Origin of the sequence: Saccharibacillus sacchari (genome assembly GCF_037722395.1) — a bacterium.
In the GTDB taxonomy this organism is placed as follows: domain Bacteria; phylum Bacillota; class Bacilli; order Paenibacillales; family Paenibacillaceae; genus Saccharibacillus; species Saccharibacillus sacchari_A.
On the sequence record NZ_JBBKAR010000053.1, the window covers coordinates 1 to 57671 of the forward strand.

The following is a 57671-nucleotide window of genomic DNA, read 5'->3' on the forward strand; positions in this document are numbered from 1 at the left end:
TATTTTTAAAAAATGCTGATCAAAAGTCAACAAATTTCAGCTTTTTCGTTGTTTTCGATACAAATGGGCCCAAGTTGTTGACGAAACATCAACATTTGGCACAACAGCTGTCGATTGGGGCTTGAAATGTTGACATTTTGCACACAAATTTGCGTTCGAGCAGCTTTCATCGCGTATCCGCATCGTAAAATCGGTCAAGACGCTAAAATAAGCAACCCGTACTTCTCGTACTTTGGCCGTATCCAATCCAGGGTTTGCACTCCTCGCAACCGCACATCTCAAGCGTTCACAGTGCCGTACTTTGCCCGCATCCAATTCAAGATTCGCACCCCTCGCAACCTAACGTCGTAAACGGTCAGGGTACGAGTAACTTTCCGCTCCAACATCAGGTTTGCGGTTTAAAAAACGCTCTTCTCCTTCCGCCGATCTTTCCGACTATTCCGCCTGGATGCCGCCGCCCGTTTTTCCTTTTCCCCGAAAATAACGCTTGCATTCCCCGATCTTTTCTTGATATATTAGTGACCTTCTCTTTTTTCTCACCTTGTCTGAAGTGGACGTTTACCGTCAACACAAAGCTTATCGGAGGTGTAAGATGATTTCTTTCAGGAGTAATACCCGGCTTTATCAGACGTTGGCCGCCAAGGCTTACGCGCGCAACATCCAGTACAGAGGCTCGCATCTGCTGCATAATTTCGCGAGCGCCGCTTTCGGTTATCTGTACGCCTGCATCTGGATCGGACTCGGCCGCGACCACTCGCTCGGCGACTACGGGACGATCGGGATGATGCAGTATATTACGTTCACCCAGACCTCCCTATGGGTCGCGAGCTTCACCACCATGGGACTCGGCATTCCGCAATCGGTCCGCACCGGGCAGATCGCGCTCGATTTGATGCGTCCGGTGCATCTGTTCGCGCATCTGATGGCAAAAGAATGGGGGCAGATCGCCTACCAATTCCTGTACAAGTCGATCCCGATCTATATCGTTATGCTGCTCGCGCTTGGACTGACCCCGATCGACGGCGGACGCACGTTGCCTTTGGCGCTGACGGCTCTTGCGGGCGCGGCGTACATGGCGATCTGCATGAATTACATGATGGGGATCAGCGCTTTGTGGACGACGGAATCTTCCTGGCTGTACTGGGGAAACCAGGCGCTGATGAATCTGCTCGCCGGCTTTTTTATTCCGCTGGAATGGCTGCCGGAGTGGCTGCAAACCGTCGCTTGGGCTTCGCCTTACCCGTTCATGCTGTATGCGCCGACGCAATTTTACCTGGGCCAAGGCGATCCCGTGCTGCTGCTCGGAACGCTGGGATGGTGCGCCGTGTTGACGCTGCTGTGCTTATTGTCGACCAAAGTGCTGCGGCATAAGGTGGAGGTGCAAGGCGGATGAACGGACAAAGATCGGTGGATCGCCGGATCGTACTGCGGAATTACATAAAGTTGTATCTCATCCTGATTCGCACCAGCGTTCGGAGCCGGATGCAGTACCGGTTTAATTTTGCGTTTGGAACGTTGTTGGCGGCGATTATTCAGCTATCCGAGTTTCTGATGGTTGCGATCGTGTTGGCGAAATTCGGCGCGGTACGCGGTTGGACGATGCACGAGGTCGGTTATTTGTTCGCCGTGATGACTTTGGCCAAAACGCTGTATCGGACCTTCGGCAACGAAGTGCACAACCTGGAACGCTATCTGGTGGAGGGCGAGCTGGACCAACTGCTGACCAAGCCGCTTCCGGTGCTGCTGTCGTTGATGCCGCGCGGCTTTCGCATCATGTTCGGCGAAGTCATTCAGGGCGGCGCGATTCTGGCCTGGTCGCTTGGAGCGATGCTGCATAGCGGTCAGGTGACGTGGTGGGCGATACCGCAGACGTTATTCGCGATCGCAACGGGCGCTGTGGTGCTGTTCGCGATCGGCATGGCGACGGCGACCTGCGGATTTTGGACGACGCGAATCTCTATGCTGCAAAATATGACCGAAGACGCGGCGCAGACAGCTGCGCGTTATCCGCTGACGCTGTATCCGGGCTGGATGTCGGGACTGCTGCTGACCGCGATTCCTGTCGGGTTGGTCGGCTACGTGCCTGCCCTGTACATTTTGCGCGGAGAACTGGGGACGTGGGTGTTCCCGGTGCTTGCCGTTGCTTCATGTCTGGCCGTGCTGCTGGCATTGCGGTTTTGGCGGTTCGGGATCGGCAAGTATCAGAGCACGGGAAGCTGAGAGGGGGATGAAGATGGAAAAAATGGCGAGATTGGCTGTGCCGACTTTCGAGTCTGAACGCGAAACGGCGATCGAAGCGGTCGGACTGTGCAAAAGCTTCAAAACGCCCGTCGTTGCGCAAGGCCGATTCTCGGGAATTCGTTCGTTGTTTTCACGGGAGTATACGACCAAGGAAGCGGTGCGGGATATCGGGTTTACGGTGGAAAAAGGAGACTTCGTCGGTTATATCGGGCCCAACGGGGCAGGCAAATCGACGACGATTAAAATGTTGACCGGTATTCTGCATCCTTCTTCCGGAAGTGTGAAATTAGCCGGCGTCGATCCGCATCGCGACCGTTTGCGCTGCGCTTCGAGGCTCGGCGTGGTGTTCGGTCAGCGCAGCCAGTTGTGGTGGGATCTCCCGGTGAAAGGCTCGTACGATATTTTGGCGCATATGTACGGGGTGGAGGATACGGATAAAGTCAGACGGCTCGGCGAATTCGCGGAGTTGCTGGATTTGGACGAATTCTGGAACACGCCGGTGCGCAAGTTGTCGCTAGGTCAGCGGATGCGGGCGGATATCGCGGCGGCGATGCTGCATGATCCGGAGCTACTGTTTTTGGATGAGCCGACGATTGGATTGGACGTGAACGCCAAACGAAATATCCGGGGCTTTTTAAAAATATTGAACGAGCAATTCGGCAAAACAATCCTGCTCACGACGCATGATATGGACGATATCGAGCAGCTTTGCCGCCGCGTGATGGTGATCGGCGGCGGCCGGCTGACGTATGACGGCACGGTGGACGGACTGCGGCGGGAGATCGGGTTGCCGACGGAGATCAAAGTGACGTATCGGGACGGGTATGCGTTACCGGAGCAACGGGCAGGTTTGACGATTGCCGGTGCCGGTCTGAACGGGGAGCATACCCAGAACGAGCAGGAGAGAGACTCCGAAGGCCGCGCAACCGCAAACGGCTTCGCGATGCGGATCGTGTCCCGAACCGATTCTGCCTTGACGGTCGAGGTCAACCGCCAAGAGGTTCGGACGATGGACGCGCTGCGCGAACTGGGGCATTGGGGCGAGATCGAAGATGTGGAGATGCGGGAGCCGGACTTCGAAGAGGTCATCCGGCGGGTGTACGGGTAATGGATGCTTTATAATGAAGGAGATCGCTGTGATCGGCGTTCAAGAAGGTTGGGATGCTTGATCGCAGCGCCTTATCGAAAGTTGGCGGACGTGATGAATTTCGGCTTTATGGCGCATGGTCTTTTATCCGCATTGGGTTATGTATTCGTGCTGCCGCTGCTATAGCGGGGTGAAGGTTCTTTTTGTTACGCCTATAATCTGTTCCAATTCTTCCTGCCACGCGGACATCGGGAATGATTCGGTCTCCAGATTGGTCAACAGAATAATCGAAGCAGCTCGCTCGGGATAGCGGATCATGAGGCTGGCATAACCGGGCCAACCGCCGCCGTGAGACAACTTGACGCCGATTGACGGATGCGGGGACGGTTCGGCGAACCAACCGAACGCGCGGGATAACGACGGCTGCGATTGATCCCCGTGATCCGGCTGAACGTCACAACCCGTTTCGGATAAAAATAAAGCTTGCGACTCTGGGCTGAGCAGAAGGCCTTCTCTCAAGGCCTGGTCAAGCCGCCACAAGTCGGAGACGGTGGAATGGATCGTTCCGTCGCCCTGAATGCCGTCCAAGTAGACCACATAATCGAATTCGTGTCGTTCGTCGGGAACGAAAGGAATAGAAGCTCCCGGCAAAGCGACGAATCCATGCGCCAAATCTTCGATCTCCCGAGGGTTGAGTCGGCGATTATAGACCGTGGTTCGCGTCATTCCGGCAGGCCGGAATACTTCTTGCTCCATGAATTCGGCATAAGGGATGCCCGACACGGCTTCGATAACCGAAGCCAGCAGGACATACCCGGTGTTGGAATACGCATAGTCCGTTCCGGCAGGGAATAGCGGCTGCGGATGATGCAGCTTCAGCAGTTGCAACACATCGGGATTGCGGGCGATCCGGCTTACATCCCATACGCGGTCGATCAGCTCCATATAATCCGGCAGCCCGGAGGTATGGGACAACAGCTGCCGAAGCGTAACATCCCGATACGGAAGCTGCGGCAGGTAAAAAGCGACCGGATCGCGATAGTCCAGCAATCCGCGTTCGGCCAGGATCATCGCGCCGATTGCCGTCATCGGTTTGGTGACCGATGCCAGCTCGAACAGCGAGTCGGTCGTAAGCGGACGGCCCGTACGGAAGTCGGCTTGTCCAGCGGCCGCTTCCAACAGCAGCTTACCGCGGTCAACAACCCGCACACAGCCGTTGAATCGACCCGAAGAAGATTCGGTTTCCAGCCAATCCAGCAGTTGCGCGACACGCGGGTCTTCGCAAGGATCGTTCGCAGTCGTGGCTCCGAAAGAGATCGGGACGCCCGGAACGCTAGCGCTATCGGCGGAAACCGACGAGGAATCTCCGGTTCTGCTCATGGCGTTCCCAGCTTGTCTTCGACAGCGCTAAGAATTTCCTGTTTGCCGTAAGCCGTGCCGCCGGACACCAACGGATCTATCGCATTGATAAAGACTTGCCCGTTTTGCACGGCTTTCAGTCCTTTCCAGACGTTGCTCTCCTGAAGCTTGCGTAGCGTTTCGTTGGATTCGTTATTTTCGTAGAGATCGTATTGCAGAAAAATATAATCCGGATTTTCCGCATACAGACCTTCCAGCCCGATCGGCTGCTGTTCGGAGGTACGCTTGATCAGAGCCGGAACGGGAAGAGCTAACTCGCCGTACAGCACATCGTTCAAAAAGACATCTTCCGGGTAGACCATCATTTCGCCGCCACGCACACGGATCGCCAGGATGTCTTGCCCTTCATAGTCCGCGAGGCTTGCGTTCAAGCGCTTTTTGCCTTCTTCATAACGTTCAATAGCCTGCTTCGCTTCAGCCTGCTTGCCTGTAAGTTCGGCCAGCAGATTCAGATTGGCTTCCCAATCCGTGCCGAAATGGGAGACTTGGATCGTCGGCGCGATCAGCCCCAACTGCTCGATTACGGCATCTTCTTCCATATCCGTCGCGATGATCAGATCCGGCGAAAGCGACAGCAAATATTCCATACTGTCCGAACCGCTGCCGAACAACGGAATCGCGGTATCGCCGAGCGGACTATAGAAGCCGGGGAACGGATCGTCCTCGTCGCCGATCGCGCTGGATGCGTAAGGTTGCACGCCCAGCACGACGGCATCCTCCATCGATTCGAACGCGTTCAGAAAAATGATTTTTTGCGGTTCGACAGGAACGGTATAGCTGCGGCCCAGGTACTCCACGGTTCGGGTGTCCGTCTTTGCAGCCGCTTCCGCTTCCGTTTTCGTTTGCGAATCAGCCGGAGCCGCCGCTTCGGCAGCGGAAACAGCAGTCGACGTAGCGACAGTTGAAGAGACGGGGGTTTCTTTCTCCGCTTGGGTAACGGATGAATCGCTCCCGCAGGCGCTTAATGCGAAACTCAGCAGCAACGCGCATCCAACAGTAGGCACTGCGCTTTTTTTATTCAACCGGATATTCATCGTTTCATCTCCTGCCTAGGGACCGTAAGCCCTAAATCAATTTATTGATAATTATTCTCAATAAAAAGCATAAAAAAAGAACGTCCTTTTGTACATGGATAAAAGGAAGTTCTTTTCATGGAGAATCGGCGGGCGCGAAGCGGCGCAGAGCATCTTCCACGATCAGCCGATGCGGAAGCGCCGAATAGTCTCGCCAGGGAAAAGAAGCAACGGCATGAACTTTTTTGCTGCGCACGGCACGAAGTCCGGCCCATTGTTCATCTTGTTGAAGCTGTTGCCACGCGTTCATGGTCGGAGGATCTTCATAGATCAGCATCAGCAGATGGGCAGGATCAAGCTCCGCCAGTTGAGCCGGAGTCACGAGCTGCCGTTCCCGATCGATCAACCGTTTGGCTGAAGTGAGCTTCAGATCACCGTAAAACACTTCGCCCAAGCTGCGATCCTCGCAGATATAAAGTCGATCTTCTTCAAGCAGCAGGCATAGAAACGAGCCGGGAGTCTGCGACGCGATTCGCTTGGCGGCTTCTGCAACAAACCGTTCGTATTCCTCCAGCCACCGTATGGCTTCCTGCTCGGCTCCAAGCCATGCGGCCAATGCGCGAAGTTGGACTCTCCACGGCAAATCGCGATCCAAAACCCATACGGGGCCTCTGTTTTCCAGTTGAAGGCGAAGCGTGGCATCGAAATCGGACGGACACAAAAAGGCGCTATAGTCGACGGGTTCGGACAGCAGCAATGCTACATTGTCGGCTTGCGCGGCCGCATCGCGGTCAATCTTGAGCTGGAGCCGAACGCGGTTGCCGAATCGTTCGTTATAGTACGATCGCCATACCGGATGAAGCGGCGCTGCGCGCGGGAGATAGTGTAGTGGCGTCAACAGCCCGATAAAAGAAGCATCCAGCGCCGCGATAGGCCGACTGCGACTGCGCATATAGGCGGTCGGCGTCACGCCCGTTTCCTGTTTGAAGCGTCGGCTAAAATAAAATTCGTCCTCGTAACCGACTTCGGCGGCGATGTCTTTGAGTCGTCCGTGGCCCAGGGCCAGGCGATCGCTTGCCGCTTCGATTCGAAGTCGGGTCAGCTCCTGTCCGAACGAACGGCCGTAACGCTTGCGGAATACGTCCCCATAATGTTTGACGCCGATACCTGCCTGGGCCGCCAGATCGGCAGCGGTCAGAGGATCGCGGAAATGCACACGTAAATACGCTAATGTCGCATCCATTTTGGCGGCTCGGTCCACTGTCGGAGTCAAGGAGACATGCAGCCGATGCAGCAGCTCGTAGAACCGGGCAAGCAGCAAAAACGTGTCCGAAGCGGCTTGCGATTGAGCCAGTCGATACATCTCCTCGCACAACGTTGCGAAGCTCGGATCGGGCAGCCAGCCTGACTGCGCCCGGACTTCCATAGGAGGCAAGCCGCGGACGTTGGGCATCGGGGAATCTTTTGAGATCGATGAAGTAAAACGGAGCACATAAGCAGCTGGCTCGCCCCCCGCGTCTTGCGCTCCCGGGACTAAGCCGAAGGGCTGTTCGGGTTGGCAGAAGTACACCCCGAAGCGCTGCATCTTCTCTTCGCGTTCACCCCGAAGCAGGATCGATCCGCTTTGCAGAGGGAATACCAGCGCGAGCGTGTCTTCCGATCGCCGGATGCTGCGCGCGTCGGTAGCGGTAGTCCAAAGCTCGATTGTAGAAAGGCTGTACATGATGGGCGAGATCTCCTTCGGTGTCAACTTACTCGTGGCTTGCCCCGTCCGCTTCTGGCGTTTCGCCATGCGATAGCAGCGTATCCAAAGCCCGGCTGTACTTCAGCAGGCGCTTCTGATCTTTTTCCGACGGCTTTTTGATCCGGGTCAGATCCATGTTGTCTTGAAGATCGAGGATTTTGACCCGTGCCGCCAGCCGATTTTCTTTGATCCGCAAAATAAACTCATGGTAAGTCTCGTCTTCGCGGCGGGATAACCGGTCGATCGCTTCCACGATTTCGTCGGAAAAGCCTTCCTTGCGCAGATCATCCAGCGTCAAGTCGGTATCCTCGATCGTGTCGTGCAGCACGGCGGCGATCTGTTCCGGCTCCGTGAGCGCTTTGAGCATCAGACGGACGGGGTGGAAGATGTAGGGACGGCCGCCTTTGTCGGTCTGGCCTTCGTGATACTGTGCGGCAAGCGCGATTGCGCGGGCTAATGTAGACATCGAAATTCCTCCTTTTACTCTTGCAAATTAAACGTGCTCAAGCGGCAGCAGCTCGGCGACGTTCCGGTAAAGTTCCGAAATTCGCAGCGCTTCTTCCTGCAAAATCACCCGTCCGGCTTCCGTGGCAAGGTAGAATTTTTTGCGTTCGATCTCGGCGGTTTGAAGAATCAAACCGTCGCCTTCGAGCTTCGCCAGACTTTGATACAGGGTACTGGCCCCCAGCGAAATCCGGCCGGACGTCAACGATTGCACATGCTGCATAATACCGTAGCCGTGACGTTCCTCCCTGAGCGAAAACAAAATATAAAACATCGTTTCGCTCATCGGAAGAAATCGTTTACGGGCTTTGTCGAGGTTCATTCTTGCTCCTTTCTCATATATCGCGTCGTGATGTAGTTGATGTGTTCAATATACCTTTCATCCTTGCTTATTGCAACGCGGGCAGAATCCAAGCTCTGCAATCGGGTTGTCTCCATGCGTACATAGCAAAAAGAACCTGCCGAAGTCGACAGGTTCGCTGAATATGCGGAGAATGAAGGGTACGAGGATCAGACTTGAGCTTCCGCTTTTTTCGGCGGCTTGCGCTTGCTGGGTCCCATTTCGTGCGAATCTTTGTTCAAGACTTTGATCAGGCTTACCGCCATCGCGATGATTACGAACGAGAACGGGAAAGCCGAGATAATCATCATGTTTTGCAAAGCCTGAAGACCGCCGGAATACAGCAGTACCAATGCCATGGCCGTCAGCATGATACCCCAGGTCGCTTTGAGGATATTATTCGGGTTCTGATTGCCTCCGGTCGTCATCATGCCCAGCACGAAAGTGCCGGAATCGGCCGAAGTGACGAAAAAGATCGCGATCAGCCCGATAGCCAAAATAGAGATGGCCGTTCCCCACGGATAGGTAGCCAACATGCCGAACAGCGTTTCTTCGGCTACCAGTTGGGAAAGCATCGCGGTACCGTTGCGTTCGAGCGCGATTGCCGATCCGCCGAATACCGAGAACCAGATAAAGCCGATCAGCGAAGGGGCCAGCAGCACGTAAGCGACGAATTCGCGAATGGTGCGGCCTTTGGAGACGCGGGCGATAAAGATGCCGACGAACGGCGACCAAGAAATCCACCAAGCCCAGTAGAAGATCGTCCAGCCGTTGATCCATTCCCGATTCTCGGGATTGAGCGGGGCGATGCGGAAACTCATGGTGATAAAGTTTTGCAAATAACGGCCCAACGAATCGGTGAACAGATTGAGCGTGAACAGCGAAGCGCCGAAAGCGAACACCACCACGCACAGCGCCGCCGCCAAAATCATGTTCACGTTGCTGAGAATCCGTATCCCTTTATCCAAGCCGCTAAGCGCGGAAGCCATAAACATGACCGTTACGATCAGAATGATGATAAACTGCGTAAGAATATTGGACGGAAGGCCGAACAGGTAAGACAGGCCGCCGTTGATCTGAACCGCCCCGAAACCGAGCGACGTGGCGACCCCGATAACGGTGGCGAGTACGGCGACAATATCGATCGTTTTGCCGATCGGACCTTTGGTATGGCGCCCGAGCACCGGAGTCAGCGTCGAACTGATCAGTGCAGGCTCGCCTCTGCGGAACATGAAGTAAGCCAGCGACATCGCCACCAGGCCGTAGACGGCCCAGGCATGAACGCCCCAGTGGAAAAAGGTAAACTGCATCGCTTCGCGTGCGGCGGTCTCCGTTCCCGTCTCTCCGGTAGGCGAGCTGACCGCATAGTGGTTGATCGGTTCGTACGCGCCGTAGAAGACCAGGCCGATGCCGACGCCCGCGCTGAACAGCATCGCCAGCCACGTCGGGCGCGAATAATCGGGTTTGTCGTCCTGCTTGCCCAGCTTGATCCGTCCCAATGGACTGACCAGCAGGTAAATGCAGACGCCGACGAACGCGGTCACCGCGATCAGGTAATACCAGCCGAACGTATCGGTCATCAGCGATTGAACGTAGTCCGTTCCTTGTTCAAGCCCGGCGGGCGCAATCACGCCGATTGCGACGAGCAGAACAAGGATCGCTGCCGATATGTAAAACACGCTTGTTGCTTGCTTCAAGTTTTTCACTTCCGTTTCGGATAAGTTTGCGGAATTGTCGAATTTGGTTGACTGCTTATTACATACACCGAAGTTTTGTGAGCGACGCAAGCGTAATCGGTTCAAACTTTTCCGAAATCGTTATCAACGCAGACACACCAACGGTTTAATCAATCAGAAAAAACGATAGATTCCGGCAAAACGAAAGCTTGAAATTCGTGACGCGGACAGCAAAAAGCCGCTTCCCTTGTTCGGGAAACGGCTGGGTTTGCATGACCGGAAATGATCCGCTCGGATTGAATCAGAAATTAAAATTATCCGGGTCCGGGCCGGTGCGTTCATTTTTGTTGAGCGCTTCGAGCGCGGATACGTCTTCCGGCGTCAGCGTGAAATCGAACAGGTCGGCGTTTTCCACGATCCGGCTTTCTTTGACGGAGCGGGTCAGCACGACCACGCCTTTATCGAGCACCCAACGAAGCAGAATCTGCGCCGGGGATTTGCCGTATTTTTCGCCGAGGCCGGTCACGACTTCGTTTTCGAACAGCAAACCGCGCGCCAGCGGCGACCAGGCTTCGACTTGAATGCCTTTTTTCGCGCAGTAGTCCAGCAGTTCGGCTTGAGTCAGCAACGGGTGGAATTCCACCTGATTCACCGCCGGAACCACTTCCGCGTCGGCGAGCAGATCGTCGAGGTGGTGCGGCTGGAAGTTGCTGACGCCGATTGCGCGGATGCGGCCGTCTTTGTACAGCTTTTCCATCGCGCGCCAGGTGTCTTTGTATTTGCCTTTGACCGGCCAGTGGATCAGGTAGAGGTCGAGCACGTCGAGCCCCAGCTTTTCCATCGTCGCATCGAAAGCAGCCAATGTCTCTTCGTAACCTTGATCGCCGTTCCAGACTTTCGAGGTGATGAACAGATCGCTCGGATTCACGCCGGATTCGCGAATCGCTTCGCCGACGCTTTGTTCGTTTTTATAAGCGGCAGCCGTATCAATACCGATATACCCGGCTTTGATCGCGGCTTTCACGGAATCTTTCGCTTCGTCGCCATCCTTGACCTGCCAGACGCCCAGACCAAACCAAGGCATTTCTACGCCATTGTTCAGCTTTACCGTTGCATTCAAACTCGTCGTCATCGAAAAATTCCTCCTCTGTCGTCAACAAATTGGGCAGATACCCTTTCGTTGCGGTATCGCCATACAGTTACTTATTATAACAAACTTCCTTCGCGCAACCAACCTGTCTTCAACGTTCAAGTCGGTTTCATAGGCGTCCATGTATAAGATACCCGTCAGAGTTATATTCAATCGCAATCGGGGAAAAGGAACGCAAAAAGCCAAAAGCCGCGCATAAAAACGCAGCTTTTGGCTTGGGACGGGAGTTGGACGTTTGCGATAGATCAGGCTTGGACTTCTTCAGCCGACTTGGCATACGGAACGCGAAGCAGCACGAGCAGGCCGATTGCAGCCATCACGACCAGCGACAGCAGCGCCGCGCGGCTCGCCATCGTGCCGTATCCCGCCAGCGCCCAGGTCACGCTGCCGTACACGAGCGGGCCGAGCACGGAAGACAGTTTGCCGGAGAACGCGAACAGCCCGAAAAACTGGCCTCTTTTGTCCGGTGGCGAGAGTTCGACGATCATGGTGCGCGAAGTCACCCACAGCGAGCCCATCGCGACCCCGTACAGACACGCCGCCGCCCAGAAGATTGCGTTGGAGAACGCTGCGGCGGCCAGAATAAGCGCGGCAATCAGCACGATCGCGACGAGTCCGGACGATACTTTTCCTCCGACCCTGCGCGTAATATGGCCGAAAACAAACGAACCGACGATCGCGCAGACGGTAGCCACGAGATACAGCAAAATGAATTGTCCGGCACTGAATCCCATCACGGCAGTTGCGTACACGCTCATCATGGCAATCGCGGTCGCGACAGCGTCATTGAAAAAGAAGTAAGCAATCATGAACGTGAATACGGCCCGATGCTTTTTCGCTTCCTTGAACGTCTCGTAAATCTCCCGGTACCCGCTGAAAAAGGACTTGCGCGCTCCGCTTGGGACGGCGACGGGCAGCGTAGGCTTTTCTTTGTACAGCAAAATGATCGGCAGCGAGAAAAGCAGGAACAATGCGGCGGTCAGGATAAAAGCAAGCGGATAGTCGCTGCTGCCTACGATGCCGTAGACGACCAGACCCATCAATGTGCCGATATAACCGACCGCGACGCCGAAGCCCGAGACGATCGGCACTTGGGAGCCGGTCGCGATATCGGGCAGCATATTGTCATAGAAAAGCTGGCTGGAATTATAGAAGAATTTGGCCGCGGTAAAAAAGATCAATACCATCACGATCGACAGCGGCAACCCGAACAGGGAGGAAGGGCTGTTCGTATACGCGGTAAATCCCATCAGAAACGTAAAGATAATGGCGGCCAGCGCAAAAGGGACAAGAAACGTCTTTTTGCGTCCGGTTCGGTCCATCCATACCCCGAGCAGCGGCGTGAAGATCACGAGCAAGAGTCCCGAAGCGGCGTTGGCGTAGCTGATAAAGGTCGTGGCGATCTGGTCCATCCGTGCGTCTCCGCCAAGCACCTGTTGCAGATACAGCGGGAAAAAGATGGTGACGATATTGGACGAGAAAATCGTGTTCGCAAAGTCGTATAGTGCCCAGGATAACACCGGCAGCGACAGGAACAGCGCCGCGTTCGAACCGCTTTTGCGAGTTCGGCGGGGCGGTTTGGAGGCAGCGAGCTGAGACATGGCAATCCCCTTTTCGATAAGATTCTGGCAAAAGCCTTCTTATCCCCGATCATACCATCAGATAGCCGCTAGCTAGCGCGAAAGCAGGCAAGATTTACGGTGCGCGAACAATTTTGACGCTGGCTTAACGCAGTTGCTTGGTCGCGCTCAGATCCAGCCAGTTTAGCTCGTCTTGGGTGAGCGTAATCGTGGAGCCTTGCTCGCAAGACAGCAGCTCCTCGCGGTTTTGCGCACCGATCAAGGCACAGGTTGGGAAAGGCTGGTTGAGCACATAAGCCAGCGCGATCTGGATCGGCGTCGTCTTTTTTTCGGCAGCGAGCTGCTGCGCACGATGCAGGCGCTCCCAGTTATCGTCACTGTAAAAAACACGGACCAGATCCGCGTTATTCCGCACTTCCCGGGTAAAGCGTCCCGTGAAGAAGCCGCGTGCCTGCGACGACCAGGACAGCAGGGGGAGCTGGCTTTGCGTATGCCAATCCAGCGTTTGTTGATCCGCGGACACGCAGCCTGCCCAGAACGGTTCATTGGCTTTGGCGAGACTCAGATTGGGACTGCTGAACGTAAAGCCGACGAGTCCGCCGGAAGCCGCGTAGTCGTTCGCTTCCTTCAGTCGCTGCCAGCTCCAGTTGGATGCGCCGATCGCTCCGATCTGTCCGGCTTTGATATGTTCGTTCAGCGCATCTACAATCACGGAGACAGGGATATTTTCGTCGTCGCGGTGTAGGGCATACAACTCGATAAAGTTTGTTTTCAACCGTTCGAGACTGGCGTTCAGATCGCTGCGGATGTCTTTCGCGTTCACGCGCGGCCCGTGCTGATCATGGTGTGCGCCCTTCGTCAGAATCACGATAGAATCGCGATTTCCGTGCTCTTCCATATAGCGGCCGAGCACTTCCTCGCTTTGACCGCCGCAGTAAATATGCGCCGTATCGACCGTGTTGCCGCCGATCTCCAAAAACGCGTTCATATTGTCGGTAGCTTTTTCGTACGTCTCGTGGGTAAAATAATCCGTGCCTTTGATCAGCGTGGAGATCGGTTTGCCTGCGCCCTTGATTTCGATATGTTTCATGGAAGTCGACATCCTTTCGGGAGTGGGTTTGAACAACGGGAATGCGTGATCGGCTTGTTATAAAAAAGTACGGGGCTTTGCCGTCACAGCGTGACGCGTTGGCGCTGCTCGGCGGACTTCAGGCACGCATCCAACACGCGCATATTGCGCACGGCATCTTCCGCATCATACAGAGGCTTCTCGCCGTGCAATACCGTACGCGCAAAAGCATCGGCTTGCGCGGCGTATTGATTCAGCGACGCAACCTGCACTTCGCGCCGCTGATCGCCCACGGTCACAAAAAAGTTGGAGCGTTCGTCGCCCGGACTGACATAAGCGGAAGGCACCTCGATCGTTCCCTGCGTACCCAGCACTTCGAGCGTATTGCGGAAAGCCGCCCACATGCCGCTGTCGAACGTGACTCCGATCTGACCGTCGAACTCCAGCAATCCGCTCGCCATCATATCGACGTTGTCGTGCTGCGGAGAAAACAGGGCGACGACGGTTGCGGCGGTCGGTTCTTTGCCCAGCAGCATCCGCGCCGCGCTGATCGAGTAGCAGCCGATATCGTACAGCGAGCCGCCGCCCCAATCTTTGCGGAAACGCACGTTGCCGTCCGCGCCGCTGTTATTGAACGTGAACGTGCTGTGTATCCCGCGCACGTCGCCGATTTCGCCGCTTGCGATGACCTCGCGGATCTGGTCGTAACGCGTATGGTGGCGATACATGAACGCTTCGGCCAGATGAACGTCGGCTTCGGAAGCGGCGGCCGCCATTTTTTCGGCTTGAGCCGTATTTAGCGCCAGCGGCTTTTCGCATAAAATATGTTTACCTGCCGCGGCGGCTTTCAACGTCCATTCGTAGTGCAGATGATTGGGAAGCGGAATGTACACGGCATCGATCTCGTTATCGGCCAGCAGTTTCTCGTAGCCGTCATACGTTTTGGCGATGCCCAGTTCGGTTGCGGCTTGCTCTGCCTTTTCCGATGTGCGGCTTGCCAAAGCGGTTACTTCGTTCAGTTGAGATTGCTGCAAGCCCGGAATAACGGAGCGAACCGCGATGTTAGCGCTACCGAGAATGCCCCAGCGCAATTTGTTCGGTTGACCCATGAATGATTTCCCTCCTGTACCTACTCGAATATTGTTCGATGATGCGATTATAATGAATGCACAAGAGCTTGGAAATAATAATATATTGAATCGAATTAGCACAATATTGTCATTAAGGAGGCGAACATGCACAGACAAAGCGTTCTGCTTACGTTGCAAAGGCAATCTTATTTTTGCCTGCCGGAATCGGTCGGTCATTACAGCCAACAGCCGGAGCATCATGTGTTGAGGGAAGAAGGAGCGTTGAACAATTTCAATATTCATTATGTGGCATCGGGAAAAGGAGTTGTGGAGATCGACGGCACGGTGCATGAATTGCGAAGCGGGCAGGCGGTGCTTTATTTTCCGCTTCAGCGCCAACATTACTACAGCAGCGAGGAAGATCCGTGGGACGTGCGCTGGGTGCATTTTTACGGGGAAAGGCTGCATGATTACATGATCGAACGCGGTTTCCATCGGCATCCGATCTGGATGCTGCGGCAGCGTCAAGATTGGGAACAAGCCCATCTGAATCTGTTGGCAGAAGCCGAACAGAACCGGATGCTGCATCAGTCCCGGTTGTCTACGCTGACGTATGCTTTGTTGGCGGAGTTCGTGCATCAAGCCGTACCGTTGAAAAACAACCGTGCGGGCAAAGCGGAGAACCGGATACGGAGCTTGTTGCCGGATATGCAGCGGGAAGCGTGCCGTCCGTTTTTGCTGCGGGAATGGTCGGAACGCGCGGGAGTGAGCGACTATTACTTTTGCAAACTGTTCAAGACGCTGACCGAGATGACGCCGATGGAATTCGTCACGCGTTCCCGCTTGCAGATGGCGAAGCAATGGCTGCTGGAGCATCCGGATCGCAATATCGGCCAGATCGCCGAAGAAGCCGGGTATCCGAGCGTGAGCTATTTCAATCGGCAATTCATGGCACGCGAGCGCATGACGCCGACCGAGTATCGCAAGCTGTATTGATCGCCGAACGGCAAAAAAAGACCCTTCAAGGATCTGCGTGGTATGGCTATATTCCAATCTGAGCACTATGGGTATTAGGTTTCTTTTCGTTTTGCGTCAGGTACGATAAAACTCTTTAATATAGGGGTTTAAGCGATATACGCGCAGGCTTTTCGGGTATATGATAAAGGAGTTCCGTCTGATTAATATTGATTTTCAACACCCAATTTGAGGAGGAATAAACAATGGAAAAGATGGCTATGGAAATGATGATGATGATGTGCATGGACGAAATGATGTGCAAGATGAACAGCATGAAAATGTGCATGGAAAAAATGTCCGGCATGGAAGGCATGAGCATGAAAGACATGAACATGGATATGGACATGATGATGAAAAAAATGCAGGAATGCGACGAGATGATGACTTCCTGTATGTCCATGATGCGCAAAGAAATGGAAATGTCGAAATAACGTACACAGCTTTTGGCTTTGCACACGCACATATACAAGTAAAGACAGGCATGCGGCCGACACGTGTTTGACACGTCTGCCGTATGTCTTTTTTTGTTGGACTTTTTTATTGCATCATGGACGAAAAAACAGGCATCCGGGCGTGACGAAAGGTCGGAGCGTACGCGCGATACCGTCGGAAAACGGATCGGCGCGACGCTTTACACCCGGACGTGCCGAAAACGAATATGTTGCGAAACGACGATCCGTTCCATTTTCAACTCCCAAATGCGTTCTTCCCAACGACCGACGTAAGCGGAAGAGGATTGGGTACGCATATTCAGGAAAAGGGTTTTGAGTTCTTCGTTGATTCGGTCGAACCGTTCCCATAAAGCGGCCAGCTTGGTTTCTTCGGCGGAAAGGGAAGGCGTCGACAACAGTTCGGTCAGCGCTGCGGTAAGGGAAGCCTGCCATTCGGTGTCTCCGATGGACTTGGCGTAGTTGTATAAATCCAGGTAATCGTCTACAGACATTGCGTGAGGTCAGCTCCTTACATTTCTATTACCGAGTATTATACTCGGTTTTGTTGAAATTGCAATCCGTTTTCTGAATTTATCGGTACAAGACGCGAAAAGGTGAATAGATTCCGCGCGGGAAGCGGTATTCGGTGGCTTGGATTGAAGCGAGACAAGGTAGTTGTAGCTTGTCAACACTAAAAGTAAGGTTACACTTGCCTAAAACGTACTAGAACCATGCACGTTTCAGGCAAGCGCAAACCCCGGATTAAAGCAAGACAAGCTACTAGTTCGACAAATTAGCTTGAAGATAATACGATAAAGCAGAGACGAAACGGAAGGAGAGCGTGCAATGGGATATACGGGCGGTTACGGATCATCGGCTTCCTCGCACGGTCGCGGAAGCTCTCGAATCCGAACGTTTGGAACACTCGCTTTATTGATAGGGAATCTGGTCGCGCTTGCGCTCGGCATCGCTTACCTGTTGGTCGATGCGGCGGGAGGGTGGTGGAATCTGTATGGGTTGCTGCTGTTGTTGACGCTGCTCGGCAATCTGCATTTGACGATGGGCAGAGGCGTACATAAAGCTTGGGAATACGGGTATCTGGCGCTGCACGCGTTGGGGCTGACGGCGGTGCCGGTGCTCAACACGTTATCTTCGACGGCCGTGCGCGATTACGATTCGCGCAGCGTCGCGTCGGCGGTGATCCTGTTGGCGTTGTTCGCGCTGGGCGCTTGGGTTTCTTTGCTGCGGCTTCAAGACGGTACGGAGGAACGCGAAGACGGGCGCAACGTTCGCGGGTACTCGGCTTATTCGTCGCAGCGCAAGCGTTCGGGCGGCAGCCGGCTCGGCAAGGTCGTCAAAGTGCTGCTTACGCTGTGGTTTTTGTTCAATCTGGCGTTGGGGTTGTATTTCTCGGCGATTTTGCTGGGCGGTACGGACGCGGGCCTGATGGAGACGGTGCTGCCGGAATACGCGCTGTTTTTCGGACTGATGTTTTTGGGAGCGGCGGCTTTGCTCGTTAAAATGTACGGGCATAAACGAGGGTTTTTCGTCTCGTTATTCCGGGGCGTCGCGCGCGTGTGCGGATTGCTGATTTTGGTGATCTGCGCGTTGCCGCTCGCTTCCGCGCCGAAGATCGTCAACGAAGCGCAGGAAGCTTACCGGCAGGCGTTCGGCCAAGATCCGATGAATGTGCAAGGCTACGGATTGATGAGTACCGCGTTTTCGCTGCCGGATTATTTTTACGGAGCGAGAACCGGCGATTACCGCGTGGAAACGGACATCGTGTATTACGAAGGACAAGAAAGCACCGGCGACGCGGGATTGAAGCTGGCTTTCGACGCGTACATGCCGCCGGAAAATTCGACCGATCTGCCCGGAAAAGGTTCGGTGCTGATCCGGATTCACGGCGGCGGCTGGACGATCGGCGACAAAGGCGCGCAAAACTATGCCCAGATGAACAAATATTTCGCTTCGCGCGGCTATGTGGTGTTCGACGTGCAGTACGGGCTGAGCAACACCAAAAAGTTCGTGGAATCCGCCGTCGTGCCGCCGGAAGTGGTCGGCAGTTACGGGATCGACGACATGGTGCGGCATATCGGGCTGTTCACCGTTTATTTGGAACAACATGCGGCCGAGTACGGGGCGAATCCGGCTTCGGTGTTTATCTCGGGCGGTTCCGCGGGCGGACAGTTGGCGGCTTCGGCCGGACTGGCGCCGACTAACGCGGATTACGCGAATATGCTGGCTCCGGGCGTGACGGTCAAAGGCATCATCCCGTATTATCCCGCCAACGGCCTGGCCGGGGAAGTGGGGATCGACGGCGGCGCGCTGGGCGATCCGGCCGTGCTGGTAAACGCCGACAGTCCGCCCGCGCTGATCTATCAGGGCGAGCAGGACAGCATCGTCGGCGTGGAGACGGCGCAAGCGTTCGCGCGCGCCTACGCGGACGCAGGCAACGCCAAAGCCGCGCTGATCCAAATGCCGTTCGGCACGCACGGCAGCGATATGTATTTCGCGAGTTACTACAACGAGCCGTTCACGTATATGATGGAGCGGTTTATGAAGCAGTATCAGTGAAGGGGAGAAAAGCCGTCCGGGTATGGGCGGCTTTTGTTTTTGGGGGTTAGTTTTTAGAGAAAACAAAGAAGAGAAGGTTAGAGACACTGAAGAAATTCAAATAAGTGCTTAAATGCACTTATTTCGGGCTAATCCGGGCTTTTTAAAGAAATAAGTGCGCTAGTGCATTTATTTGGGCGGGAAAGGGGTGGAATCGGGGGATATGGAGAAATTAATTGCACTCTAGCACTTATTTGCTCGAAATGTCGGAAAAGGGACTAAATAGTTGCATATCCGCACTTAATTCGGGCGGGCGCACTTTGTCTGAAGCATGAAGGCAAGGCGTAAAAACAAAATTTCGGTTTAGAAACGATTCGATACCGCAGACGGATCGGGTCGCGCGGGCGCTTCGGCGCTTCGCGTCTTTTTGGCCGCTGCGTCTTCGGGAGCCGATTGCGACTTAGGCTGCGAAGACGGCTGAACGGCGCTTTCGAGCGGATACGCGATATCGGTCGGCACGGTCAGGCCCAGCGTTTGCAGTTCTCCCAGGATGCAGGCCACATGGTAGCGGTAGATGACGGCTTGCGATTGGGGAGACAACGCGCTTTCGGCTTTTTGGTTGGACGCTTGAAGCAAGCTGGTGCCCAGACTCGCCACGCCTTGCGGATCGGGATCGGTCAGCAAACGGATCATGCGCATATGCGAGTACGTGTTGCGGTAGACGTCCAGCTCTTGCTCGATGCGCGAAACGAGGTCGTGACTTTTGCTTTTGACCGGATCGAACTCTTCTTTGTACGTGTCGCAAGCTTTTTGCAAAGCGGCCAAGTCTTTTTTCAACGGACTGATATGGATGCCTCCGCCTTGACGCAGCAACTGACGGGCAAGCGAAGACAGATGCCGGCGCACGGTGGAGCGGGCTTTTTCCAGGTTGCGATCGTGTTTGGGCGGGATCAGGAAGTAGTTGACCAATACCGCCACCCCGATGCCGAGCAGCGTGTCCAGTACCCGGTGCAGCGCGTACGCGAAAGCCGGCTCGCCGTCGCGCAGGTTGAGCATGATCGCGAGAAAAACGATGCAGGCGATCGAGACGGATTTGTTCCATTTGAGCAGATTGCAGACCGCGATCACGCAAACGATGCCGAGTGCGGACAGGTAGGCGTTATGCGGTTCGATAAACGCGAACAGACCGCCGAATGCGGCGCCGACCAGCGTGCCCATCGTGCGGTTTTTCCCCGCGGCGTACGAGCTGGTGATCGAACTCTCCATTGCGATTACGGTGGCGATAGCGGCATAGAACGGATATTCAAGCTTCAGGGCAAACGAGATCAGTACGCAGAGAAGCACGGCGACCGCCGTTTTGATATTCCGCATCCCGATAGAAAATCTCATGACTATTCAAGTCCTTTCGGATCGGATTTCAAATTTGAATAATGCAATTTTGGAATGTATCTTATGTGAAATATTATACGTAGTAACACCGATAAGAGCAATTGTCGAATCCATGACATTATTCGTGCATTGTATCGAACAGAACCGGGCAATCAAGCGTTACGCGAAGTTGCGTTTTGCCTTTTCTTCACGGTAAGGTACAAGTTGAGGCAAAAGATACAAGAGTCGCAGAAAGGGGCAAAACGAAATGATCGAAGCTTTTATTTTCGACATGGACGGGGTCATTATCGACAGCGAGCCGATGCACTTCGAGGTGGACCGCAAAGTGATGGAGTATTACGGGTATCCGATCACGCAGGAGAAATTGGAAGGCTATGTCGGCATGACCAACCCGGAATTATGGAAAGCGATCCGCGAAGAATTCGGCATGGCGCAGACGGTGGAGGAGATTATCGAATACCAGCTCGGGCATAAGATCGAAGTGCTGCGCGCGGCGGAGATGCAGCCGATCGAAGGCATACGCGAACTGCTTGCCGAGTTGAAAAAAGGGAATATTCCGCGCGCGGTCGCGTCGTCTTCGCCGCCGGTGTTTATCGAAGCGGTGCTGGAAAAGTTCGGGTTGCGCAACGAATTCCAGGTCGTGGTCAGCGGCGAACAGGTTCCGAAAGGCAAGCCTGCGCCGGACGTCTTTTTGCGCGCGGCCGAACAGCTCGGCGTCGATCCGGCGCGCTGCGTCGTGCTGGAAGATTCCAAGCACGGCATCGACGCGGCCAAAGCGGCCGGGATGTGCTGTATCGGCTTCGTGAATCCCAATTCGGGTAATCAGGATCTGAGCCGCGCGAATCTGATCGTGAACCGTATCGGCGATATCAAGCTGAGCGATCTCGCCGAAATTTAGAGCGTATCCAACAAGGCTTATCGCTTACAAAAATGATCGCTTATCGAAAGTTTCGCGACAGCGGCTATACGGATTTGTCAGCGATTCCATAGAAAAGATTGATCAATCTTAAAAAAAGAACGTTAAAATCAATACAAAGTTTATCTGTCGGATTTGTTGACAATATCCGACTTTCTTTTTATACTCTCGTTAATCATCAGTGATGATCGACGAAGAATCTATCACTTTTCGAAGCGGAGGAAACCGGATGTATACCAAAGAAATGGAACAGCTTCGGCTGGAATACGTCATGCTGGAGCAGCTTTCGGAATCGGACAGCCCGCTCGGCGCGACGACGCTCGTGCTGACGCTCGGCAAAGAGTTCGCGCTCAGCCAAGCGTCGATCGGGCGCAAGCTGATGGAGTTCGACCTGCTCGGCTACACGGAAAACAAAGGCAAAAAAGGCCGTATGATCGCCGAAGAAGGACGCAAGCGGCTCGGTGAGCTGGAACGGCAGTTGAACCAGTATCAAGGCAACGCCCGACTGCTCGAAGCGCTCAACGACGACGACGAGAAATCGCTGCTCGATCTGCTGATCGCCAGAAGGGCGATGGAACGCGAAACGGCGGCGCTGGCGGCGTCCAATGCGTCTTCCGAGCAAACCGGACAGCTATGGGATTCGATCTTGGAGCAGGAAAAGGTACTGCACGAAGGCGGCATTCCCGTTGCGGAAGACCGCGAATTTCATCGGCGGATCGCACAGATCGCGGATAATCGGATTTTGCTGCACGCGCTGGAACTGGTGTGGAGCGAAGGCGCCGGGCTTCCCGCCACCGCGATGATCCGCAAATCCGTCGGTCGCGAACTGGTCGTGGATCACCGGCGGATCGTGCGATGTATCGAGTCCGGCTCGCCGGACGAAGCGGCAGACGCGATGGTCGCGCATATCGACCAAATGATCGAAGACGTCAAACTTTACTTCGAAGGACTGGCCTGAAGAACAACGGGACATGAACGGCCGTTATCGGGAACGGCGTTCGCAACCGTATCCTAGCGCAAAAAAACGAACCGATCCTTTGCGGATCGACGAAAGGAGGAGATGCCGACATGGGCAAGCGATACCGGCTGGGCATCGATATCGGCGGCACGTTCACGGACGTGATGGTGACCGACCAAGACGGCTCCGTCGCCGCCGTGCTGAAGACGCCTTCGGTACGGGAAGCGCCGGAAAAAGCGATATTCAACGCGTTGGAACAATTGGCGCAAAAAGGCATCGACGCCGAAGACATCGGGCTGTTCGTGCACGGCACGACGCTCGGCGTCAACACGCTGATCGAACGGAACGGGGACAAAACGGCGCTGCTCGTCACCGAAGGATTTCGCGACATTTTGGAAATCCGGCGCCTCAGATTGGAAAACACGACCGACCTGTACGGCGACAAAACGCTCCCGCTGATTCCGCGCCGTCTGGTGCGGGAAGTCGGCGAACGGATCCTCGCCGACGGCAGCGTATACCGTCCGCTCGACGAGCGGGCGCTGCTGGACGCGGTCGCCGAGCTGGACGCCGAAGGCGTGCGTTCGATCGCGATCAGCTTTTTGCACAGCTACAGCCATCCGGGCCACGAACGCCGGGCGGCCGAACTGATCCGGGCAGCTTTTCCGCATCTGTTCGTATGCACGGGCAGCGAAATCTGGCCGCAGCAGCGCGAATACGAACGCACGCTGGCGGCGGTCATCAACGCGTACGTCGGCCGCCGGATGCGCGATTATTTCGCCGAGCTTCAAAGCGGCGCGTGGCAAAAAGGACTGCGAGCCAACGTGCTGTCCACGATGTCCAACGGCGGCATCGTATCGGCATCGCGCGCGGCGCTGGAACCGGTGCGGACGCTGCTGTCGGGACCTGCTTCAGGCGTGATCGGCGCCACGTATGCGGCCAGCCGTGCCGGATTCGAGCGCGTCGTCACGTTCGATATGGGCGGAACGAGCGCGGACGTGTCCGTGATCGACGGCGCGCCTTCGTTTTCTTCGGAAAACAAAATCGGCGATTTCCCCGTGATCATTCCCGCCGTGGACGTGACCGCGATCGGGGCGGGCGGAGGTTCGATCGCCTGGGTCGATCCGGCGGGCGTGCTGAAAGTCGGCCCGGAAAGCGCGGGCGCCGATCCGGGCCCGGCTTGCTACGGCAAAGGCGGCGAAGCCGCCACCGTAACCGACGCTTACGTGCATCTGGGGATTATCCATCCCGACCGCTTTTTGGGCGGAACGATGAAGCTTGACGCTTCGCTGGCGGCCGCGTCGTTGGAACGGCTGGGCGCCAAGCTCGGCCTGGATTCGTACCGGGCGGCGCAAGCGGTACTGGACGTGGCAAGCGCCAATATGTACGCGCAGTTCACGCCGCTGCTTGCCAAAAAAGGCGTCGATCCCCGGGATTTCGCGCTGTTGGCTTACGGCGGAGCGGGGCCGGTGCATGTGTTCCTGCTGGCGCGCGAAGTCGGCATCGACCGCGTCCTCGTGCCGCCGTCTCCGGGCACGCTGTGCGCGGCGGGCTGCGTGGTCGCGGATTTGCGCAGCGACTTCGTGCATACGCTGGGCCGCGAAGCGTCGGAACGGTTGCCGGACGAGCTGGCGCGGCATTTCGACGAATTGGAAGCGCAAGGGCGAACCTGGTTGAGCGAAGAAAGCGGTCAAGGCGTGAAGATCGAGCGTAGCCGTATGATCTACGGCGCGGATATGCGTTACGAAGGACAATCGTTCGATATCGAAGTGGAAGTTCCGGTCGAAGAAAAAGGCGACGCGGACGCGATCGAAAAAAGGTTCCACGAACGGTACAAGCAGATTTTCGGCGTGAATCAGCCGCAAGCTCCCGTCGCGTTCGTCAATCTGCGCGCCACGATCGTCGGCGAGACGGCCAAAGCGCCGGAACTCCGGCCTTCGGCCGAGCCGGCGGATAGCGAATCGCGCGAACCGTCTAGCCGCACGCTGCATTTCGACGGACGGGAATACGAAGCGCGCGTTCTGAGCCGTGCGGAGTTGGGCAAAGCCGGAGCGGCCGGGCCGCTGATCGTGGAAGAATACGACACGACCGTGTTCGTGCCGCCGGGCTTCCGGGCGTATACGGACGAATACGGCAATCTGATCGGGGAGGCGACGTCATGAAAACGGATCGCGTTTTTCTGGAAATCTTCAAGAACCGCGTGCAGGCGATCGTCGAAGAAATGGCGGGCGTCGTGCTGCGAACCGGATTTACCGCTTTCGTCAAAGAAACCGGCGATTTCGGCACGTACCTGATTTCGCCCGACGGCGAAACGTTCGCGTCGCCGCTCGAAACGGGCTATACGCTGTCGATCGGCATTCCGGCTATCGACGTGATCCGGTCGCAGGAGTGGCAAGAAGGCGATATCGTGATCTGCAACGACGCGCATTCGACCGGAGGCATGGCAACCCATCTGCCGGACGTTTACCTGATGCGGCCGATTTTTATCGAAAACAAGCTGACCGCTTTCGGCTTATGCTTCGTGCATTCGTCGGACGTGGGCGGCAAAGTGCCGGGTAGCGTGTCGCCGACGGCATACGATATTTACCAGGAAGGACTGCGTCTCGCTCCGGTCAAGCTGTACGAAGCGGGCGTGCTCAACGAAGCGGTGCAGCGCATTTTTCTCGACAATTGCCGGATACCGGATCAGAATCTGGGCGATCTCAACGCGCTGATGGCGGCGCTGAACCGGGGCGACCGACGGCTCAAAGAACTGGCGCTCCGCTATTCGCCGCAGCTTGTCGAAGACGGCATACAAGATTTGCTGGCTTACGCCGAGACGCGGGTCCGGGCGTTGATCCGCGATATTCCCGACGGCACGTACACGTTCTGGGACTATATCGAGAACGGCCCCGGCGGTTACCCGGTACGCATCCGCTGCGATCTCAACGTCGACGACGACCGGATTTTTCTGGATTTCGGCGGTACCGATCCCCAAGTGAGAGCGTCTTTCAATATTCCGACGCTTAATAAACCCGGCCATTATTACCTGGTGCCCGCGCTGATCCGTTATTTCCGTACGCTCGATCCGTCGATTCCGTGGAACTCCGGCATGGTGCGCATGGTGACGAACGAAGCGCCTGCCGGATCGATCCTGAATCCGACGCCGGATGCGGCGATCGGAGCGAGAGCGTCGACGTTTATCCGCGTCATGGACGTGCTGACCGGAGCGCTCAGCCGGGCCAAAAGCGGCGATCTGCCGGCGGCGGGAGCGGGGCAGGCGGCGATCGTGATGCTGGCGATGAACGATCCGGTCAGCGGCCGCCGGAAAATGGGCGTGATCCAGCCGATCTGCGGCGGTTCCGGCGCGCGGCCGATGAAAGACGGCATCGACGGCATGGATTTCGCCGTCGGCCATCTGCGCAATATCCCGGCCGAGACGGCGGAAGCGGACATGCCGATCCTGATCGAGCGTTACGGCCTGCTGCCGGACTCGGCGGGCGCCGGACGGTACCGGGGCGGCTCCGGCATCGAACTTCGGGTGAAGGTGCGCACGCCCGATACCGTACTGACCGCCCGCAACATGGAGCGGCTTCAATTCCAGCCGTGGGGACGCGTGGGCGGCGAAGCCGGAGCGGCGGGACGCGCGACGCGCAACGAAGGGCGGCCAGGCGAGCAGGACACCGGACGCATCGACGAGTTGCTGCTTCAGCCCGGCGAAACGGTGACGTTCCGTTCGCAAGGCGGAGGCGGCTACGGCGATCCGTACTTGCGTCCGGCGGAAAATGTGCTGGAAGACGTGCGCAACGGTCTGGTCAGCGCCGAACAGGCGGCGATCCGTTACGGCGTGGCGACCGACGGGGAACGTATTGACGAGAATCGCACGGCCGGGCTTCGCTCGGCGCAGCGCCCCGCGCCCGAAGAATTCGGTTACGGCGAAGCGAGAAAAGCATTCGAATCGTTATGGAGCGACGAACTGCAACTGGGTCTGGTCCGGGCACTGGGCGATTACCCGCTGCCGCTGCGCGATTATCTCAAGCGAACCGCCATGCCCGAAGCCGAACGCCGCGTCGCGGCGGGCGAAGACGTGAACGCGGGCAATATTTCGGAACTGGTTCGCGGCATCCATGCGGGCATCGGCAAGCTGTAGCCGCCGGTTCCGCACCCGCCGTTCATCGGGCGGCAAGCGGCGCGACAACTACGGGTTTCGAACCGAAAACCAATTGATCGAAACGGGTAGGCCGTATCTTGGCTCCGCAAAGAGCACGTGCGCGTCTATATCCGACTATACGCATAGGGAGTGTTTATAATGAAAAAAAGAGGGTTGAAACTTCGCGCGCCGTTTGCGGCGTTGGCGCTGTCGTCGCTGTTGGTACTCGGAGCTTGCGGAGGAGCGGTTCCCGGCGAGCAGGCGGCCGCGCCGGCCGACGCAGCCGATACGGCGGGCAAAATCAAGCTGAACATGTTTATCTGGGCAGGCGCGAATCAGGACGTCGTGCCGAAAAAAGTAGTGGCCGAATACGTCAAAGAGCATCCGAACGTCGAAGTCGAGTTTACCGAATCGTCGAACTCCGTCATGTATCCGAAAATGGTCGCGGGCAAGCAAGCGGACCCGGATAACCCGGTCGTCAACTTCGGGTACTTCAACGCGGACGCTTCGGCGAAAGGCGTCAGCGACGATATGTGGGAAGCGCTCGACCCGTCGATCGTAACGAATATGGCCGATATTCCCGAGCAGTACCATACGTCGGACAACAAAGGCATCGTGTGGGGCGTGTCCAACTTCGCGCTCGTGTATAACAAAGACCTGGTGAAAACGCCGCCGACGAGCTGGAGCGATCTGTGGGACAATCCTGAATTCAAAGGCAAAACGGCGCTGTGGGATTACATGTTCTACGCCTACATCTCGCCCGTTATCGCGCTGGAAGGCGAAAAAATCGGCGCGACGTACGAAAATCCGCAAGCGGCGTTCGAGTTTTGGGGCGAGCATGCCGATCAGGTCCGTTCGCTCGTGACGTCCGGCGACCAGCTCAAAAACATGCTCGTGTCCGGCGAAGCGCTGATCGCGCCGTTCAGTTCGCAAACGGCGCAGACCTGGATCGACGACGAAGGCGCGCCACTCGCGGTCGCCATTCCGAAAGAAGGCTTCGTATCGTTCCCGTATTCGCTGCAAATCGTCAAAGGCTCTACGCCGGAACAGATCCGGGTCGCCAACGAGATCATCAACGAACTGCTCGAAGCGGAAAACCTGACCCAATACGCCGAAGCGACAGGAACGCCGGTGACCAGCACCAAAGCCGCCGTGCCGGACAAATACAAAAACGATCCTTCGTTCTCGGTCGACGAACAAAACAAAGGCATCAATCCCGACTGGGCACAAATGGCGAAAAGCGCGTCGGAATGGAAAGACCTGTGGGACCGTTTGTTCAAAACGAAGCTGTAAAACGGATACGCTAACTTCGCGCGGGGTTTCGGTTTTCGAAGTATCCACCAGTCGTTCCCGACTTGGTTTCGAATTGGAAGCTTGACCGTAAAAGGTGTCGTTACGAGCGCTTCGGCGCGCGGCGGCACCTGAATCTTTTACCGGAAAAGGAGGCAAACACGATGAGCGAGACTACTGCGGCGCTCGCGCTGGAAGCACGCGCATTGAGCCGGAGGTTCGACGGCCGCCCCGCGGTCGACCGGGTCAGCCTGGATGTCCGCGAAGGCGAATTCATCTCGCTGCTCGGACCGAGCGGCTGCGGCAAAACGACGCTGCTGCGTATGCTGGGCGGCTTGGAATTGCCCGACGAAGGCACGATCTGGCTGTCCGGCCGGGACGTGACGCATATTCCGGCCCACGGGCGGCAATCGCATATGATTTTTCAACAACTGGCTTTGTTTCCGCATATGAACGTCGAGCGCAATATCGCTTACGGATTGAAGCTCAAAAAGCTGCCCAAAACCGAAATCCGGCGCCGCGTGGGCGAAGCGCTGGAACTGGTGGAATTGGGCGGTTACGGGCAGCGCCCGGTGAGCGCGCTGTCCGGAGGGCAGGCGCAGCGCGTCGCGATCGCGCGGGCGCTGGTCAACGAACCGAAAGTGCTGCTGCTCGACGAACCGCTGTCCGCGTTGGATGCGCGTCTTCGGCTCAACATGCAGCGCGAGTTGAAACGGATTCAGCGCGAATCCGGCACGACGTTCGTGTTCGTGACCCACGACCAGAACGAAGCGATGAACGTGTCCGACCGGATCGGCGTCATGAGCGCCGGGCGGCTGCTGCAATACGCGTCGCCGGAAGAGATCTATGACCGTCCCGCCGACGCGTTCGTCGCTTCGTTTATCGGCGCCACGAACCTGATCGACGTGCAAAGCCCGTCGGTCGACGGCGACGCTCTGACCGTCCGCTGGCGCGCCCGGACGTTCCGCGCCCGCTTGCCGCAAGCGCCGCCGTCCGCCGCGCCGGATGCTTCCGCTTCGCTGCCCGCGGCCGGACAACTGTCGGTCCGCCACGAGTACGTCCGCCTCGGACCGGCGGCCGCGAACCTGCCCAACACGCTCGACGCCGTGGTCGTCGAGCGGCAGTACGTCGGCACCGCGCTGCGCTACGCGCTCGATGCCGGGCATGGCCTGCGGCTACATGCCAGCGCGCCGCATTCCCCCGGCGCGCCCGTGCACGAACCCGGCGAAACCGTCGTCGCCGGGTGGGACACCCAAGCCGCCGTGTTCCTCGGCGGCGAACCGGAAGGCGGCGCATCGTGAGCCGCCCGACAAGCGCTCCCGCCGCCCGGCGCCGACGGCCGCGTTGGCCGGCGTTCGCGCTGTTGCTGCCCGCGCTGCTGCTGATGGGCATCGTGTTCGCGGGCGCGATGCTCACGTTCGCGCGGTACGGCTTCAACCGGTTTGTCGACGGCCATCTGGAACCGGCGTTCACGTTCGAAGCGTATACGGCTTTTCTGGGCGATCCGTATTATTGGCAAGTGATCGGCCGGACGTTTTCGCTGGCGCTCGAAGTGACGGCGATCACGCTGCTGCTGGCGTATCCGCTGGCTTACGCGATCGCGACCGTCCGGCGTCCGGCGCTGCGGCAAACGCTGCTGTTGCTGACGTTCATGCCGCTGCTCGTCAGCGCCGTCGTCAAATCATACGCCTGGATGATTTTGCTGTCGAGGCAAGGCTTTCTGAACTGGATCGTGATCGGGCTGGGCTTGTCCGAAGACGGACTGGATCTGACGCTCGGCCGAAGCGGCGTCGTCATCGCGCTCGTGCACGTCTTTATCCCGTTCATGGTGTTGCCGATTTTGGGCGTGCTGACGAAGCGCGATCCGTCGCTCAAAGCGGCGGCGCACGATCTCGGAGCGGGCAGCCTGCGCGTCTTTTTCACGATCACGCTGCCGATGTCCGCGCGCGGGATCGCGTCCGGCGTGCAGATCGTGTTTACCCTTTGCCTGACGGCGTTCACGATTCCGGCGTTGATCGGAGGCGGGCGCGTCATGACGCTGCCGACGTTCATTTACCAGCGCACGCTGGATACCAACTGGCCGATGGCGGCCGCCGCGAGCTTTTTCCTGATGGCTTCGTGCATCGTCGTGTCGATGGTCGTGAGCAAGCTGGCGGACCGTTTCGCTTCGGGCGGAAAGGAGCAGGCCCATGACGTTTAGACCCAGATGGTTGTCGTTGGCGTTCGGGTTGTTCGTGGTCGCGGTATGCCTGTTCATCGCCGTTCCGCTGCTGATCGTCGTGCTATCTTCACTAAATGAAACGTCCTACAGCGTGTTCCCGCCGAAAGGCCTGTCGCTTCGCTGGTACGAAAACCTGTCGCAGCAGCCGCAGTTTTTGCGCGCGCTCGGCAACAGCGTGATCGCGTCCGGCGGCGCGACGCTGCTGGCGCTGTTCACGGGCACGCTCGCCGCCGTCGCGATCCATCGGTATCCGTTTCCGGGAGTCAACGCGCTGCGCGCGTTGTTCATGTCGCCGATGGTCGTGCCCAAAATCGCGCTCGGCGTCGCTTATCTGATCCTGTTTTCGAAAATGCGTATCGCGGGCGGATTGTTTGCGCTGATCCTCGGCGAAGCCGTGATCGTGTTTCCGTTCGTGCTGGCGTTCGTCGGCAGCGCGCTGGCGCAAACGAAACCGGAATACGAAGAAGCGGCGTCCGATCTCGGAGCCGGTCCCGTCCGCGCTTTTTTGACCGTCACGCTGCCGCAGCTCCGTACGAGCCTGCTGCTCAGCGCCGCGATCTCGTTTATTTTCACGTTCGACCAGGTAGAGACGGCGCTGCTGATTCTCCGCCCGGAAAACAACACGCTGCCGATCGAACTGTTTTTGTACATGGAAAAATGGCAGGACCCGACGATCGCCGTCGTCTCGACGATCATGCTGCTGGCGGCCGTCGCCGTGTTCCTGATCCTCAAAGTCGTATTGCGTTCCGTGCCGGACGTGCAGCGCGTGCTGCGGGCCGGAGATGAGGAAGGTCATGACGCCACGGCGAAAAAAGCTTTCCGCCGAGGCCGCAAGCCGGACCGCCGCGACTGAGTATTCACCGCATTCACCGCGATCCGGCCGCTATAGAGCCGCCGGATCGCCGCAACGGAACATCGCCGCCACCGGGACTTAACCTATTTCGAAGGAGGAGTTTTTGATGACCGAATTCAATCAAGCCGCGTCGCCGTTTTCATCGGCCGGACGCGGAGTCGGCTCGACGGCTGCCGCCGCCGAAAGCACGGCCAATCGGCAGCGCGCCGAACGCGTAATGCGGCGCGATGGGCTGCAAGCGCTGGTCGCGACCACGCCGGAAAACGTCGGCTACGTGATCGGCTCCCAGCTTCGCGCCACCAACTGGACTATGCAGATTTATGCCGTCCTGCCCGCCGATCCGACAGCCAGACCCCGCCTTATTATCCCGACGAACCGTTTGGGCGTCGTCGCGCAGATCGGTCTGACCACGGCCGACCTGTATCTGTACAGCGATTTCTTTTTGGAAGGTTCGCCGGAAGGACGGGCTTCCACGCCGGACGTCGACGCCTTTTACGCCCTGCTGCAAACGGCGCATACGTACGCCGGGCCGCTCGAAGCGTTGAACGCCGCGCTGCACGACCTGGGCGTCGGGCAGGCGGCGGTCGGCATCGACGAAATGCGCATCTCGCCGTCGGTATACGCGCAGTTCGAAGCCGGGCGGCCGGAACGGTCGGTGATCCGCGCCTATGCGCTGTTCCGCGAGATCCGCCAGGTCAAAACGCCGGTCGAAATCCGGCGCTTGCGCGAAGCCGCGATTCTCAACGAACGGCTGGAGCGCGAACTGATCGGTTTGATCCGCGAAGGCGTGCACGAAGAAGAAATCGCGGCGCATTACCGGCGCGGCATCGTCTCGGCCGGCGCCGTGCCCGCGATGGTGGCGGTCGGCGCGGGACCGCGCAGCGCGCTGCCGCTGATCGAGCGTTATTTCCGCCGTATCGAGCAAGGCGATCTGGTCCGCTTCGATCTGTGCAGCCATCTCGACGGCTACTGGGCCGATACGGGCCGCACCGCCGTGCTGGGCGAAGCCGACGAGTGGCAGACGAAGCATTTCGCCGCCGTATACGCAGGCTGGGAAACCGCGCTGGAACAGGTGCGTCCCGGCGTCCAAGCGTCGGAGATTTTCGAAGCGGCCGTCGGGCGCGTGCGCGGCAGCGGCATTCCGCATTATCGGCGTCAGCACGTGGGCCACGCGATCGGACTGGAATTGTACGACGATATCGTGTTGGGGCCGAGCGACCACCGGGTGCTGGAAGAAGGCATGGTATTCTGCGTGGAAGTGCCGTATTACGAACTCGGCGCGGGCGGTTTTCAGATCGAAGATACGGTGGTCGTCACGCCGGACGGATACGAGTTTTTGACGGGCATGCCGCGCGTGCTGTACCGGCAGTAACAGCGGCGAGCCGATCCGATGCCACAACGAACGGTCGGCCGCCGCAAAAAAGGAGGAGATCGCCACGAATCGGCAAAAGAAAAGCACACCGACGCCGGAGCAAGGCGACATCCCGGGTTGTCGAAGCGCCGCCGACCCGGAACTCCGGTCCGAAACGCCGGGATCGCTTGAATCTTCGACCCGTTTTCGTCAAGGCAGCCCGGAGTTCCGCAAAACGAGCTTCGCGTTGTTCGCGGGCGGGTTCAGCACGTTCGCGCTGCTCTACTGCATGCAGCCGCTGATGCCGGAATTTTCGCGCGATTTCGGGCTTCAGCCCGCGGCGGCGAGTCTGTCGCTGTCGGTCACGACCGTCTCGATGGCCGCGACCATGTTGGTCGTCGGATCGCTGTCCGACGCGTCGGGCCGCAAAAAGGTGATGGCGCTGTCGCTGTTCGCCGCGTCGCTGCTGGCGGTGCTGGCCGCGTTCAGTCCCGGGTATACGGCTTTGCTGGCGCTTCGGGCGCTTCAAGGAGCGGCGCTGGCCGGCGTTCCGGCGATCGCCATGACGTATTTGAGCGAAGAAGTCGAACCGTCCAGTCTGGGCTACGCGATGGGGCTGTATATTAGCGGCAATTCGGTCGGCGGGATGGGCGGACGCATCATCGGCGGCGTGCTGGCCGACCTGTTCGATTGGCGGGCGTCGCTGCTCGGCATCGGCTTCAGCGGCTTGGTCGCGGCGCTGCTGTTCTGCCGCTGGCTGCCGGCTTCGCGGCGATTCCGTCCCGCGGCGCTGTCGACCCGGCAAATCGGACGCACGCTGGTTTCGCAGCTCAAAGACGTCCGCCTTTTGGCGCTGTACGGACTCGGATTCCTGCTGATGGGCAGCTTCGTCACGACGTTCAATTATATCGGCTACGTGCTGCTGGACCGTCCGTATTCGTTGAGCCAGACCTGGGTCAGCGGCATTTTTCTCGTGTATTTGACCGGCACGTTCAGCTCCACCTGGATGGGCAGGCTGGCCGACCGGATCGGGCGGGAAAAAACGATGCGGATCGGGATCGGCATTATCGCGGGCGGCGCACTGTTGACGCTCGCGCCGCCGCTGGTCGCCAAGTTGTTCGGCATCGCGCTGTTGACGTTCGGTTTTTTCGGCGCCCATTCCGTCGCCAGCAGTTGGGTCGGACGAACGGCATCGGAGCATCCGGCGCAGGCGTCTTCGCTATATTTGTTTTTTTATTACGTCGGCTCCAGCGTCAGCGGCACGGTCGGCGGCGTTTTTTATCAGCATATCGGCTGGCCGGGCGTCGTCGCTATGGTGTCGGTCTACATGCTGATCGCGCTGCTGCTATGCCGTACGCTCGTCGCCGGACGGAGCAATGCGGTTTCGGCATGAAGGAAGGTGTTGAACCGCACAAAAAAGGAACGTTTGCCTCGGCGGAACGTTCCTTTTTCGGCTTTGCGCCCGTTTCGCGAAGCTTGAACCGTCAACGCTCTCCTTGCACGATCGCTAACATTCGTTCCGTACCGTACGCCCCTTCCACAATCGCGTTGGCTTTCGGCCAATAGCCGAGCCGGATATTCGTTCCGTCGTTCAAGTCGAGCTGCAACGAAATGCGGTATTCCGGCGGGTTGTTTGTATAGATCGCTTCGAAGCCCACGTACTCCAGCGACAGCAGATCCGAGAGAAAAGCCTGCGTATCCTCCGGGCTGAACTCCCGCATCAGACTTCCGTCGTTGCCGCTCACACGGCTCACCTTCGCTACTTTTCCTTCGATATCGTACAGATCCCCAATCGTTTTCGCGTCCGGATTGTCGCTCACTTCGAAGATCCGGCCGTCGGCGATAACCCGGAAGTCCGGTTTGTACCCTTTCATTTCATAGATAGGCGTTCCGGTCGGCAGCAACGTGGCGTCGCCGCTTCGCATCACGAAGTCGCTGCACGCGTCGCCGGACATCGTGTAGGACACTTCGGAGATCCGATCGCCGATCAGTCCCGCAGGCAACGACTTGCCGCGTTCGTCGAGAGATTCTTTATTGGAATAGTGAATATTGTTCAACATCAAGCCATCGAGATAATCTAAAGTTCCTTTGCATTCGTCGCGGTTTTGGTTGGTCGTGTTTTTGGCAATCGTCAGTTCGCGCGGCACCGCATGTTCGCCGAAAGACGCTCGTTGGTTTCGGTTGACGCATTCGGTAAGCACAGCAATCAGCAAAACAAGCGACAGACCGACAAGCGAGACTTTTAACCGGGTTTTCTTGCTTTCCATCCGTATTCCCCCTTTGTTTTTCAAACGCGGCAAACGTCAACACCGTTATCGAGGTTTCAAAAAAGGTTTTGCCGCTCTATGGAATCGCCGAACGTCGAAGTGTGCTGGAGAGTGATCGCATAGGTTGCGTACTGCGTGGGCTGCGAAGGTTCGATTGTTGACGTTTTGCACACATTTTCTCGATTTAAGTAGCTGTTTAAAAAAAATGCTGATATAAAGTCAACAAATTTCGCTTTAAGCGCCGAATTTGGAGGAAATCAAGCCAAAATGTTGACGAAACCTCAGCATTTGCGAAAATACGGGTGAATTCGGCTGCAATTGTTGACGTTTGGTGCGAATTTTTTAAAACGACTGAATATCGAAAAATATTCAGCCGTTTCGCGCGACTGCGGTTTCAAACGCAGGTGGGCTTTAGCTCTATTTGCGACAGCGCCGCGCTTCAGGTTTCCGTTCGTGCCGACCGTCCGCCCCAACCCTAAGCGTCCGCGAACGTCCGAACTTGAACATTTATTTTCAAGTTCGAAAACGCGTTTTTTTCTGGATAATGATAACGCTTTACTGTAAAATCGTAGCCGTAAAGCCAGCTTCTATCGAAACGATTCGCTCAACTTCGAACATGCGGGAGGACTCCGATATGACAGTATCCGCCGGACCGACAGGATTGGCCCATATGGAACGCTTCGATCTGCTGCCGCGGCTTCGCCACGGCGTGCGCGTGCAGTACGAAGGCAGCATCGACAAAAAAGGCTTCAACGCGGATTGGGATTGGTGGTTGTACAAAGAGCGGGACGAGTGGGTGCTTTTCGACGTCGACGGGCCGGGCTGCGTCTACAACTTCGTGCAGCACCGTTATCCCGACAGCGAGGAGCCGACGTTCCGGTTTTATTTCGACGGGGAAAAAGAACCCCGTTTCGAGATCCGCCATTCCGAATTCGGCAGCAAAGCCCCGTTTCTCGCGCCGCTTGCGGACGCTTATCTCGGTCCCGAAGACGGAGGGCGCGGCCCGATCCGCGTCGTGCGAAGCTTCGTGCCGATGCCGTACGAACGGTCTTGCCGCATCACGAGCGATATTCGTCTCAAAGCGGCGGCCAAAGGGGACGGCGGTTGGGGGCACGTCGTATACCATGCGTACGCGGAGCTTGAAGCGGCCGGAGAGCCTCCGTTGCGCACGTTCACGGGTGAAGAAGATTACGGGCGGCTACTGGAGATGTGGCGCGGCGTCGGCTCGGACCCCAAGCCTGTGCAAGGCGGCGAACAAACGGCGGAGCGTCGGCACCTGAAGCTTGCTCCCGGCGACAGCGTGACGGTGTTCGAGCAGAGCGGCGCAGGCAGCGTGTCAGCGATCGAAGCCTGCCCGTCCGAAGCGGGCAGCGGCTGGTTGTCGGATATTTGGGTTCGCATGGCCTGGGACGGTCACGAACGGCCGGACGTCTACTGCCCGGCGGGCGTTTTTTTCGCCAATGAATTGGGCTTGAACCCGGTCGGCGTGCTGTCTCACGGCAGGAGACAAAATGGCAGCGGTTACTGTTACTTCCCGATGCCTTATTGGCGAAGCGCGGTCGTCGAGTTGCAGAACCGGGGCGACGCGGACATCATGTTCGACGCGTGGGACACGACGTTTTTGCCCGGCGAAGACGTTCGCTACCCGGAACGGGAAACGGGTTATTTCCGAACGTCGGACTATTACGGAGCGACGGCTTCGCCCGGCCGCGACAGCATGATAGGCAAGATCGAAGGGACGGGGCATCTGGTCGCCGGACACGTGACCGCGTTCACCCGCCGCCCGGGCGTCATTAGCTGCGAAGGCGACGTGCGCGTGCATATCGACGGAAACTGGACGCCGCAAGTGGAGAGCGACGGCTCCGAAAGCTGGGTCTGCTACGGTTGGGGGTTCCCGACGCCGCCGGAGCAAAATCCGTCCAGCGCGTACGACGGGCAGCCGGACAACCCGTGGTCGATGGTGCGGCTGTGCGCGGGCGACTTTTACCCGTTCCGGCAAGAATTGGCGTTCGGCATCGAATCGGGGGAGTTCAACAACCAGTATATCCGGCATTCCGGTATCTTGTTCTATTACGGGGTCGATCGGCCGGGCATGGTGCTGACCGACGAACTGGATATCGGCGATCCCGCTTCGGAAGGCATCCACGAATACCGGGCGACCGGCGATCTCGGCACGTACGGGCTGGAATCGGCTTACGAGGACGGCACCAACCGGTTTTTGAAAAATACCGGCCGGGAGATCGAAGGCCGAAGCGCGTTTTCCGTATCGGTCCGGCCGGACAACGCGGGCGTGCGGCTGCGGCGCAGGTCCGATCAGATCAGCGGGCGGCAGCGGGCAAACGTCTACGTGGACGGGCAACGGGTGACGGAACGGAGCTGGTACTTCGCGGATCGCAACCCGTACCGCCGCTGGCTGGAAGACGAATTCGATATTCCGGCCTCCTACACGTCGGGCAAAAGCGATTTGCGCATCGAACTGGAATACGTGCAGGACGGCGAGACGCGAAGCTGGAACGAATTTCATTACTGGGTGTTTTCGATCCTGTGAATCCGGGATCGCGGCTTTGTCGTAATCCCGCAATCGGCCGCGCACAAAAAAAGGCAGTCACACAAGGAAGGAGGAGCTTTGATGGCACGTCACCCTTATCGGTTTGACCGGGACGCGGCGGTCGGCGATCATGAATCCGGCGCTGCCGAAGCGGCAGATCGCTTAGCCGCGCAGCCGCAAATCGGCGCAGCGGCGGCAAAATCGGCGCCCGATTCCGGCTTGCCCGCTTTGCGGGTATCGGCGAACCGCCGTTATCTGGAACAGGCCGGCGGAGCGCCGTTTTTCTGGCTAGGCGATACCGCTTGGGAATTGTTCCATCGGCTGAACGCCGAAGAAGCGGCGTATTATTTGCGCACGCGCGCGGAGCAAGGCTTTACCGTCGTGCAGGCCGTGCTGCTCGCCGAACTGCAAGGCGTCACGACGCCCAGCGCGGCGGGGCGCCTGCCGCTGAAGATCGGCGCAAGCGGCTTGCCGGACCCGTCGCTGCCGGATACGGACGGCGACGATTCGTATTGGCGGCATGTCGACGCCGTGCTGGACGAAGCTTCGCGCCTCGGGTTGTACATGGCGCTGTTGCCGACGTGGGGCGACAAATTCAACCAGATGCACGGCGCCGGGCCGGAGATCTTCACGGCGGACAACGCGTATGCGTACGGTCGCTGGTTGGGCGAACGGTACGGCGGCCGCGGCCATCTGGTTTGGGTGCTCGGCGGCGACCGTCCGCTGTCGACGGTGGCGCATTTCGCGATCGTGGACGGCATGGTCCGCGGATTGAAAGCCGGAGGCGCCCGGCAGCTTATGACGTTTCATCCCAAAGGCGCCGAATCTTCGTCGCATCATATGCACGGCGAAGACTGGCTGGACTTCAATATGATCCAGTCCGGTCACGGCGAACGGGAGATCGCCAACGACAAGCGGGTCGCGGCCGATTACGGCCGAACGCCGGTCAAGCCGACGCTCGACGGGGAACCTTGCTACGAAGACATTCCGATCGGGTTCCGGTCGGAGAACGGATATTTCGACGCCGCCGACGTGCGCCGCGCCGCTTACCGCGCGGTGCTGTCCGGCGCTTTCGGCCATACGTACGGCCATCATTCCGTCTGGCCGATGGCGCCGGAGCCGGGTCTGTACGCGTCGACCGACTTCGTCGAAGCCGGCGACTTTTTCCTGATGGGCTGGCGGCAAGCGCTGCGCCGTCCCGGCGCGGAGCAGATGCGCCATCTGCGGGCGTTGATCGCTCCGCATCTGGGTTCGGCGTTCCGTCCGGCGCCCGAACTGCTGGCGTCCAACCGCTCCGGCGACAACCGCATGGCGTCGGCGCGGAGCGAGCGCATCGCCTGGATCTACAGCCCGAACGGGCTGTACGTCGACGTCGATCCGGCGGCGCTCGGAAGCGGCGCCTGGAGCGCCGGATGGTTTTGCCCGCGCACCGGCATTCGAAGCGAAGCGTTGCCGACGGCGATCGCCGAAAGCGGCGGTTCTGTCGCCCGGTTCGTCGCGCCCGGCAGCGGGCGCGGCTGCGATTGGATACTGACGATCGAGGAGGAATGAACATGCACAAAGTCATGATCGTCGAAGACGAAATGCTGGTACGGATCGGATTGAAAAATTCGGTCGACTGGAGCAAGTTCGATATGGAAGTGGCGGCCGATTTTCCGGACGGCCAAGCGGCGTGGGCGTATTACGAACGCGAAAAGCCCGACGTCGTGATCACCGACCTGTCCATGCCCAAAATGGACGGCATGACGCTGATCTCGCATATCCGCAACGTCGACCGCGATACCCGGATCGTCGTGCTGTCCTGCCTGGAAGAATTCGAGTTGGCGCGCAAAGCGCTGTCGCTGGGCGTCACCGGCTATATCCTGAAGCTCACCATGACGGAGCAGGAGATCGAAGACGTGCTCGGCGCCGTCCGGCACGAACTGGAAAGCCGTCCCGACCGCCAGACGCCGCAGCGCGAAGCTTCGTCGTCGGACCGCGAACTGCTCAAAGAAAAAATGTTCAAAGACTTCCTGTTCTACAATATCTTTTCCGCCGACGAACTGGGCCGGTTTATCGAGCGCAGCGAACTGCGCCTGTCCCCGGTACGGCTGCGCGTATGCGTGGCCGAAGTGGACCGGTACGCACGGCTCAAAGAAAAATTCCGCGACCAGCACGGCCACTTGATTAAAATGACGCTGCTGAACCTGTTCGAAGAAGTGTTGTCGGCGCATAAGCGCGGCGAGGCGGTGCAGGTCGGCGAGACGCGCTACGCGCTGATCCTGCATTTCGACGATCTGGTGTCGGAACAAGCGATCGCGCGCGAAACGGAAAATATTCTCGGCCGCGTGCAGGAAGTGATCCGGCTGTACTTCAACGGCTCCGTCTCGTTCGGGATCGGCGGGACGGGCGGCGGGTACGACAGCTTGCATGCGTCGTACGCCGAAGCGCAGCGGGCGCTGGAACGCAAATTCGCTTCCGGTCCCGGACGCCGGCATCGGGAAGGCGATACCGCGGATTTGTCCGGGGTGCGCGAACGCGTGGGGCGGATACGCCGTTTCGAAGGCATCCGCGGTCTGCTTATGCCGGCCAAACAGCGCGAATACGACGAGATGCTGGATTATTTCGAGCGCGAAGCGGGCGGCGACCGGCGTTCGTTGGAGATCATGCTGCTGCGCTTCGTACAGTGGCTCGGCACGAACGTATACGACAGCGGCCGGAACGAGAAAACGCTGCTGCTGAGCATCACGGAAAATCTGGAACAATGCGACAATCTGCCGGACATGCTGGACCAGGCGGCCGATTATATCGAAGACCTCGCCGAGCAGGAAAACGGGCGGATGCACATGAGCGACGAGATCAAGCGGGCGCTCGATTACATCAAGCTGCATTACGCGGACAATATCGGCTTGCAGACGGTGGCGGCGCATGTAGGCTTCAGCCCCGGCTACCTCAGCAATCTGTTCAAAAAAGAACTGCAAACCCCGTTCGTCGATTACCTGAACCGCTACCGGATCGAGCGCGCGAAAGAACTGCTGATCGAAGGGCGCCACAAACCGTCCGATATCCCGGTCGAAGTCGGCTTTTCCCCTGAGTATACGTACTTCAGCAAAGTGTTCAAAAAAGTGACCGGCTTGAACCCCAACGAATACCGCAAACAGATGCTGGCCGGTTCCGGTGAGCGCTCATGAGACCGCTGCGCGGGTTCCGCAAACTGGGGACGCAGTTACTCGTATACGTCATGCTTGTCAGTCTGGCCGTGCTGGCCGGATTTTCGTATTTCATCTACTCGTTTATGCAGAATATGGTCCGCGAACAAAACGAAAGTTTGCTGGTTCAGCAGTTTCAACAGCTCGACTACAATATCGACGGCCTGGTGCAAGAAGTGGACCGGCTGTCGATGCTGTTTTTACGGGACGACCGAATCCAGAATCTGCTGTACGGCATCTCGGACAAAACGGAAGTCGAATTTTTGGAATCGAAAAACGACGTGCAAAACGTCATCGCCGATTTTATCGACAATTATGGCTATATCGACTCGATCTATATCACGTCGGACAATCTGGGCGCGGTCGGCGGCAGCGAAGACCGGACGCTCGTTTACGATAAAGAAGAATGGAAAAAAAGCTTTTTTACCTCCGAGCCTTTCCGGCGCACGATCCAGCGTTATCCCGAGTTGATTCTGGAGCCGCGTATCCGCAAATCGTTTTACAATCCGTACATGACGGGACGCGACGACGGGTACCTTATCAGCCTGATGCGGGGAACGCGGGCCATTTACGATCCCAACACGAGCGCGACGCTTATTTTCAATATCGACGAACGGTATCTGGCTTCGCTTTACGCCGCTTCTCTGAAGCCGGACGAAGGGGATATGTACATCGTCGACGCAAGCGGGATGGTACTGTCGTCGAGCCGTCCCGAGCAGGTAGGCACGCGCGCGCCGTTCGTTCCGTCTTCGTCCGATGCCGGCGGATACGGCAGCTTCGACGAACGCTCCGGCGACCGCGACGTGCAGATCGTGTATTACCGGATGGACGCGACGGATTGGTATCTGACGAAAGAAATCCCGCTCGCCCGTTACTCCGGGCAGATTTTCGCGGTGCAGCGGCTGGTGTCGGTCGTGTTTCTGCTGAGCGTGCTGGCGATTTTCGTCGCTTCGTATTTCTGGTTGAGACGGATCGTCCGGCCTTTAAGGCTGCTTGCGGAAAAAATGCAGGACATGAGCCGGGGCGAACTGGGGGTCACCATGCGCCATATCCCGAACAACGAACTGGGCACGCTGATCCGCAGGTTCAACGAAATGTCGCTCAGCATGGTCGAACTGGTCGACAAAAACAACGAGATTCAGGAAAAAAAGCGCGAGCTTGAACTGGAGGCGCTGCAATACCAGATCAACCCGCATTTTTTGTACAACACGCTGAATATGATCCGCTGGATGGCGGCGATCGTCAAAGCGGACAATATCGTCGGCACCATCGTGGCGCTCGGCAATCTGCTGCGGCCCGTTTTTTCGAAAAAAGACCCGATGTGCGCGCTGCAAGACGAATTGGAGTATTTGCAAAACTATCTCACGATCGCGAGCATGCGCTTCGGCGACGATATCCGGTTCGGGCAGCAAGTGCCGGACGAGCTTCGCGATTGCCGCGTGCCGCGTTTCATTTTGCAGCCGCTGGTCGAAAATTCGATCGCCGCCGGCCGTCAGGAAGAAACGCCGGGCATCGCGATCGAGATCGGGGCGTCGGAACGCGGCGGCGTGCTTACGCTGAGCGTGAAAGATTCGGGAGCGGGGCTGACGGACGAACAGTTGGAAGCATTGAACCTCGGTCTTGAGCAAGGCGACGCGCAGCGTCCCGGCGAAGGCGGCAGCGGCGTAGGGCTGAACAACGTCAACAAACGCATCCGGCTGTATTTCGGGGACGATTACGGCGTGCGTTTCGTGCGCAGAGTCCAAGGCGCGGAAGCGGTCGTCACGCTCCCGGCGCTGCGCGAAGAAGACGTTACGGCGCCGAAAAACAGGCTTGACGCTTAACGTACCTCCTGCCGCGTCTGTGCGGGGAAAAGTCCGGCCGCCGCTTCCCGATCGAAGCGCGGCCGGGCCTTTTCGCGTTCGGCGGAAAAGAAGCATTTTGCCCGCTTGTTCGCTATTCGTTCAAACGGATATGGGGATCGTTCAAGTTTGCGCGCGGGGCGGCGAATTTTTTTCAACCTTTCCGGTAGAAGTTTCAGGCGTGGCTCCAAAAGAAAGCGTTATCATTTAATCAGAAGCAAACGCGGTACCGCCGCAAAAAAACGCTTATCGAAGGAGAGTCGCCATGGCATTCACCTACGCCGCCAAAAAAGAAGCCGCCGGCCGAAAAACGAAGCTGTTCCGCAAAGACGGAATCAAGCTGCTGCTGATGGCGCTGCCGTTCGTCGTGTTCACGCTCGCGTTCAGTTACGTCCCGCTATTCGGCTGGATTTACGCCTTTTTCGATTACAGGCCGGGCATTCCGCTCAGCCAGACGCCTTTTATCGGGATACAGAACTTCGCCAACATGCTGGACGATCCGCGCATGGGGCCGGTGCTGATCAATACGTTGGCGCTCAGTCTGCTGTCGATCCTGACCGCGCCGATCCCGCTGCTGTTCGCGATCATGCTGTCCGAAGTGAAAACGGAATGGTTCAAGCGCCTGGTCCAGACCGTGTCGACGCTGCCGAACTATATCAGTTGGATCATCGTGTTCTCGCTGGCGTTCAGCATGTTCAGCACGGAAGGCGCGGTCAACTCCATCATGATGAAAATGGGCATTCCGGGTACTCCCGTCGACGTGCTCGGCAACTATGACCGGGTATGGACGGTGCAAACGCTGTTGCTGCTGTGGAAATCGGTCGGTTGGAGCGCGATCATCTATCTGGCCGCGATCGTCGGGATCGACGCCGAACAGTACGACGCGGCCAAAGTCGACGGAGCCGGACGGTTCCGGATGATCTGGCATATCACGATTCCGAGCATCATGCCTACGTTTATCGTGCTGCTGCTGCTATCGGTCAGCAACCTGCTGTCGGCCGGGTTCGAGCAGTACCTCGTATTCAGCAACGTGATGATCGCCGACCGGATCGAAGTGCTCGACCTGTACGTGTACCGTCTGGGCCTTGTAACCGGCGATTACTCGTATTCCACCGCCGTCGGCATTTTCAAAACGTTGATTAGCCTGCTGCTGCTGTTCGGCGTCAACGCTTTATCCAAAAAAGTCCGCGGCCAAAGCATCGTCTGAATTTCGCGAAAGGAGACCGCCAATGACCACATCCGCCAACCTCAAGCCGGCGCGAAGCCGCAAACCCGTCGATTGGAAAGAAGCCGCGTTCACGGTGTTCAACTACACGTTTCTCAGTCTGCTCGTGATCGTGACCATCTATCCGTTTTACTACATCTTCATTTATTCCATCAGCGATTCGATCGAAGCGCAAAAAGGCGTCTATCTCTGGCCCGCCGGGTTCTCGCTGGAAGCGTACAAAACGACCGTCCAGCTTCCGGGTATCGCGGACGCCGCGATCGTGACGCTCGGACGGACGATTCTCGGGACGGTCATCACCGTGTTCAGTTGCTCCTTTTTCGCTTACCTGATCACGAAAAACGAGCTGCCGCTGCGCAAATTCATTTACCGGTTCGTACTGATCACCATGTACTTCAACGCCGGATTTATTCCGTGGTACCTGACCATGAAAATGTACGGGCTGCAAAACAACTTCCTGCTGTACATTTTGCCTACCGCCATATCGGGATTCAACATCATTTTAATCAAAACGTTTATCGAGCAGCTTCCGCCGTCGCTCGAAGAATCCGCGAAGATCGACGGCGCCGGATACTTCCGCGTATTCACCAGCATCATTTTCCCGCTGTCGATGCCGATTATCGCGACGATTGCCATTTTCTCCGCCGTCGGGCAATGGAACACCTGGTTCGACAACTTTTTCCTCGTCGAAAATCCCAAATTGCAAACGCTCCAACTGGTGCTGTACAACTTCCTCAACCAGTCGAGCAATTTGTCGAACATGACGACGGAACAGTTAACGCGGGGCGATCTGGTCCGGACGTTGACGCCGCAGTCGATCCGCATGACGATCACCATGCTGGTCACGCTGCCGATCGTGCTGGTGTACCCGCTGCTGCAACGTTACTTCGTCAAAGGCATCATGATCGGCGCGGTCAAAGGCTGACGTCGGCAAGCGGAACGCGTTGAGTGCCAGAGCAGACGGAATCGCCGTATCTGCGAACGACATTCGTCCGCGCATCGCAGGATTGTCCGGTCGAACGGCCGATCATCATAACGAGAAGATTCATATTCAGAGGAGGGTCAACGCATGAGAAAAAAAGGTGGATTTCGTTTTGCCGTTCCGGTGCTGCTGACGGCTTTGCTGGTTACCGCCTGTTCCGGGGGAGCAAGCAATACCTCGACGGAAAACGGCAGCGCGGATACCGGGGCTTCGGCCGACGGGCTGACGACGCTGCGCGTGCTGGTCATGGAACCGGGCACGACGTGGAACGCGCATCAAGACAGCGACGTCATGAAAGAAATCGCGGCGAAAGTCGGCGTCAAAGTGGAGTACGTGGAAGCGGACGAAAATAAATTCAACGTGCTGCTCGCGGGCGGCGATCTGCCGGACATCGTGCGCGCCGACCCGACCAAATACCAGAAACAGTTGATCGAAGGCGGCTTGATCGTCCCGATGGACGACATGCTGGCGGAGCACGGCAAAGACATCTCCGCCAATATCCCGACCGTCGTCGATTACAGCAAAAAGAACTGGAGCAACGGCACGGATTCGCTGTATTTCCTGCCTCCGCAAGTCCAGCCGAAGCCGGGTTCGACGATCCAGCCGATCACGATCGGGCCGACGATCCGTTGGGATTGGTACAAAGAAATCGGCGCGCCGGAGCTGAACAGTATGGACGATCTGCTGAACGCGGTCGAACAGATCGTCGCCAAGCATCCGACCACCGACGACGGCAAGCCGGTGTACGGCGTGTCGATGTGGCAGGACTGGGGCATCTGGCCGTACCTGATCCCGCCGATCACGTTTACCGAAGTGACCGGGACGACGAGCGACCTGACGGCGGCGAAAGTCGGCACGAGCGACTTTATCAGCGTGCTGACCGACGAATCGTCGAATTTCTGGACGGCGATGGACTTCTATAACGACGCGTACCGCCGCGGATTGCTCGACCCCGATTCGTTGACGATGAAAAACAACGATTACATGGCGAAAGCCACGTCCGGCCAGATCGTCGTCGGACCGGCGACGTGGGCGATGGGCGACTTCAACGCGCAGCATACCGAAGACGGCAAAGGCTATGTCGTGGTGCCGGCAGGCAAGCTGGCCTGGACCGGGCAAGTCAATCCGATCGGCTGGTCGGACAAATCGTACAGCATTTCCAAAAGCTCGAAAAACCCGGAAAAAGCGATGGAGTTCCTGAATTATATCTACTCTTACGAAGGCGCCCGCACGATGTATAACGGCATCGAAGGCACGCATTGGACCGAAGAAAACGGCGTGCCGAAGCTGACGGCCGAGACGCTGGCGCTCAAAGCGAAAGGCGGCGCGGAATACGAAGCGTCGGGTCTGTCGCTCGACCGCAATATCATCGGCCTGGGCGGCGACTTTATTGATCCGGACGACGGTCAGCCGATCAATCTGTTCACGTCGGAAGAAGCGTTGGAACAATCGGCAACCGTATTGGAAAAAGACTTTGCCGAGCATTACGGGGCGACCTACTCCGGTCAAGTGTTCCAGAAGCTGATCGACGACGGCAAACTGGACACGTACACCACGTGGATGGAAGGCTTGTCGGACGAAGAAATTTTGAAAAGCTCGACCGTTCCGGGCGTCGTGCTGCCGGAAGACCGCAAAAAGCAGGAAGCGTCGCTCAAAGAACTGGCTGCCCGCGAAGCCGCGAAAATCATTTTGTCGAAAGACGACGCTTCGTTCGAAAAAGCGAAGCAGGCCGCGCTGGAGTCGTTCCAAAAAGCCGGGGCCGAAGACTTCACGGAGTTTTACAATAGCGAAGTGCAGCGCCTGAGAAGCGAGCACGGGCTGTAACGGAATCTCGAACCGCAACACCGACGACGGAGCCGCGAAGCCGTATCGCGGCTCCGTTTTTGTCTGGATGCCGGCGGTGGGGCGGATCAGCGCGCAGGTATGAAAAAGCGAGCAAAATATCAACAAACTGGAAAACGGGATCGTTGTTAGCTTGAAAAGCGAGCAAAACATCAACATTTTCAGCCGGAATTTCTAGTTTTATCGAAAATGTTGACGATATGCGCACATTTTAGCCTTCAAAACGTCCATATTGCTTTTTTAAGCGAAAAAAGTGAATGAAAAGTCAACAAATCGAGAAAGTGAGTCGTTTTTGGCGTGAAAAGTGAGCAAAAAGTCAACATTCGCAATATGGAAACTTGAACGGTTGTCGACACCTTAACCTAAGACAAGTCACTAAGCCGTGTACGCGAAAGGAGAATAGGACCCATGAACGATCGACTTGATCGGAAATATGCCGTTTTTGCCGATCCCGACACTGATACTGATGCGGCTGCCGGGCCGGTTTCCGCACCGTATCTCGACGAGATCGAAGACGAAGCGTACCGCCGCTCGTCGCTGCACGGCGATGCGCGGATCGAAGCCGACTGCGCGCTGCCGGTTCGAACGGCGGTGATGCAGCGTTTGCGGGAGTCTGCGGATAGCGGCGAGGTCGGCGCATACTCCCGCTCCGACTCCGCAAAAAGCTCGCAAACGTTGTCGTTATCCGGCATCTGGCGCATGAAAAGCTGCGATCCGGCCGATCCCGGCGATCCGGCTCCGTTTACCGGCTGGTTCGGACGCAAAGGGCGGCAAAGCCCGGGCATGGCGGAAAAATGGTACGCGCCCGGCTTCGACCGCAGCGATTGGGACGAAGTAACGGTCCCTTCCACCGTGCAAAAATCGCTGGTCAAACTGGGCAAGCTGCCCGATCCGTATTGGGACACCAACACGATCGACGAGTTGGAGCAGCATGGCGAACCGAAACAATTTCCTGCTTGGTTCCGGCGAACAAGAATCGAGCGGCAAGATTGGTGGTTTGCCAAAACGTTCGAGCTGCCCGAAAAGTGGCGCGGACGCCGGTTGACGCTTCGTTTCGGCGGGCTGGATTATTCCGGCACGGTTTTTTTGAACGGACAATCGCTCGGGCATCACGCGGGCATGTTCGGCGGGCCGGATCTCGATGTTTCGCGGCTTGCCCGTTTCGAAAGCGAAGGCGTCAATGAGTTGGTCGTGCGAATCGACCAGGCGCCGCAATCGTGGAACGGCAAACTCAAAGGCAGTCCCGGCTTCGGCTGGCATTACGGGCATCTGATCTCGCTCGGCATCTGGCGGGACGTGACCGTGACGGCGGAGCCGGACGTGTCGGTGCTGGAGCCGTACGCGGTCACGCAGTCGCTGGGCGCGTCCAGCGCGCAGCTTCGTATCGAGTACGCGCTGGATAGCCTGCTGCGGGAACAGACGACGGTAAGCGTCGAACTGGAAATCCGGCGAAAAGCCGATACGCCGCAATCCGCGGCAGCATCGGCGGATCAAAAGAAGCGCGAAGAAGAAGCGCGGCGCAACCGGGAAACGAAACCGGACGCGCCGCAGCCGGACGGGAATTTCGACGGTTCGAACGTTTTTCGGTTCCGTACCGAAGCGGAGATCGGATACGGGCGAACCCGCTTCGCCGCCGAGATCGACTTGCCCGATCCGGCTTTGTGGTGGCCTGCCGGGTACGGCGACCCGAATCTGTACACGCTTTCCTTGAGCGTATACGACGGCGGGGCGCAAGCCGAAGCGGCGGAAAGGCGCGCGCTGCACGCCGCGGAAACCGTGTTCGGCGTGCGCACGCTGCATATGCGGCCGGCTCCCAAAGCCGAGCCGGGGAAACACTACCGTTGGCAGTTCGTGGTTAACGGCATCCCGATGTTTATCAAAGGCGCGAACTGGTGCTGGCCGGAACCGATGCTGGAGCAAAACGAACGGTTATACGCAAGGCTGCTGGAGCTGGCCCGGCGCGGAGGCGTGCAAATGCTGCGCGCCTGGGGCGGCGGATTGGTCGAATCGGACTTCTTTTACGAACTTTGCGATCAAAAAGGGATTTTGGTGTACCAGGAATTTCCGCTGTGCTGGGGACCGCCGGATTCGCCGCACACCGATCTCGGCGTGCTGGACCGGCAAGTCTCGCGTTCGGTGACAAGGCTGCGCAGCCATCCTTCGCTCGTCATGTGGGGCGGCGGCAACGAAAACGGCGTTCACGGCGGCGCGGACGAAGGCTTGTTCCTGGTCGGGCGCCGTTGCCGGGGACTCGATCCGTCGCGCCCGTTTCACCGGACCGATCCGTGGGGCGGCAGCGTGCATAACTGGGACGTGTATCACGGCGGCGAACCGCTGGAACGATCGACGCTGGGCATGCCGTCCGTTTTTTACGGCGAATACGGCATTCCGAGCCAGCCCGACCGCGAAAGCTGTTTGCGTTACATGCCTGCGGAAGAACTGGATGCTTTCCCGCCGACCGAAAAAAGCCGGGGCTGGAAAGCGCATTTTCACCAATTCGGCTTGAAAGACATCATCAAAGTCATGCGTTACGGCGCTTACGGCCCGATCCGAAGTTGGGACGATTATGCGTTGTACTCGCAAAGCGCTCAGGGGAATTCGATCGCTTTTACGGGGGACGCGCAGCGTGCCGGATCGGGTTTGGGAAAAACGGGCTTCTGGTATTACAAGTTCAGCGAGTTGTTTCCCGGCCATTCGTGGGGCGTCGTCGATTTTTACGGCACGCCGAAGCTGTCTTATTACCGGGCGCGTCAAACCTGCTTGCCCCGCAGCGCGTTCGCGGTGTATCCGCGCGCGGAAGGGTGGTCGGCGGGCGAAACGTTGGACGTCTCGCTGCATGTCGCCAACGATGCGCGGGACGCGCTGTCGAACGCGAGCGCGACCGTTATTTTGTACGGGGCTTCTCTGCAAACAGCATATTCGCGCACGTTCGGCAAGTTTGAACTTGCGGCGGGCGAAACGGTCAAGCTGCCGTACGAACCGATCGTTTTGCCGCGCGAAGCGGCCGAATCGTCGCCGTTTCTGCTCGCCGTTTCGCTGCGCGACGAGAACGGTACGTTATTGTCGGACCGCTGGTACGCGTTCAACGGGCAGCCCAAAACGGAAGAACTGTTGGCGTTCGAACATCAACATCGCGGCGACGCCAACGAGTATCCGGGCGCCGAAGCGGAGCGGGCGTTCGAACTGTACGGCGGCTTGCCCGACGCGCCGCTGCGGCGGTTGCCGCAAACGCGGCTGGAATGGACGGTCCGGCAAAACGAAAGGGGAGGCGCGATCGTCGTGCGCAATATCGGCGATCTTCCGGCTTACCGGGTGATTGCGGAAGGGTTTCCTTCGGGTTGGGAGTGGTTTTTGGCGGACAATGATTTCGGTCTGTATCCGGGCGAGGAACGCGTGATCGGTTTTGAAGGCGAAGGTTCCGGGCTGCCCGAACAGGTCATGATCGGAGCATGGAACGCGCCGAAAGTCGGAGCCGGTCGGAGATCGGTCGCGGAAAGTTCGTAGGGCGTGTCTTCAAACCTCGACGGGCGTAGATTTAACTGAATTTTCGTTCTCGGCAATGAAGTTTTCCGAAGGCGTGCCGGGGCACGTCGAGGGGAACTGACGCGGCGGAGAGCGAAAAGGCAGCTAAAGATACACTTCAGTAGGTTTGAAGACACGCCCTAGGGCGGCGAACGGACAAAAAGCACAGTTAGAAAAAGCAAAAGGATCGGGGGAATGACGGTGACGGACAACACGAAACCGATAAGCGGCTCGGCGTCGACGCAACAACCTGAGTCGAACGAAGGGCCAACGCAAGCGTTCGCGGCCTGGAACGCGAAATGGATCACCCGGCCCGTGCAGGATCATCGGGACTGGGATATGCGCGCGTTGGAAGTGCGGGCAAGCCTGGAAAAAGGCGGCAGCGCGGAGATCTGGTTCGCGGTGCGGGACGGCGCCGAATGCCGCGTGCTGCGGCTGGACGCGGCGGACGGCAGCGCCGCGCTCTACGCGGCAAACGGCGACGCGCGCGAAGAAGCGGCCCGGGTCTTGGCGCCGGAGCTGCGCCGGGCGGAAGCGGCAGCAAGCGCCGAAGCCGACGCAAGCGAGTCGGCCCTCAGGCAAGCGGGACCGAACGAAGCGGAAGCGGTCGGCCGGGAACTGTTCGAAGTGGCCGTGCGCATCGTGCAGGAGCGAAGCGTCGTGCACGTGCAGTTGAACGGCCGACCGGCGCTGTCGGCCTATCCGTCGGCTGCGGCCGCCGCAGTCGCGGCGAGCGTCGCGGTTCGCGGGACGGCGGACGGCGGCTTGCCGGGCCGGGCAAGCGAACAAGCCGCTGCCGGGGCGGCGCCGTCCGTGCCTGCAAGGATCGACGGCTATCCGGCGGAAAGCGAAGCGCAAGTCCGCGAAGCCGATTCCCGGCGGGGCAGCGTCGGTTTCCGGTCGGGAAAAGAGTCGACGGCGGTTTTCCGCGAACTGCGGATTTTTGGCGCCGACGATCGGGCGCTTTACGTCAACCGCTTTTACGATCCTGCCGCGCTGCATTTCGGCGCGGGCAGTCTCGATCTCTCCGGCAACGGGCTGCGCCTGCTTCCCGGCGAGACGGCGTTGTGCGAAAATCCGCTGCCTGTGGACAGCCCTTTGTTTCGCCGAGGTTTCGATCTGCCGTCGAAGCCGATCGCGGCGACGCTTCGCGCGTACGCGCTCGGCTGGTACGAGCTGAGCTTGAACGGCCGCCGGATCGGCGACCGGGTGCTGGCTCCGGCAAATACGCCGTACGATCGGCGGATGCTGGTCGACGTCTACGAAGCCGACGAGCTGCTTCATCTGCTGCTTGAAGGCGAGAACGTGATCGGCGCTTCGCTAGGCAACGGGTACAACTTCAACTATTCGCGCTGGGGCTGGAAATGGAACCGCGACAAAGCACTAATTGTACAGCTCGATCTGGTTTTCGCGGACGGAAGCGCCGTTACCGTCGGCACGGACGAAACCTGGTCGACCGCGCCCGGACCGGTCTCGATGCACGATATATATGACGGCGAAACTTACGATGCCCGCCTGCAAAGCGGCGACTGGCGATTGCCGGGCTTCCCGGCTTCCGCACGGTCCGCCGAAAGCTGGACGCCTGCCGTTATCGCGCCGACGCCGGAAGGGCGCCCGGAATCAAGCGGCCAACCGCCGATCCGTAGGCAAGAACCGCTCGAAGCGGTGTGCGCCTACCAGCCGGAGCCGGGCGTTACCGTTTACGATTTCGGGCAAAATATCGCGGGTTGGGCACGGATTCGGGTGCGCGGCGAAGCCGGAGAACGCGTAGAGATCCGGTACGGCGAATTGATCGACGGCCGGGGCGCGCTCGACGGATGGACCAACCGCAATGCCAGCGCCCGCGACGTCTACGTGCTGGGCGGACAACAAGCGGAAAATTACGAGCCTTCGTTTACTTACCACGGATTCCGGTACGCGGAGGTACGCACGACCGCCGATCTGTCGCGGATTCAAGCCGTGCCGATCCATGCGGACGTGCTATCGGGCGGAAGCTTCCGCTCGTCCGATCCGCTGCTGGAACAGATACAAAACAATATCCGCCGCTCGATCCTCAACAATTTGGTCAGCATACCGACCGATTGCTGCCAGCGCGACGAACGGACGCCGTGCCTGATGGACTCGGCGGTCGTGGAAGAAGCGGCGATCCATAATTTCGGAATGAAGGCGTATTACCGCAAATGGATGGCCGATATCGAAGGCAGCGACAGCAACCCGGATTGGAGCGGCGACCGCGTCACGCTGCCGTGGCATCTGTATCGGTATTACGGCGATCTTGATTTGCTGCGCGAAGGGTATGCGTCGATGAAAGCTTATATCCAATACCTGACCGACCGTTGGCCGCAGCATATCGTCGACGAAGGATTCGGCGATTGGTGTCCGCCGAACGACGACGGGTGGGCCAATTATTTCCGCGATCCGGAGTTGGTCAACACGTCGCTGTACGCGATGCAGGCGGACGTGGCGGCACAGGCGGCCGAAACGCTCGGATACGCGGAAGACGCCGCGATTTTCCGGTCTTTGGCGAAAAAGGTAGGCGCCGCGTTCCACGACCGTTTTTACCGGGGAAACGGCGTGTACGGCAGCGGTTCGCAGACATCCCAGATTCTGCCGCTCGCGTTCGGCCTGGTGCCGGAAGACGGCATCGAAGAAGCGGTCAGCATCCTGATCGCCGCGATCGGGCAAGCCGGTCGGCATCTGGATACGGGCATCTACGGGACGCGGCATCTGCTCGACGTGTTGGCCGATCACGGCCATACCGACTTGGCGTACGAGCTGTTGACGACGAAGGAATACCCGGGATTCGGTTGGCAGATCGAACAGGGCGCGACCACGCTGTGGGAGCAATGGAGCTTCAAAGGCGGCATGCACTCGCACGATCACGCGATGTTCGGCGGGATCGGGGTTTCGTTCTTTACGCGTCTGGCCGGAATCGTGCCGCTGGAACCGGGATACGCCCGGATCGGTATCCGTCCTTGCGTTCCCGCCGATCTGGACTGGGTGCGCGCGGAGCTGGATACCCCGGCGGGACGCGTTTGTTCGGGCTGGCGCCGCGAAGCCGGGCGGCTGGTGATAGAACTCGAAATTCCGGCCGGAACGTCGGCGGAGGTGACGCTGCCGGGCGGCGAAGACGGATCGCGATCCGAACGCGATCGGGAACCGAATGTCCGGGGCGGAAGCGCGGAGCGCGTTGCCCGCAGCTTTTCAGCCGGCAGAAAAGCCGTCGAAGTCGGTCCGGGCAGGCACGAATTCAATATTCCGATCAAGACGCCGGGCCGCCCGCAAGCGCATTCCGGCTTATGAAGGAGGAAAATGACATGACGCAGCATACGCACGGCCCTTCTGCCCATCGCTATACGGGAGGGTTTCCCAAGATCGGCATCCGTCCGATCGTCGACCGCCGCAAAAAGGTCAAAGCGGCGATCGGCGAGATGACGATGGAACTGGCGCGGGCGGCCGCCGAACTGATCGCGGCGCACGTCCGCAATCCCGACGGCTCGCCTGCCGAAACCATCGTATTCGACACGTGCATCTCCGGCATGCCGGAAGCGTCGCGCTGTTCGGAGCTTTTTCGCCGCGAAGGCGTCGGCGCGGTATTGACGGTCGCCGCCGGCTGGTGTTATCCGCTGGAAACGATAGAGATCGACGCGACGCTGCCGCACGCCGTATGGGGCTTCAACGGCACGGAGCGCCCGGGCGCGGTTTATCTGGCCGCGCTGCACGCGGCGCACAACCAAAAAGGGCTTCCGGCGTTCAAAATTTACGGCCGCCATATCCAGCAGCCGTACGAACGGGATATTCCCGGCGACGTGCGCGAAAAACTGCTGCGCTTCGCCCGCGCCGGACAGGCGGCGGCTTTGCTGCGCGGCCGATCGTATCTGTCGGTCGGCACGGTGTCGATGGGCATCGCGGGCTGCATCGTGGACGAAAACTTTTACCGGCGCTATCTCGGCATGAAAAACGCATACGTCGATATGACCGAAGTGACGCGGCGGATCGAAGACGGCATCTATGATCCCGAAGAATTGCGGCGGGCGGTGGAGTGGACGCAAACCTATTGCGCCGAAGGACCGGACCCCAATACCGAAAACGAACGGATTCCGGCGGAACGCAAGCGGCAAAATTGGATCAAATCGGTGCAAATGACGCTGATCGTGCGCGATCTGATGATCGGCAATCCCAAACTTGCGGAGCTGGGTTTCGAAGAAGAAGCGTATGGCTACGACGCGGTTGCTTCCGGTTTTCAAGGGCAACGCGAATGGACGGACCATAACCCGAGCGCCGATGTGCTCGAAGCGATCCTGTGCAGTTCGTTCGATTGGAACGGCGTTCGCGAGCCGTACATGGTCGCCACGGAAAACGACAATCTGAACGCGATCTCCATGCTGTTCAACCACTATCTGTCGCATACGGCGCAGATTTTCGCCGACGTGCGCGCGTTTTGGAGTCCCGAAGCCGTCGAACGGGTCGCGGGGCGCAAACCGGAAGGCGTCGCGGAACAAGGATTTTTGCATCTGATCAATTCCGGTCCGGCCGCGCTTGACGGTACGGGCGAGCAATCCCGCGACGGCCGGCCGGTTATGAAGCCCCATTGGGAAATCGAAGAGGGGGAAGTCGAAGCGTGCCTGGCCGCGACGTCTTGGCGTCCGACCTATATGGATCAGTTCGCGGGCGGCGGGTATTCGACCGATTTCACGACGCGGGGCGGCATGCCGGTCACGATGTCGCGCCTCAATCTGGTCGACGGGCTTGGCCCGGTGCTGCAATTGGCGGAAGGTTGGACCGTCGAGCTGCCGCCGGATATGCACGACGCGCTCGACCTGCGCACCACGCCGACCTGGCCGACCACCTGGTTCGTGCCGAACCTGATTCCCGGCGATCCGGTGTTCGACGACGCGTACGGCGTGATGGAGAATTGGGGTTCGAATCACTGCGCGATCAGCTACGGGCATATCGGTGCCGATCTGATTACGCTGGCTTCGGTGCTGCGCATTCCGGTCAATATGCACAATGTCGATCCCAAGCATATTTTCCGTCCGAGCGCCTGGAGCGCGTTCGGAACGAAAGACCCGGAAGGGGCGGATTACCGCGCTTGCGCAGTGTACGGGCCGCTTTACAAGTGAGCAAACGAGCGAGTGGGTGGGTGGGGGAGTGAAAGACGGATATCGAAAATAACGATTCGTGAAGTTTTCGGGAAAACGAAAAAGAAGCCTTCCGAATCGGAAGGCTTCTTTTCTCATGTCGCAATAGCGGCAAAACCATCGTGTTACGCTCCGGCGCCCCGCAGCTCCGCCACCGCCGCTTTTAACTGCTCCATCGCCTGCTCGATCACGATACGCGAGCAAGCCACGTTCATGCGCATGAAGCCTGCCGCTTCCGCGCCGAACATCGTGCCGTCGTTAAGCGCGATGCCTGCTTTGTGCAGCAGGAACTGCATCAGTTCTTTGGCGTCCAAATTCAGTCCGCGGAAGTCGATCCACAGCAGATACGTCGCTTCCGGCAAACGCACGGACAGTTCCGGCAAATGCTGTTCGATCTGCGCCTGCACGTATTCCATATTGCCGCGAACGTACAGCATCAGTTCGTCGAGCCATTCGCCGCCGTGCCGGTAAGCCGCTTCGGTCGCCGTCGCGCCGAGCGTGCTGATCGAACCCAGTCCGTGCATTTTGCTGACCGTGCGCTCGAACGTCGTCCGCAGCTTGCGGCTCGGAATGATGATATTGGAAACCGACAGCCCCGCCAGATTGAACGTTTTGCTCGGCGCCGTACAAACGATACAGTTGTCGCGAGCCGCTTCGGACACCGCCGCGAACGGAATATGCGATCCGGCTTCGAAGATCAGGTCGGCGTGGATTTCGTCCGCGACCACCAGCACGTCGTGCTTCAAGCAGATCTCGGCCAGCTTTTCCAGGTCTTCGCGCGCCCAGATTTTGCCGACCGGGTTGTGCGGGCTGCACAGGATCAGCATTTTCACGTCATCGGCCAGTTTGCGCTCCAGATCGTCGAAGTCCATCGCGTAGTCGCCGTTTTCCGAGACGCTGAGCGGGTTCGTGACCAGCTGCCGCCCGTTTTCGCGCACGACGTTATAGAACGGCGGATAGACCGGCGTCTGAATCGCGATCTTGTCGCCCGGTTTGGTAAAAGCTTCGACGGCAAACGCCAACGCGGGCACCACGCCCGGCGTAAACGTGATCCATTCGGATAGGATACTCCAATTGTGGCGCTCCCGCATCCAGTTCACGACCGCTTCGAAATACGCCGGCGTGCGGTACGTATAACCGAAAACGCCGTGGCTTACCCGCTTTTGCAAAGCGTCCAATACTTCTTGCGGCGCGGCAAAGTCCATATCGGCCACCCAGAGCGGAAGCGCGTTCGGCGCGCCGAAAATCTTTTCGCGTGCGTCCCATTTTTCCGAAGCACTCTCCAAACGGTCGATCTGCGTATGGAAGTCAAAACGGCTTTTTAATGTCATCTGAAAATTCCCCCTTGATTCGGCAAGCGTATATCTGATTTATTATGGGACACAAAATCTTTAAAATCAATGGATACAACGAACATGCGGATAGATGGTTTTGTTCGGGATTTGTAAAAAAATAAGCGTGAAAAAGCGTTTTATGTAAAAGCTATTTACTTTTGCTTGCCTATTTATATATGATTACGGAGGAGAAACGGACTTTTTGTTCGGGTTTTGTCAAGAAAGACATACGATGAAATAACCACAATTTTTCCTCAGGGGGGCAAAAGATTCATGAAAAGATTCAAAGCGAAAAAAAACGTCCGCGCGGCATTGGCGGCAGCGGTGCTCGTAACCGGCTTGTCGCCGGTTCTGGGCGCTCCGTCCGCTCAAGCAGCAGAAGCAACATCCGCAAACGGATTTGATCTGCGCGTTCTACATACAAACGATACCCATGCGCATCTGGACAATATCGATCGCCGCGTAACAGCTATCAACGCCGAGCGCAACGACCATACTTTGCTGCTCGATGCAGGTGACGTATTCTCGGGCACGCTTTATTTCAACCAATACGGCGGCCTGGCTGACCTATACTTCATGAATCTGCTCAAATACGATGCGATGACTTTCGGTAACCATGAATTCGACAAAGGACCGGCAGGTCTGGTTCCGTTCCTGAAAGAAGCGAAGTTCCCGTTCGTGAGCGCCAACATCGACTTCACGGCGGACAAGGATCTGGCTAGCTACTCCAGCGCGACGATCGGCGAGCCGGGAGCGGAAGGCAAAATCTATCCGGCCATCATCAAAGAAGTCAAAGGCGAAAAAGTCGGCATTATCGGCTTGACGACAAGCGACACGATCGCACTGGCTTCCCCGGGCGAAAACGTGAAGTTCAAAGACGACGTGGAGAGCGCGCAAAAAGCAGTCGACGAACTGACGGCAAAAGGCGTAAACAAAATCATCGCGCTGTCGCACCTTGGCTACCCGGAAGACCAAGTGCTGGCCAAAGAAGTCGACGGCATCGACATTATCGTCGGCGGCCACTCGCATACGAAACTGGACAAGCCTACCGTATACGACGGCGGTGAAGCTCCTGTTCTGATCGTACAAACGGGCGAGTACGGCGTGAACCTGGGCAAACTGGACGCGACGTTCGACACGAAAGGCGTCCTGACGAAGTGGGAAGGCCAATTGATTAACGTCGACGCGAAAAACAAAGACGAGTCCTACGTGATCAAAGGCAACGAAGCGGCTGCAACCAAGCTGAAAGAATATTCGGCAAAGCTGGAAGAGTTGAAAACAACCGTGATCGGCAAGTCCGATGTAACGTTGGACGGCGAGCGTAACAGTGTGCGCAAGCAAGAAACGAACCTGGGAGACTTTATGGCAGACGGCATGAGAGCCAAGGTAGAAAGCATTGTCGAACTCGGCGACGCTAAAGGCTATGTCACGATCCAAAACGCGGGCGGTATCCGTGCAACGATTCCTTCCGGCGACGTAACGCTGGGCGCGCTGCTGACGACCATGCCTTTCGGTAACAACCTGAGCGCTTTGAAAATGACAGGCACGGAGATCAAAGCAGCGCTGGAAAACGGCGTTAGCGGCGTGGAAACAGGCGAAGGCCGCTTCCCGCAAGTATCCGGCATGAAGTTCACGTACGATTCGAAGCAACCGGGCGAAAAAATCGATTCGGTAACGGGAGAGCTGACTCAAGAAGGTTCGCGCATTACCGATATTCAGATTCTGGGTGAAAACGGTCAATACACGCCGATCGAGCCGAACTCGTACTACATCGTAGCTA

42 protein-coding genes (1 of these 42 running past the window's edge) are annotated in these 57671 nt (G+C 58.0%); 28 read left to right on the forward strand and 14 right to left on the reverse strand.

The window, feature by feature from the left end; all coding sequences use genetic code 11:
* The first annotated feature begins 592 nt into the window (after positions 1-592).
* The 3 genes from WKI47_RS20500 to WKI47_RS20510 are packed head-to-tail and all read left to right on the forward strand — an operon-like array spanning position 593 to position 3349.
* Positions 593-1393 (forward strand): ABC transporter permease, encoded by an 801-nt coding sequence (locus tag WKI47_RS20500; RefSeq protein WP_340229044.1) that lies wholly within the window; start codon positions 593-595, stop codon positions 1391-1393.
* Positions 1390-2220 carry an ABC transporter permease gene (locus tag WKI47_RS20505; RefSeq protein ID WP_340229045.1) on the forward strand — a complete coding sequence of 277 codons (831 nt, stop codon included), beginning with the start codon at positions 1390-1392 and terminating at the stop codon, positions 2218-2220. The genes WKI47_RS20500 and WKI47_RS20505 overlap by 4 nt, the downstream gene beginning before the upstream one ends.
* A gap of 13 nt (positions 2221-2233) precedes the next feature.
* Entirely contained in the window at positions 2234-3349 is a 1116-nt protein-coding gene (locus WKI47_RS20510; RefSeq protein WP_340229046.1) for an ABC transporter ATP-binding protein, read from the forward strand.
* A 159-nt stretch (positions 3350-3508) separates the two neighbouring features.
* On the opposite strand, the gene WKI47_RS20515 is transcribed toward WKI47_RS20510, so the two are convergent.
* The 10 genes from WKI47_RS20515 to WKI47_RS20560 form a co-directional block, all read right to left on the reverse strand.
* The gene (locus WKI47_RS20515) at positions 3509-4708 is read right to left on the reverse strand and encodes a serine hydrolase domain-containing protein (RefSeq protein ID WP_340229047.1); all 1200 of its coding nucleotides are present in this window, start codon (positions 4706-4708) and stop codon (positions 3509-3511) included.
* Complete coding sequence (locus tag WKI47_RS20520) at positions 4705-5781, reverse strand: ABC transporter substrate-binding protein (protein WP_340229048.1); 1077 nt, start codon at positions 5779-5781, stop codon at positions 4705-4707. The genes WKI47_RS20515 and WKI47_RS20520 overlap by 4 nt, the downstream gene beginning before the upstream one ends.
* 115 nt (positions 5782-5896) lie before the next feature.
* Positions 5897-7483 carry an AraC family transcriptional regulator gene (locus tag WKI47_RS20525; RefSeq protein WP_340229049.1) on the reverse strand — a complete coding sequence of 529 codons (1587 nt, stop codon included), beginning with the start codon at positions 7481-7483 and terminating at the stop codon, positions 5897-5899.
* A gap of 28 nt (positions 7484-7511) precedes the next feature.
* The gene (locus WKI47_RS20530; RefSeq protein WP_340229050.1) at positions 7512-7970 is read right to left on the reverse strand and encodes an HD domain-containing protein; all 459 of its coding nucleotides are present in this window, start codon (positions 7968-7970) and stop codon (positions 7512-7514) included.
* 27 nt (positions 7971-7997) lie between these two features.
* Entirely contained in the window at positions 7998-8330 is a 333-nt protein-coding gene (locus WKI47_RS20535; protein WP_340229051.1) for a PadR family transcriptional regulator, read from the reverse strand.
* Positions 8331-8518: 188 nt separating this feature from the next.
* Positions 8519-10045 carry a glycine betaine uptake BCCT transporter gene (locus WKI47_RS20540; protein ID WP_340229052.1) on the reverse strand — a complete coding sequence of 509 codons (1527 nt, stop codon included), beginning with the start codon at positions 10043-10045 and terminating at the stop codon, positions 8519-8521.
* Between the two features lie 280 nt (positions 10046-10325).
* On the reverse strand, positions 10326-11156 hold the full coding sequence (locus WKI47_RS20545) for an aldo/keto reductase (protein ID WP_340229053.1): 831 nt from the start codon (positions 11154-11156) through the stop codon (positions 10326-10328).
* A 263-nt stretch (positions 11157-11419) separates the two neighbouring features.
* Positions 11420-12775, reverse strand: a complete 1356-nt coding sequence (locus WKI47_RS20550; protein ID WP_340229054.1) for an MFS transporter — start codon at positions 12773-12775, stop codon at positions 11420-11422.
* A gap of 124 nt (positions 12776-12899) precedes the next feature.
* On the reverse strand, positions 12900-13844 hold the full coding sequence (locus tag WKI47_RS20555) for an aldo/keto reductase (RefSeq protein ID WP_340229055.1): 945 nt from the start codon (positions 13842-13844) through the stop codon (positions 12900-12902).
* Positions 13845-13927: 83 nt separating this feature from the next.
* Positions 13928-14932, reverse strand: coding sequence for a Gfo/Idh/MocA family oxidoreductase (locus tag WKI47_RS20560; RefSeq protein WP_340229056.1), 1005 nt, complete (start codon positions 14930-14932; stop codon positions 13928-13930).
* Positions 14933-15058: 126 nt separating this feature from the next.
* On the opposite strand from WKI47_RS20560, the gene WKI47_RS20565 reads away from it, so the two are divergent.
* Together WKI47_RS20565 and WKI47_RS20570 are read left to right on the forward strand one after the other, a co-directional pair.
* The gene (locus tag WKI47_RS20565; protein ID WP_340229057.1) at positions 15059-15889 is read left to right on the forward strand and encodes a helix-turn-helix transcriptional regulator; all 831 of its coding nucleotides are present in this window, start codon (positions 15059-15061) and stop codon (positions 15887-15889) included.
* Positions 15890-16113: 224 nt separating this feature from the next.
* A complete protein-coding gene (locus WKI47_RS20570; RefSeq protein WP_340229058.1) occupies positions 16114-16341 on the forward strand; it encodes a hypothetical protein in 228 nt (75 codons plus the stop codon).
* Positions 16342-16541: 200 nt separating this feature from the next.
* Here the strand turns inward: WKI47_RS20570 and WKI47_RS20575 are convergent, their stop codons facing one another.
* Positions 16542-16853: a hypothetical protein gene (locus WKI47_RS20575; RefSeq protein WP_340229059.1), complete on the reverse strand. Its 312-nt coding sequence runs from the start codon at positions 16851-16853 to the stop codon at positions 16542-16544.
* A gap of 334 nt (positions 16854-17187) precedes the next feature.
* Here WKI47_RS20575 and WKI47_RS20580 point away from each other — a divergent pair, with 334 nt between their 5' ends.
* Positions 17188-18918: an alpha/beta hydrolase gene (locus WKI47_RS20580; protein ID WP_340229060.1), complete on the forward strand. Its 1731-nt coding sequence runs from the start codon at positions 17188-17190 to the stop codon at positions 18916-18918.
* Positions 18919-19260: 342 nt separating this feature from the next.
* Here WKI47_RS20580 and WKI47_RS20585 read toward each other — a convergent pair whose 3' ends face one another.
* Entirely contained in the window at positions 19261-20286 is a 1026-nt protein-coding gene (locus tag WKI47_RS20585; protein ID WP_340229061.1) for an FUSC family protein, read from the reverse strand.
* A gap of 247 nt (positions 20287-20533) precedes the next feature.
* Between WKI47_RS20585 and WKI47_RS20590 the strand changes: the two genes are divergently transcribed.
* The 10 genes from WKI47_RS20590 (at position 20534) to WKI47_RS20635 (ending at position 33394) form a co-directional block, all read left to right on the forward strand.
* Positions 20534-21184 carry an HAD family phosphatase gene (locus WKI47_RS20590; protein WP_340229062.1) on the forward strand — a complete coding sequence of 217 codons (651 nt, stop codon included), beginning with the start codon at positions 20534-20536 and terminating at the stop codon, positions 21182-21184.
* Positions 21185-21431: 247 nt separating this feature from the next.
* Positions 21432-22160 carry an FCD domain-containing protein gene (locus WKI47_RS20595; RefSeq protein WP_340229063.1) on the forward strand — a complete coding sequence of 243 codons (729 nt, stop codon included), beginning with the start codon at positions 21432-21434 and terminating at the stop codon, positions 22158-22160.
* 110 nt (positions 22161-22270) lie between these two features.
* On the forward strand, positions 22271-24319 hold the full coding sequence (locus WKI47_RS20600) for a hydantoinase/oxoprolinase family protein (RefSeq protein ID WP_340229064.1): 2049 nt from the start codon (positions 22271-22273) through the stop codon (positions 24317-24319).
* The gene (locus WKI47_RS20605; RefSeq protein WP_340229065.1) at positions 24316-26286 is read left to right on the forward strand and encodes a hydantoinase B/oxoprolinase family protein; all 1971 of its coding nucleotides are present in this window, start codon (positions 24316-24318) and stop codon (positions 26284-26286) included. The genes WKI47_RS20600 and WKI47_RS20605 overlap by 4 nt, the downstream gene beginning before the upstream one ends.
* A 159-nt stretch (positions 26287-26445) precedes the next feature.
* On the forward strand, positions 26446-27579 hold the full coding sequence (locus WKI47_RS20610; RefSeq protein ID WP_340229066.1) for an ABC transporter substrate-binding protein: 1134 nt from the start codon (positions 26446-26448) through the stop codon (positions 27577-27579).
* Positions 27580-27740: 161 nt separating this feature from the next.
* Positions 27741-28877: an ABC transporter ATP-binding protein gene (locus WKI47_RS20615; protein ID WP_340229067.1), complete on the forward strand. Its 1137-nt coding sequence runs from the start codon at positions 27741-27743 to the stop codon at positions 28875-28877.
* On the forward strand, positions 28874-29776 hold the full coding sequence (locus tag WKI47_RS20620; protein ID WP_340229068.1) for an ABC transporter permease: 903 nt from the start codon (positions 28874-28876) through the stop codon (positions 29774-29776). Before WKI47_RS20615 ends, WKI47_RS20620 begins: the two co-directional genes overlap by 4 nt.
* Positions 29766-30650: an ABC transporter permease gene (locus WKI47_RS20625; RefSeq protein WP_340229069.1), complete on the forward strand. Its 885-nt coding sequence runs from the start codon at positions 29766-29768 to the stop codon at positions 30648-30650. Before WKI47_RS20620 ends, WKI47_RS20625 begins: the two co-directional genes overlap by 11 nt.
* A gap of 106 nt (positions 30651-30756) precedes the next feature.
* Positions 30757-32022 (forward strand): Xaa-Pro peptidase family protein, encoded by a 1266-nt coding sequence (locus tag WKI47_RS20630; protein WP_340229070.1) that lies wholly within the window; start codon positions 30757-30759, stop codon positions 32020-32022.
* A gap of 226 nt (positions 32023-32248) precedes the next feature.
* The gene (locus WKI47_RS20635; RefSeq protein WP_340229071.1) at positions 32249-33394 is read left to right on the forward strand and encodes an MFS transporter; all 1146 of its coding nucleotides are present in this window, start codon (positions 32249-32251) and stop codon (positions 33392-33394) included.
* A gap of 91 nt (positions 33395-33485) precedes the next feature.
* Here the strand turns inward: WKI47_RS20635 and WKI47_RS20640 are convergent, their stop codons facing one another.
* Positions 33486-34268: a hypothetical protein gene (locus tag WKI47_RS20640; protein ID WP_340229072.1), complete on the reverse strand. Its 783-nt coding sequence runs from the start codon at positions 34266-34268 to the stop codon at positions 33486-33488.
* Positions 34269-34902: 634 nt separating this feature from the next.
* On the opposite strand from WKI47_RS20640, the gene WKI47_RS20645 reads away from it, so the two are divergent.
* The 11 genes from WKI47_RS20645 to WKI47_RS20695 all read left to right on the forward strand — a co-directional run bounded on the left by WKI47_RS20645 (position 34903) and on the right by WKI47_RS20695 (position 54539).
* Complete coding sequence (locus WKI47_RS20645) at positions 34903-36816, forward strand: DUF2961 domain-containing protein (protein ID WP_340229073.1); 1914 nt, start codon at positions 34903-34905, stop codon at positions 36814-36816.
* Between the two features lie 81 nt (positions 36817-36897).
* Positions 36898-38367, forward strand: coding sequence for a DUF4038 domain-containing protein (locus tag WKI47_RS20650; RefSeq protein WP_340229074.1), 1470 nt, complete (start codon positions 36898-36900; stop codon positions 38365-38367).
* 2 nt (positions 38368-38369) lie between these two features.
* Positions 38370-39986: a response regulator transcription factor gene (locus WKI47_RS20655; protein WP_340229075.1), complete on the forward strand. Its 1617-nt coding sequence runs from the start codon at positions 38370-38372 to the stop codon at positions 39984-39986.
* The gene (locus WKI47_RS20660; protein ID WP_340229076.1) at positions 39983-41827 is read left to right on the forward strand and encodes a sensor histidine kinase; all 1845 of its coding nucleotides are present in this window, start codon (positions 39983-39985) and stop codon (positions 41825-41827) included. Before WKI47_RS20655 ends, WKI47_RS20660 begins: the two co-directional genes overlap by 4 nt.
* A 283-nt stretch (positions 41828-42110) precedes the next feature.
* Complete coding sequence (locus WKI47_RS20665) at positions 42111-43052, forward strand: ABC transporter permease (protein WP_340229077.1); 942 nt, start codon at positions 42111-42113, stop codon at positions 43050-43052.
* Between the two features lie 22 nt (positions 43053-43074).
* Positions 43075-43995: a carbohydrate ABC transporter permease gene (locus tag WKI47_RS20670; RefSeq protein WP_340229078.1), complete on the forward strand. Its 921-nt coding sequence runs from the start codon at positions 43075-43077 to the stop codon at positions 43993-43995.
* Positions 43996-44014: 19 nt separating this feature from the next.
* On the forward strand, positions 44015-44143 hold the full coding sequence (locus tag WKI47_RS20675; protein ID WP_340229079.1) for a hypothetical protein: 129 nt from the start codon (positions 44015-44017) through the stop codon (positions 44141-44143).
* The gene (locus WKI47_RS20680) at positions 44140-45876 is read left to right on the forward strand and encodes an extracellular solute-binding protein (RefSeq protein WP_340229080.1); all 1737 of its coding nucleotides are present in this window, start codon (positions 44140-44142) and stop codon (positions 45874-45876) included. Before WKI47_RS20675 ends, WKI47_RS20680 begins: the two co-directional genes overlap by 4 nt.
* 426 nt (positions 45877-46302) lie before the next feature.
* Positions 46303-49398, forward strand: coding sequence for a glycoside hydrolase family 2 protein (locus WKI47_RS20685; RefSeq protein ID WP_340229081.1), 3096 nt, complete (start codon positions 46303-46305; stop codon positions 49396-49398).
* Between the two features lie 219 nt (positions 49399-49617).
* Positions 49618-52719 (forward strand): family 78 glycoside hydrolase catalytic domain, encoded by a 3102-nt coding sequence (locus WKI47_RS20690; protein ID WP_340229083.1) that lies wholly within the window; start codon positions 49618-49620, stop codon positions 52717-52719.
* Between the two features lie 14 nt (positions 52720-52733).
* The gene (locus tag WKI47_RS20695; protein WP_340229084.1) at positions 52734-54539 is read left to right on the forward strand and encodes an L-fucose isomerase; all 1806 of its coding nucleotides are present in this window, start codon (positions 52734-52736) and stop codon (positions 54537-54539) included.
* A 143-nt stretch (positions 54540-54682) separates the two neighbouring features.
* On the opposite strand, the gene WKI47_RS20700 is transcribed toward WKI47_RS20695, so the two are convergent.
* The gene (locus tag WKI47_RS20700) at positions 54683-55888 is read right to left on the reverse strand and encodes a MalY/PatB family protein (protein WP_340229085.1); all 1206 of its coding nucleotides are present in this window, start codon (positions 55886-55888) and stop codon (positions 54683-54685) included.
* Between the two features lie 276 nt (positions 55889-56164).
* Here WKI47_RS20700 and WKI47_RS20705 point away from each other — a divergent pair, with 276 nt between their 5' ends.
* Positions 56165-57671 carry the 5' portion of a 5'-nucleotidase C-terminal domain-containing protein gene (locus tag WKI47_RS20705; RefSeq protein ID WP_340229086.1) on the forward strand. 638 nt of this gene lie beyond the right edge of the window, so only the first 1507 of its 2145 coding nucleotides appear in the window; its start codon is at positions 56165-56167; its stop codon lies off the right edge, out of view.

Excerpts from the sequence above, each read along its gene's own strand:
- WKI47_RS20500 (WP_340229044.1), top strand. The coding sequence starts at position 593 with ATGATTTCTTTCAGGAGTAATACCCGGCTTTATCAGACGTTGGCCGCC.
- WKI47_RS20505 (WP_340229045.1), top strand. The coding sequence starts at position 1,390 with ATGAACGGACAAAGATCGGTGGATCGCCGGATCGTACTGCGGAATTAC.
- WKI47_RS20510 (WP_340229046.1), top strand. The coding sequence starts at position 2,234 with ATGGAAAAAATGGCGAGATTGGCTGTGCCGACTTTCGAGTCTGAACGC.
- WKI47_RS20515 (WP_340229047.1), bottom strand. The coding sequence starts at position 4,708 with ATGAGCAGAACCGGAGATTCCTCGTCGGTTTCCGCCGATAGCGCTAGC.
- WKI47_RS20520 (WP_340229048.1), bottom strand. The coding sequence starts at position 5,781 with ATGAATATCCGGTTGAATAAAAAAAGCGCAGTGCCTACTGTTGGATGC.
- WKI47_RS20525 (WP_340229049.1), bottom strand. The coding sequence starts at position 7,483 with ATGTACAGCCTTTCTACAATCGAGCTTTGGACTACCGCTACCGACGCG.
- WKI47_RS20530 (WP_340229050.1), bottom strand. The coding sequence starts at position 7,970 with ATGTCTACATTAGCCCGCGCAATCGCGCTTGCCGCACAGTATCACGAA.
- WKI47_RS20535 (WP_340229051.1), bottom strand. The coding sequence starts at position 8,330 with ATGAACCTCGACAAAGCCCGTAAACGATTTCTTCCGATGAGCGAAACG.
- WKI47_RS20545 (WP_340229053.1), bottom strand. The coding sequence starts at position 11,156 with ATGACGACGAGTTTGAATGCAACGGTAAAGCTGAACAATGGCGTAGAA.
- WKI47_RS20550 (WP_340229054.1), bottom strand. The coding sequence starts at position 12,775 with ATGTCTCAGCTCGCTGCCTCCAAACCGCCCCGCCGAACTCGCAAAAGC.
- WKI47_RS20555 (WP_340229055.1), bottom strand. The coding sequence starts at position 13,844 with ATGAAACATATCGAAATCAAGGGCGCAGGCAAACCGATCTCCACGCTG.
- WKI47_RS20560 (WP_340229056.1), bottom strand. The coding sequence starts at position 14,932 with ATGGGTCAACCGAACAAATTGCGCTGGGGCATTCTCGGTAGCGCTAAC.
- WKI47_RS20565 (WP_340229057.1), top strand. The coding sequence starts at position 15,059 with ATGCACAGACAAAGCGTTCTGCTTACGTTGCAAAGGCAATCTTATTTT.
- WKI47_RS20570 (WP_340229058.1), top strand. The coding sequence starts at position 16,114 with ATGGAAAAGATGGCTATGGAAATGATGATGATGATGTGCATGGACGAA.
- WKI47_RS20575 (WP_340229059.1), bottom strand. The coding sequence starts at position 16,853 with ATGTCTGTAGACGATTACCTGGATTTATACAACTACGCCAAGTCCATC.
- WKI47_RS20580 (WP_340229060.1), top strand. The coding sequence starts at position 17,188 with ATGGGATATACGGGCGGTTACGGATCATCGGCTTCCTCGCACGGTCGC.
- WKI47_RS20585 (WP_340229061.1), bottom strand. The coding sequence starts at position 20,286 with ATGAGATTTTCTATCGGGATGCGGAATATCAAAACGGCGGTCGCCGTG.
- WKI47_RS20590 (WP_340229062.1), top strand. The coding sequence starts at position 20,534 with ATGATCGAAGCTTTTATTTTCGACATGGACGGGGTCATTATCGACAGC.
- WKI47_RS20595 (WP_340229063.1), top strand. The coding sequence starts at position 21,432 with ATGTATACCAAAGAAATGGAACAGCTTCGGCTGGAATACGTCATGCTG.
- WKI47_RS20600 (WP_340229064.1), top strand. The coding sequence starts at position 22,271 with ATGGGCAAGCGATACCGGCTGGGCATCGATATCGGCGGCACGTTCACG.
- WKI47_RS20605 (WP_340229065.1), top strand. The coding sequence starts at position 24,316 with ATGAAAACGGATCGCGTTTTTCTGGAAATCTTCAAGAACCGCGTGCAG.
- WKI47_RS20610 (WP_340229066.1), top strand. The coding sequence starts at position 26,446 with ATGAAAAAAAGAGGGTTGAAACTTCGCGCGCCGTTTGCGGCGTTGGCG.
- WKI47_RS20615 (WP_340229067.1), top strand. The coding sequence starts at position 27,741 with ATGAGCGAGACTACTGCGGCGCTCGCGCTGGAAGCACGCGCATTGAGC.
- WKI47_RS20625 (WP_340229069.1), top strand. The coding sequence starts at position 29,766 with ATGACGTTTAGACCCAGATGGTTGTCGTTGGCGTTCGGGTTGTTCGTG.
- WKI47_RS20630 (WP_340229070.1), top strand. The coding sequence starts at position 30,757 with ATGACCGAATTCAATCAAGCCGCGTCGCCGTTTTCATCGGCCGGACGC.
- WKI47_RS20640 (WP_340229072.1), bottom strand. The coding sequence starts at position 34,268 with ATGGAAAGCAAGAAAACCCGGTTAAAAGTCTCGCTTGTCGGTCTGTCG.
- WKI47_RS20645 (WP_340229073.1), top strand. The coding sequence starts at position 34,903 with ATGACAGTATCCGCCGGACCGACAGGATTGGCCCATATGGAACGCTTC.
- WKI47_RS20650 (WP_340229074.1), top strand. The coding sequence starts at position 36,898 with ATGGCACGTCACCCTTATCGGTTTGACCGGGACGCGGCGGTCGGCGAT.
- WKI47_RS20655 (WP_340229075.1), top strand. The coding sequence starts at position 38,370 with ATGCACAAAGTCATGATCGTCGAAGACGAAATGCTGGTACGGATCGGA.
- WKI47_RS20660 (WP_340229076.1), top strand. The coding sequence starts at position 39,983 with ATGAGACCGCTGCGCGGGTTCCGCAAACTGGGGACGCAGTTACTCGTA.
- WKI47_RS20665 (WP_340229077.1), top strand. The coding sequence starts at position 42,111 with ATGGCATTCACCTACGCCGCCAAAAAAGAAGCCGCCGGCCGAAAAACG.
- WKI47_RS20670 (WP_340229078.1), top strand. The coding sequence starts at position 43,075 with ATGACCACATCCGCCAACCTCAAGCCGGCGCGAAGCCGCAAACCCGTC.
- WKI47_RS20680 (WP_340229080.1), top strand. The coding sequence starts at position 44,140 with ATGAGAAAAAAAGGTGGATTTCGTTTTGCCGTTCCGGTGCTGCTGACG.
- WKI47_RS20685 (WP_340229081.1), top strand. The coding sequence starts at position 46,303 with ATGAACGATCGACTTGATCGGAAATATGCCGTTTTTGCCGATCCCGAC.
- WKI47_RS20695 (WP_340229084.1), top strand. The coding sequence starts at position 52,734 with ATGACGCAGCATACGCACGGCCCTTCTGCCCATCGCTATACGGGAGGG.
- WKI47_RS20700 (WP_340229085.1), bottom strand. The coding sequence starts at position 55,888 with ATGACATTAAAAAGCCGTTTTGACTTCCATACGCAGATCGACCGTTTG.